At 45.3% G+C, this 57,671-nt stretch carries 42 protein-coding genes and 1 tRNA gene (2 of these 43 only partly in view); 27 read left to right on the forward strand and 16 right to left on the reverse strand.

Going from position 1 to position 57,671, the window contains the following annotated elements; translation table 11 throughout:
* The 7 genes from V144x_RS05255 to V144x_RS05285 all read right to left on the reverse strand — a co-directional run.
* Positions 1-97, reverse strand: the start of a protein-coding gene (locus tag V144x_RS05255) for a hypothetical protein (RefSeq protein WP_144982424.1). The gene continues 344 nt to the left of window position 1, outside the view; the window shows 97 of its 441 coding nt (coding positions 1-97); its start codon is at positions 95-97; its stop codon lies beyond the left edge, outside the window.
* 98 nt (positions 98-195) lie between these two features.
* A complete protein-coding gene (locus tag V144x_RS05260) occupies positions 196-384 on the reverse strand; it encodes a hypothetical protein (RefSeq protein WP_144982426.1) in 189 nt (62 codons plus the stop codon).
* Between the two features lie 589 nt (positions 385-973).
* Entirely contained in the window at positions 974-2,491 is a 1,518-nt protein-coding gene (locus V144x_RS05265; RefSeq protein WP_144982429.1) for a hypothetical protein, read from the reverse strand.
* Positions 2,492-3,347: 856 nt separating this feature from the next.
* Positions 3,348-3,965: a hypothetical protein gene (locus tag V144x_RS05270; RefSeq protein WP_144982432.1), complete on the reverse strand. Its 618-nt coding sequence runs from the start codon at positions 3,963-3,965 to the stop codon at positions 3,348-3,350.
* A 139-nt stretch (positions 3,966-4,104) separates the two neighbouring features.
* Positions 4,105-5,022, reverse strand: a complete 918-nt coding sequence (locus tag V144x_RS05275) for a hypothetical protein (RefSeq protein ID WP_144982435.1) — start codon at positions 5,020-5,022, stop codon at positions 4,105-4,107.
* Between the two features lie 100 nt (positions 5,023-5,122).
* Positions 5,123-5,347 carry a hypothetical protein gene (locus tag V144x_RS05280; RefSeq protein WP_144982438.1) on the reverse strand — a complete coding sequence of 75 codons (225 nt, stop codon included), beginning with the start codon at positions 5,345-5,347 and terminating at the stop codon, positions 5,123-5,125.
* 78 nt (positions 5,348-5,425) lie between these two features.
* Positions 5,426-7,981 (reverse strand): tetratricopeptide repeat protein, encoded by a 2,556-nt coding sequence (locus tag V144x_RS05285; RefSeq protein WP_197998769.1) that lies wholly within the window; start codon positions 7,979-7,981, stop codon positions 5,426-5,428.
* A 532-nt stretch (positions 7,982-8,513) separates the two neighbouring features.
* On the opposite strand from V144x_RS05285, the gene V144x_RS05290 reads away from it, so the two are divergent.
* Positions 8,514-11,102 (forward strand): DUF1592 domain-containing protein, encoded by a 2,589-nt coding sequence (locus V144x_RS05290; RefSeq protein WP_144982444.1) that lies wholly within the window; start codon positions 8,514-8,516, stop codon positions 11,100-11,102.
* Positions 11,103-11,140: 38 nt separating this feature from the next.
* The gene (locus tag V144x_RS05295) at positions 11,141-12,484 is read left to right on the forward strand and encodes a DUF1552 domain-containing protein (RefSeq protein WP_144982447.1); all 1,344 of its coding nucleotides are present in this window, start codon (positions 11,141-11,143) and stop codon (positions 12,482-12,484) included.
* 72 nt (positions 12,485-12,556) lie between these two features.
* On the opposite strand, the gene rfbA is transcribed toward V144x_RS05295, so the two are convergent.
* Positions 12,557-13,438: a glucose-1-phosphate thymidylyltransferase RfbA gene (gene rfbA, locus V144x_RS05300; RefSeq protein WP_144982450.1), complete on the reverse strand. Its 882-nt coding sequence runs from the start codon at positions 13,436-13,438 to the stop codon at positions 12,557-12,559.
* A gap of 292 nt (positions 13,439-13,730) precedes the next feature.
* Between rfbA and V144x_RS05305 the strand changes: the two genes are divergently transcribed.
* Together V144x_RS05305 and V144x_RS05310 are read left to right on the forward strand one after the other, a co-directional pair.
* Positions 13,731-14,687 (forward strand): mannonate dehydratase, encoded by a 957-nt coding sequence (locus tag V144x_RS05305; RefSeq protein ID WP_144982453.1) that lies wholly within the window; start codon positions 13,731-13,733, stop codon positions 14,685-14,687.
* Positions 14,688-15,186: 499 nt separating this feature from the next.
* Positions 15,187-15,546 (forward strand): virulence factor, encoded by a 360-nt coding sequence (locus V144x_RS05310; protein ID WP_144982456.1) that lies wholly within the window; start codon positions 15,187-15,189, stop codon positions 15,544-15,546.
* A gap of 93 nt (positions 15,547-15,639) precedes the next feature.
* On the opposite strand, the gene V144x_RS05315 is transcribed toward V144x_RS05310, so the two are convergent.
* Positions 15,640-16,947, reverse strand: coding sequence for a Gfo/Idh/MocA family protein (locus V144x_RS05315; RefSeq protein WP_144982459.1), 1,308 nt, complete (start codon positions 16,945-16,947; stop codon positions 15,640-15,642).
* A 427-nt stretch (positions 16,948-17,374) separates the two neighbouring features.
* Here V144x_RS05315 and V144x_RS05320 point away from each other — a divergent pair, with 427 nt between their 5' ends.
* The 9 genes from V144x_RS05320 (at position 17,375) to V144x_RS05360 (ending at position 32,068) form a co-directional block, all read left to right on the forward strand.
* Positions 17,375-20,758, forward strand: coding sequence for a PSD1 and planctomycete cytochrome C domain-containing protein (locus V144x_RS05320; protein WP_144982462.1), 3,384 nt, complete (start codon positions 17,375-17,377; stop codon positions 20,756-20,758).
* Between the two features lie 5 nt (positions 20,759-20,763).
* Positions 20,764-22,215 carry a DUF1501 domain-containing protein gene (locus tag V144x_RS05325; protein ID WP_144982464.1) on the forward strand — a complete coding sequence of 484 codons (1,452 nt, stop codon included), beginning with the start codon at positions 20,764-20,766 and terminating at the stop codon, positions 22,213-22,215.
* 241 nt (positions 22,216-22,456) lie between these two features.
* Complete coding sequence (locus tag V144x_RS05330; protein ID WP_144982466.1) at positions 22,457-23,245, forward strand: class I SAM-dependent methyltransferase; 789 nt, start codon at positions 22,457-22,459, stop codon at positions 23,243-23,245.
* A gap of 86 nt (positions 23,246-23,331) precedes the next feature.
* Positions 23,332-25,005 carry a hypothetical protein gene (locus V144x_RS05335; RefSeq protein ID WP_144982469.1) on the forward strand — a complete coding sequence of 558 codons (1,674 nt, stop codon included), beginning with the start codon at positions 23,332-23,334 and terminating at the stop codon, positions 25,003-25,005.
* Positions 25,006-25,139: 134 nt separating this feature from the next.
* Positions 25,140-26,015, forward strand: coding sequence for a glycosyltransferase family 2 protein (locus V144x_RS05340; protein WP_144982472.1), 876 nt, complete (start codon positions 25,140-25,142; stop codon positions 26,013-26,015).
* A gap of 59 nt (positions 26,016-26,074) precedes the next feature.
* Positions 26,075-26,848, forward strand: coding sequence for a class I SAM-dependent methyltransferase (locus V144x_RS05345; protein ID WP_144982475.1), 774 nt, complete (start codon positions 26,075-26,077; stop codon positions 26,846-26,848).
* Positions 26,849-26,872: 24 nt separating this feature from the next.
* Positions 26,873-27,280, forward strand: a complete 408-nt coding sequence (locus V144x_RS28980; protein ID WP_144982478.1) for a GtrA family protein — start codon at positions 26,873-26,875, stop codon at positions 27,278-27,280.
* A gap of 28 nt (positions 27,281-27,308) precedes the next feature.
* Complete coding sequence (locus tag V144x_RS05355) at positions 27,309-30,446, forward strand: outer membrane protein assembly factor BamB family protein (protein WP_144982481.1); 3,138 nt, start codon at positions 27,309-27,311, stop codon at positions 30,444-30,446.
* 68 nt (positions 30,447-30,514) lie between these two features.
* Positions 30,515-32,068 carry a sulfatase family protein gene (locus tag V144x_RS05360; RefSeq protein WP_144982484.1) on the forward strand — a complete coding sequence of 518 codons (1,554 nt, stop codon included), beginning with the start codon at positions 30,515-30,517 and terminating at the stop codon, positions 32,066-32,068.
* Positions 32,069-32,147: 79 nt separating this feature from the next.
* Here V144x_RS05360 and V144x_RS05365 read toward each other — a convergent pair.
* Positions 32,148-32,236 (reverse strand) — tRNA-Ser (locus tag V144x_RS05365).
* Between the two features lie 318 nt (positions 32,237-32,554).
* Complete coding sequence (gene rfbD / locus V144x_RS05370) at positions 32,555-33,409, reverse strand: dTDP-4-dehydrorhamnose reductase (protein WP_144982487.1); 855 nt, start codon at positions 33,407-33,409, stop codon at positions 32,555-32,557.
* A gap of 657 nt (positions 33,410-34,066) precedes the next feature.
* On the opposite strand from rfbD, the gene V144x_RS05375 reads away from it, so the two are divergent.
* The gene (locus tag V144x_RS05375; protein WP_144982490.1) at positions 34,067-35,080 is read left to right on the forward strand and encodes a DUF1559 domain-containing protein; all 1,014 of its coding nucleotides are present in this window, start codon (positions 34,067-34,069) and stop codon (positions 35,078-35,080) included.
* A 180-nt stretch (positions 35,081-35,260) separates the two neighbouring features.
* Positions 35,261-35,761 (forward strand): carboxypeptidase-like regulatory domain-containing protein, encoded by a 501-nt coding sequence (locus V144x_RS05380; RefSeq protein ID WP_144982493.1) that lies wholly within the window; start codon positions 35,261-35,263, stop codon positions 35,759-35,761.
* 43 nt (positions 35,762-35,804) lie between these two features.
* Here V144x_RS05380 and V144x_RS05385 read toward each other — a convergent pair whose 3' ends face one another.
* On the reverse strand, positions 35,805-36,296 hold the full coding sequence (locus V144x_RS05385) for a GNAT family N-acetyltransferase (protein WP_144982496.1): 492 nt from the start codon (positions 36,294-36,296) through the stop codon (positions 35,805-35,807).
* 162 nt (positions 36,297-36,458) lie between these two features.
* On the opposite strand from V144x_RS05385, the gene V144x_RS05390 reads away from it, so the two are divergent.
* The 4 genes from V144x_RS05390 (at position 36,459) to V144x_RS05405 (ending at position 40,841) form a co-directional block, all read left to right on the forward strand.
* Entirely contained in the window at positions 36,459-37,028 is a 570-nt protein-coding gene (locus tag V144x_RS05390; protein ID WP_197998770.1) for a Uma2 family endonuclease, read from the forward strand.
* Between the two features lie 112 nt (positions 37,029-37,140).
* Positions 37,141-38,541, forward strand: a complete 1,401-nt coding sequence (gene sthA / locus V144x_RS05395) for a Si-specific NAD(P)(+) transhydrogenase (RefSeq protein ID WP_144982503.1) — start codon at positions 37,141-37,143, stop codon at positions 38,539-38,541.
* 97 nt (positions 38,542-38,638) lie between these two features.
* On the forward strand, positions 38,639-39,274 hold the full coding sequence (locus tag V144x_RS05400) for a hypothetical protein (RefSeq protein WP_144982506.1): 636 nt from the start codon (positions 38,639-38,641) through the stop codon (positions 39,272-39,274).
* A gap of 112 nt (positions 39,275-39,386) precedes the next feature.
* Positions 39,387-40,841 carry a sulfatase gene (locus V144x_RS05405; protein WP_144982509.1) on the forward strand — a complete coding sequence of 485 codons (1,455 nt, stop codon included), beginning with the start codon at positions 39,387-39,389 and terminating at the stop codon, positions 40,839-40,841.
* Between the two features lie 30 nt (positions 40,842-40,871).
* Here V144x_RS05405 and V144x_RS05410 read toward each other — a convergent pair whose 3' ends face one another.
* Positions 40,872-42,857, reverse strand: coding sequence for a redoxin domain-containing protein (locus V144x_RS05410; RefSeq protein ID WP_232102719.1), 1,986 nt, complete (start codon positions 42,855-42,857; stop codon positions 40,872-40,874).
* A gap of 158 nt (positions 42,858-43,015) precedes the next feature.
* Here V144x_RS05410 and acpS point away from each other — a divergent pair, with 158 nt between their 5' ends.
* Positions 43,016-43,426: a holo-ACP synthase gene (gene acpS, locus V144x_RS05415; protein ID WP_232102720.1), complete on the forward strand. Its 411-nt coding sequence runs from the start codon at positions 43,016-43,018 to the stop codon at positions 43,424-43,426.
* Positions 43,427-43,442: 16 nt separating this feature from the next.
* On the opposite strand, the gene V144x_RS05420 is transcribed toward acpS, so the two are convergent.
* Complete coding sequence (locus tag V144x_RS05420; RefSeq protein ID WP_144982512.1) at positions 43,443-44,033, reverse strand: LOG family protein; 591 nt, start codon at positions 44,031-44,033, stop codon at positions 43,443-43,445.
* Complete coding sequence (gene ftsH, locus V144x_RS05425) at positions 44,030-46,099, reverse strand: ATP-dependent zinc metalloprotease FtsH (protein ID WP_232102721.1); 2,070 nt, start codon at positions 46,097-46,099, stop codon at positions 44,030-44,032. The genes V144x_RS05420 and ftsH overlap by 4 nt, the downstream gene beginning before the upstream one ends.
* A gap of 399 nt (positions 46,100-46,498) precedes the next feature.
* Between ftsH and V144x_RS05430 the strand changes: the two genes are divergently transcribed.
* The 3 genes from V144x_RS05430 (at position 46,499) to V144x_RS05440 (ending at position 50,280) form a co-directional block, all read left to right on the forward strand.
* The gene (locus V144x_RS05430) at positions 46,499-47,644 is read left to right on the forward strand and encodes a 1-deoxy-D-xylulose-5-phosphate reductoisomerase (RefSeq protein ID WP_232102722.1); all 1,146 of its coding nucleotides are present in this window, start codon (positions 46,499-46,501) and stop codon (positions 47,642-47,644) included.
* Positions 47,635-49,662: an RIP metalloprotease RseP gene (gene rseP / locus V144x_RS05435; protein WP_144982518.1), complete on the forward strand. Its 2,028-nt coding sequence runs from the start codon at positions 47,635-47,637 to the stop codon at positions 49,660-49,662. The genes V144x_RS05430 and rseP overlap by 10 nt, the downstream gene beginning before the upstream one ends.
* Before the next feature lie 177 nt (positions 49,663-49,839).
* On the forward strand, positions 49,840-50,280 hold the full coding sequence (locus tag V144x_RS05440; protein WP_144982521.1) for a hypothetical protein: 441 nt from the start codon (positions 49,840-49,842) through the stop codon (positions 50,278-50,280).
* Positions 50,281-50,295: 15 nt separating this feature from the next.
* Here V144x_RS05440 and V144x_RS05445 read toward each other — a convergent pair whose 3' ends face one another.
* Positions 50,296-51,825: a hypothetical protein gene (locus V144x_RS05445; RefSeq protein WP_144982524.1), complete on the reverse strand. Its 1,530-nt coding sequence runs from the start codon at positions 51,823-51,825 to the stop codon at positions 50,296-50,298.
* Positions 51,826-52,382: 557 nt separating this feature from the next.
* Between V144x_RS05445 and V144x_RS05450 the strand changes: the two genes are divergently transcribed.
* From V144x_RS05450 to V144x_RS05465, 4 genes are all read left to right on the forward strand, one after another.
* Complete coding sequence (locus tag V144x_RS05450) at positions 52,383-53,645, forward strand: prepilin peptidase (RefSeq protein ID WP_197998771.1); 1,263 nt, start codon at positions 52,383-52,385, stop codon at positions 53,643-53,645.
* On the forward strand, positions 53,620-54,864 hold the full coding sequence (locus V144x_RS05455) for a class I SAM-dependent methyltransferase (protein ID WP_144982527.1): 1,245 nt from the start codon (positions 53,620-53,622) through the stop codon (positions 54,862-54,864). The genes V144x_RS05450 and V144x_RS05455 overlap by 26 nt, the downstream gene beginning before the upstream one ends.
* Positions 54,865-55,728 (forward strand): hypothetical protein, encoded by an 864-nt coding sequence (locus tag V144x_RS05460; protein WP_144982530.1) that lies wholly within the window; start codon positions 54,865-54,867, stop codon positions 55,726-55,728.
* A 267-nt stretch (positions 55,729-55,995) separates the two neighbouring features.
* Positions 55,996-57,671 carry the 5' portion of a PSD1 and planctomycete cytochrome C domain-containing protein gene (locus tag V144x_RS05465; protein WP_197998772.1) on the forward strand. It continues 1,393 nt past the right edge of the window, so the window shows 1,676 of its 3,069 coding nt (coding positions 1-1,676); the start codon lies at positions 55,996-55,998; its stop codon lies beyond the right edge, outside the window.

Consider the following 57,671-nt stretch of genomic DNA (forward strand, 5'->3'; position numbering starts at 1 on the left):
TTTTGTAATGGATTTCACATGCATTAATAAGTATGTAAAAGCCAATCATGAAATTTACAAAAAGAAACACAGCTCCTAGGGTCCATAAGTTAATCACGACACCACTCCACTAAACTGTATTCGAAGATTGTCAATCATATCTGCTCACCCCAAAACACAGGCTCCAAGTGATAGACTTGCTAGTTTGCTTGTGAGTTAGAAGATGTTTACCGCGTACCAAGTACCACAAATGATAAAGAGGATCAATCCACCATAAATCAAGTAATTTAACCAGAGTGGCTTTACTGCTTGAAGCATTTCATCAGCTAAACCTGCAAAAATAGTCGCGCCAATATATAGCAAGACAGCAACAGTACCCAATGCGATATATTGCCAAGTTGTCACGTCACCACTCCACCAATCTTCGTCTTAACCATTTATTCGTCCTCTGGCTTTAACCAAGGTGTGCACAATTTATACTTTTTGGGTAGCATTCTTCGAATGAGCCACACATACAATACACCAAATAATGAGACCGAAACACTTGGTACAATAAAACTAACAAGACCGCCGATGGTTCTTCCTACAGACCAACCAAACCAATCAACCCAAAATGGGTATTCAAGGATTTTTGTTAAGCCTAAATTATCTGAAAGACCAGGAACTGAAGGACTAAGGAAAGTAATTAGCAATGACATGTTTAACAGAACAATTGCAACACCGGCTCCAAGTGATAGCCCATCATAACTTGATAATAATGTGACGCAGGCTCTAATAGCAAATCAATGTATAGATTCTCGTTCTGATCACGTACGACAACGCCACGTATCCCTTCTGGCACCTGATACCAAACAACGCGCTCTATTGCGAATGTTGCGAGCGCTTCAGCCGGTTCTGCAGTGGGGGCTTTGGTGGTGGATAGAATCTTGTGGACTGGTGAATCTGACTAAATGTTCTAACAATTCGCTCAGCGAAAATCGATTTCCATTTGGAGCTAGTCGGTAAACACTTCGATGCCAAGTTGTTTTGCATCTCGTTTGGCTTGGCGACGATCAATCTTATACTTTCGGGGAGCATTAATTTCTAGCTCAGTGCGATTAACGGAGAATTGGCAGTTTATTGCCTGTTGATGGACCCATTTCAATGCACGCTCGATACCCTCCGGATAACCTCGGAACGTTTTTTCGACCTCATCGCCACCACGAAACTTTCCCCAAGCCGCGGTGATACCCGCGGCGAGCGTTTCCTTCTTGCCGCTTCGACTGGTGAACTCCTGCGGAGGATGAATACAGATAGCACCAAGGAACAAAGCTCCCTTTCGGTCAAATAGAAATGCAAGCGTCCACGAATCGGCCATTTCCAGCTGATTGACAAAACCACCCAACAACTTCTTATCAATTTGAAACTTCTTGGTAACAGCAGAACTCTTGTTCGCTTTTTTGCTAGACGACTTCGCGTCAACGGGTTCCATGTCAGTCAGTTCAAGCACTGCGGCAGCTTGGAGGCCAGGTTTCAGTTCTAATGGATTCTTTCGTGATTCTTTAATGATTTCAACGAAGACATGGTCGCCAGCCACCCTCGTATGAGCAAGATTATCCACTTTTCGTTTCAGTCGATCAATGCCAGGCCAAGTCTTTGGGTCAAATCCTTTTTCTGGTGCAATGATCACGTGCAAACTCTGCCGGGTCTTGCCTTCACCAATTGTCAAAACCGTAACTCGGCCTTCTTCGAAACCAAAACGTTTTCGATCCTTTGGTTTCATCATGATTTGCAGCATGCCAATTGAATCGACGTAGTTGATGGTCGTCTCGCAATGCCCTTGTTTCACCTTGAAACTTGGCTTCTGATCAGGAGGATCTGGCACGCCATGGATTCTCCGCTTCAGCTTTGCTAAATCCTGTTCAGGCGGATGAATGGGAACCGTCGTCGCCGTCGGCCGAAACGGGTGCTGCAACAACTCTGACTTCGTCATATAGATGGCCAGATCGGGAATCTCCATTTTCTCGCCACCGGGAAACGCAGAATCAAAAACACGTGTGAACACCGAAAGTTTGTAAAACCCTGGCAAAAATCTGAGGCACTCTGTCTCGCCAAGCTCACCGCGCGCAAAAATCGTTTCGTCGTACGCGACACAAAGCTTTCCACTTGGCAGCGACACAACAGCTTCGATGGGGTCATACCAAAAGCCGTCCTTTGGAGGCTTCTTTCGCAAAGATCGACAGGTGACAAAATCGACGCCCGGTACTCCGTCCGAGTCAACAATTTCGGGTTCGTGATCAATACCCACTAACCAACCTTTTGATGCAAGCGTCGTCAACTGCTTTTTGCTTGTATGTTGATTTGGATCTCTAAGAAACTTTTCGATATGCTCACCGTGAGGTTGAAGCATCTCAAAATAGGATTCATCAAAAAGCCAAGTTTTGATTCCTGGCTCCATCGAGCGGATACTCTTCGCTTTCGGGTCGACTGCCGCAATCCGGATCTTCTGTTGTTTGGGGGTTAGGTTTTTCATTATTGGTCTCGCCTAGAATTCATATGTGAGGAAAGCCATCTATGATCACATAAAGCAATGGTGAGATGCCGACCGCAAACCAAAAAAGACCTAACATAAAATATATAACACGCGCAAAACCTCGCCCATAGAGAATTATAAAAATTGATGTTGCTGGGCTCTTCATAATGAAATCCCATTTCAGGCAAGCACACAGCATGAGGTGTATTCCAATACAACAAAATATAAGTGTAAATTGCATTTATCGTCTTCACTACTGTGATTTAAATTTGTGCTTCGATTGCCATTGATTCATGATACCAACCAATAAAAAAGTATACGTCCCAGTTGGGTTCAATGGTGCTCGTAGGCGAGATACTAGGAACCATAAATGTCATTACTATAGCGCATCACATTTTAGTATATCGTGACTCAATCTAACATACTCGGTCCAGATGGTCTTGGAGACGCTACAGTAAACCTGGACACAGGCTAGTATAATTGTGCAAGGATTATTAATAAGTAGTTAGTCAAAGAGAAGCCGATGTTATTGTTGAGTCTTCAATTAATGATTGTGATTCATACGTTGAACAAGATTCATCGATAGAAATAATCTCAATAGAAAAAGCTTTCATTATAAATACAGCGTATCCATGCCTGACTTCACTCGAAAACTGAAAATCTTTAGTTGCGTGCTCTTGCCTGGGGTCTGATACTGGAAAGCGGTTTCCGGTTTGGTTAGAGGGGCGGATGCGTCTATGGTTTCGATGGGGGAAGCAGCGATGAGTTCGGCGTTCTCGCATAAATGAGTGGTCGCCACACCCATTCAGAATATGCGGACTTCAAAACGATGCCTGACCCCTTTTTGTTCGGCTTGTTATTTCTTACTGACGTTCGAATCCTCTTCAATAATACCTGAAAACTGGAGTTGAATTGCTTTTTTCGTGATCGCGATATTCTTTTTGACGAGTGCATCCCGCTCTTGTGACACATTCTCAATCTCGATTCCTTCCAAAGGGCGAACTGTATAGTCTTTCTTTGTCTCATCCTTGTACTGTTTCATTACTCTCAAAGCTTTGTGTAATGCTTTTCTCTGCGCTTCTGCTTGTTGGATTTCACTCTCTATCGCATCTCCAAATACTGCCCTCATACGTGCAAGCTGTAGATTATACGAATTCACAAACTCTTCTTCATAAGAATGATAATCAGCTGGTCTTGCGTGTTCGGCTACTACATTAACATGTTTTGTGTATGCATCGCTCTTAACGATAAAGTCGTCGAGAATACCAACACGTTGTTCGAACATCTTGCCTTTGATTTGATTACCAAGTTCGAGCTCTAACTGTTTTATAGAATCTTGCAACTCATGTGGTTTAAAAATATAGAGGGTAGCCAGTGCGATGAAACTCCAGAAAACCACAGAGCGAAGAGACTCCCATTTAAACTTGTGATTGAAAACGCGAATATCTTCATCGGCTCTTTCTTTCTCCGACATGTTTCTTACTCCTGGTGATTGAAGCAAAGTGATAAGCTTAAACTGGTATTTAACGTATCAAGATTCGATTTTTCCAGGTCTGGCCTTTTCTCCATGTCATACTTGACCCCTTATTCTTTACAAGAGACATGAAAGAGGATTATTTCACGACTGGAAACTGCTTCATCAGATGAGAGGCTGCTTTTTTTGTTTCTTTCCAATCGCCCGTTTCGTTGGGGACTGCTTTTACTATTACTGTGAAGTCAAGCTTCTCGCCCTTTTTGAAAGACTGTCCGCTGTTATGGCGGAGATAGTATTTGTGATAACGATCAAGGTCCCAAATGTGGCTGGCACTACGGTTACCTGCGATGACTTTGGGAGTATAACATAAAAGACCGAGTTGATTTTCCGGATCGAATTGAGCAACCCAACTTGTGTTTTTGCTGACTGCCATTTTCTTTGAATGTGACAACTCCCCTGCTTCGAATGATCCATCCGGGAGTTGAGCAATCCAGTTTGTTGTCGAGGGAGGGAAGCAGTGCATAAAATAGTAAAGTAAATCTGTCTTACAATTTTCCAGGGCTTCCATCTCCGTCTGTTCTTCAACAAAGTCATTTGTAAGAATCACTTTGGCACGGACTTTAAATTTCCAGATGGTCGATTCTTTGATGAATTGAATCCGTTTACCAGTAATGGTCTCTCCCGTTTTTGTGATGGGAACATCCTGGCCATCCACAATCAGTTTTAAGCGATGGACGACTTCTCGTCCCCCTTCTTTGTGTCCTGTACCCCACCACTGCCCCTCCTGGGGTTTCAATACGGTTCCGTAATGACCGTTATTCAGACTAAATAGATGACCGCGATAGAACATCTTCTCAATGGTCCAACCGCTGGCAGCATCTATGGGAACCGTGTAGTTCTTTGTTTCGAGAGTCAGAAAACCGCTCTCTGGCACACCAGCATCGTACAGACGCTGTGCAGTCTTTTTTTTGTTTGTGACTTCAGGATTGGCAGCGAGTCCTGCGTTTGCAGAAAAAAACACAACAGCAAGCCAACTGGCAAGAATAAGTTTGGTCATCGTCTGGAAATGGTTTCTGTTATGAATGGAGATGTTGGATATTAAAAGTGACAGAATTTTAAAATCATAGGAATTTGATGGCTTAAAACGACCAGTGAATTTACTCGTCGGGATTGCCTTGTTGAATTCCAATATAGTGATATTTTCCCTCTTTGTGTTTATACATATCCCAGCCTCTCAAACCCATTGTGTCTCGGATCATTTTTTCTCCTGGCTTGAAAATATGCTCAGCCAGACCAATGACAGGAACATAGACTTGCTGCCCGACAAATGTTTTAATGTTCCCATCCAATGGACCGCCGATACACTCAATTTGTTCTTCCATCGGCTCACTTTTTTAACAAATACTTAAAGGATGAGAAAGTATCAATAACTGCTACATCATAGTTTACACAGAAAACCCTTAGAAACGAGGAGCTTTTTGGAGCGTTTTAATTTTGGTAAGTGCATCCTTGATCTCTTGGTCTTCTGGCATTGTTTTTTGGAGCGTGAGATAGTTTGCTTCTGCTTCAGGGACCTGGTTGTAGAAGAGCTGGTACTTTGCCAGTAACTTTAATACCTCCAAATTATCGGGAGCCAATTCATGTGCTTGAGTCAACAGTTTCAGTGCCTTTCCGGGCACACCCTCTGCTTGATAAATAGAAACTAATTGAAAGAGGGAATCAAGTTGTCTCTGGTCTAGCAGTTGGCCTTTTTCAAACAGAGAGGCAATCATTTTTTCGAGTTTGACCATATCGAGTAATCTGTTTACCTCTTGATTCTCTGCGGATTGGATTCGATTTAGCTCTTCCAGTGCCTGTGCCGTACGCCCATTGATTAAATGAAGTCGAGCCATTAAGAGATGCGCTTTTTCAATTTCTGCTTTGCTTGCTTTATCTGAATCTAAAACTTTTTGTGTATATTCATGTGTCTTATCGAAGTGTGCCAGCTTCCAATACTCTTCTGCAATTCGCAGATTGTTCTTGGGAGTTTCTGATGGTGCTAATTCACCAGAACCATTTTTGTCAGCCAGCCGTTTTTCTGAGAGCATCATTCCACGCCGGATAGATTGACTAATTAATTTTTGTCCTGGCATACGTGTCGCTTTGGTAAACTCTTGTAGAGCTTGTTTAAATTGGCGTTTACCGACATAAGCCCATCCCAGAAAATTGACGATTCGGACATCACTAACTTCGGGCAGTTCCTTAACAAATGAAATGGCTGCGTCATATTTTTCCGCCTGCAGTAACTGTTGAAGATAGTTTACCTGTGACGAAAGTCGATTGGGAAATTTGTCGAACGCTTTCCTGGCAATGTCCATTGGTTCGTCTTTCTGCCAGTATTGATGACGGATTGTTCCTTCATAATTCGGTTGTATTTCAATGATTACGACTCCTTTTTTTTCGTAAACCGGAGTCAGGCGGTAGACAAGATCATGATCCAGTAAGTGCCATGGGAACGCGCCTACTGTTGTTTTATCAAAGCTCACCAGATATTGCGGTGCGAATGTTTGAATTGCTGTACGCAACTCGTTTGGTCTTTTTTGTTCAAAGTGAATCTGTTTCTGGAATCGATGGCCGGTCGTGGCAACATCGTTTCGGCGTGTGAGAACTCGTACATTCGCAGCAGTATTATTTTTGATCCAATTACCCGCAGTTACAAAATCGCTGTAGTGATTTGAAGGGAATTCGGTTTGATAAAATTCATCACCTTGGAAAATGAGCTTCTGATTTGCGTAAATCATACTGTAGTCTGTTTTAGCCTGTGAGACGAATAGTCCGATCCCGAGTAGCACCACGAGACCCATCATGACCTTTTTTGCTGTTTCGTTTTGTTTAGAAAGACGATTAACAATACACACAAATCCTACGGGGAGAAAAGCCAGAAAGACTGGTAACAGCGGGAAGATATAGCGCGCTTGCATCCAAGGCCATATAGAGAGAATACCGAATGTAATGCACACATAGAGAAAACTGACCGCACCTCCTCGATTCCAGCATTTCAGCATACCATAAATGGCGATCGAAATAATGAAGATGCTGCAAAGATAATAGATGAATTGAGGCCCTGGTAAAACATGATTGCCATCTAACACAAATCGTTCATAACTGGGGATCACTCCTGGCATATTGGGAAACAATTTTTGACACAAGCTTTCAAAGTGAATGAGTGATCGATTCAGCATGGAGAGAAACGTACCGAGAACACCCATCGATTTCATTTCTCCCATTGTTGCCGCAGAATAAACATCAGATTTGAAAGAGTTGTTTCGCAGCATCCATAAGCCAGTTGCTGCGAATGAACAGACTACACTTATCAGATAAGGCCAACGTTTCCGCTTCACAATGGCCCACATCCCCAGGGCCAGAACTAAGGCAACACCAATTGTACGAATCAATGGGAGGAACATTAATAAGCAGGTTAAGAGAACAAGCTTTCGTTTGTTGACCTGTTCTTCATCATGAGAAATGAGATACAGAATGGCGATGGTAAAAGCCATAAAAGGGATTTCACTCATGATGAGTGTGGAAAAGAGTAAAATATAAGGGTTAGTCGCTAGAAGTAGAATGATAAACAAGGCTGGCCAGTGGAGAGATTGCTTTGGTTTGGGAGACGCTTCGCCTGCAAAATTCTGCAGTTGACACATAAATAGATAAAGCAAAGTCAGCATGATAATGGAGGTGAAAATGACTGTCACCTTAGCAAGGATTGCATTGTAAGGGGCAATCAAAGCAGCCGGGATGAGTAGGAGGGACATTCCCGGAGGCCGCACTGTGAAATAAGGCTCTCCAGGAAAATCGAATTGGCGATACTCGAAGCTGGTACTAAGCCCTCGTGCCATTAAGATATAGTCACCACTATCTGGAGAGACAAGATAAATATGATTTAATCGTGCACCAGTAAGAATGGCGAAACAAATCAAAATTGCAATCAGCAAGGTCCGTGCATGATGATTGTTTGATTGCAAAGCTTCGTTCATGATCATTCCAGATTCAATGACTGTGGTTTTGGTTCGTTGCTTAAACGAGTCTAAAATCAGCGATTTTGATGTAGATTCTCAAGAATGGATCATAAAAGAGAACTATAGTCGCTCGCGAAGCTTTTTCCTTAGATTCTTGCCAATGATCCGATTCTTGAATCAGAGATATACGGTTTTGCAGGTTATAAAGAAGTTATGCTTCGCAAAATGAACATATTGACGCAGTGTCAATTGAATTTGCCCCACGATAACCTCGGGAACAAATGGGCTTTGGATTCATCTGAGTGGAATGAAAATAGTGCTCCCATCAAACGTCGATTGTCTATCTGGTATTTAGTATTTGGTCGGCTGTCAATGTGAGGGTTGCTTTGCCTGTTCTTATTAACGATTGTTGATAATATCAAAATTAATGTTATCAACGTGTCGCAAAAGACAATAAAATGACGAGTTCTTGATAACAACTCTGTTTTTCTATGCATTTGCAACAAATTGGTCAGATTTTTTTGTTTGTTTTTCATCCTGGAATCCATTTATGAAGTGGCTTTCTAAGCAATTGGTTTATGTTGGCAGCACTTTGTTTCTGAGTGTGTGTTTAGCCGATGTCGCCCAGGGACAATCAGTTAAGAATTGGCGTCCGGATTCTGTTGGTTATCAAAAAACTGTGGCCCCTTTTTTAAAGCGGTATTGTCTGAGGTGCCATCGAAAAGGAATCGAGGACAATGAATTTCGTGTGGATTCCAGTCTCGAAAACAATTTTTTAAAACCTGTTGCAAAAGGGAAATGGGGAGAGATCGTGAACGTTCTCAACGGGCACGAAATGCCGCCTGATGGAGAACGAAAGCCGACGACAACAGAAGTTGCAAAAGTGGTTGACTGGATCACCAGTCAAATGGTCAAAGCCGAGTTGGCCAATCGCGATTCGGCGATTGTGCTGCGTCGTCTGAATCGAGCCGAATATCGAAATACGATTCGCGATTTGATCGGGCTGGATTTTGATACCTCCGGTTTCCCACAGGATCCGCCAGCGGGAGGCTTTGACAATAACGGGGGGGCCTTGACGCTTTCTCCGCTGCATCTGGAACTTTATCTGGATGCCGCGCGTAAGATTTTGGATAAAGCACTGGTTGAAACAAACGCACCACCGACTTTGAAATGGCGTATTCAACCCGATTCAGGAGATTCCGATCGAAATCGAGTTGTCTACGATGGGCAACGAATGATTGTGAATGGGGGGAAAAACAAAGTTGAAAATGGTTTTAAAGTGATCCATCACGCTAATTGGGATAAAAAACTGAATGCGCGGGACTTTCGTATGCCTCATGCGGGTAACTATATCATACGAATTCGCGCAGCGGGCAAAGTGCCGGCAAGAGCAGCCGTCGTCGCATCTGCCAAGCTGGCACTTCAGCACAGAATGGATCGGCAGAACCGTAAGAATCCTCGAGGAGCAAAATGGACGAAACAACAGTTTGAACGAGATCTCAAACATTTTCAAACCGATTCGATGTATGACTACGGGTTTCCTCGTTTGAAGTTCACCCAACATCTGGGAGGACAACCCAAAGTCCTGGCAGAACTCGACATTGATGCTCCGCTCTCTAAGCCTCAAATTTATGAGTTCCAGGGATTTTTCTCGACACAAAAAGCGGGAATCACCGTTGAATATGCTTATGATATTCCCCGTGTTCTGGAAAATTTCTGGATGCAGACGGGAGACCAGTTTGCGCGTCCCGAACTCTATGTGGACTGGATCGAACTGGAAGGACCCTACTATGAGTCCTGGCCTCCCCCCAGTCATAAACTGATTATGGGTAGTATTAAAGCGAACCCACATAACGAGCGTCAGGCTGCCACGGAAATTATTTCCCGAATGATGAGTCGCGCCTATCGTCGTCCCGTTACACAAGAGGAGATTGACAGCAAGCTAAAGCTGTTTCGTCAGGTGCGTAAGGATGCCTCTTCTTTTATAGAAGCCATCAAAACTCCTTTGACAGCGATTCTGGTTTCACCTCATTTTCTTTATCTTACCGAAGCCCCTCGCATAACAACGATTCGTTCCAGTAGTCAATCAACCTCGCGAAAATTGGATGACTATGAACTCGCTTCACGACTGTCATACTTTATCTGGTCCAGTATGCCCGATGAAGAACTCATGGAAGCCGCGAAAAATAGAAAATTAAGCCAGTTATCGGAACTCATGAAACAAGTTGACCGCATGTTGGTCGATCCCAAAGCCGGCGCCTTAACGAAAAATTTTGCCGGCCAATGGCTCGGGTTACGTGAAGTGGGTGCCAACCCACCCGCGGCCGATTTATATCCCCGATATGATCGACATCTGGAAATTTCAATGATCAAAGAATCTGAAGCGTTCTTTGCAGAAATTTTGCAGAATGACTTAAATGTGATGAATCTGGTGAAATCTGATTTCGTGGTCATTAACGAACGTTTGGCTCGCTTTTATGGAATTTCGGCAGTGAAAGGCGACCATTTCAGAAAAGTGGATGTTCCCGCTGGTGTACATCGTGGTGGGATTGTGACCCAGGCTTCTGTTCTCACAATCACATCCAATGGGACCCGGACTTCACCCGTAAAACGAGGGACATGGGTGATGAAAAATCTGCTGGGTATCGACCCCGGATTGCCCGTCGCCAATGTTGGTGACATTGCACCAAAGGTTCCCGGTATCGATAAAGCGACGGTCCGAAAGCGATTAGAAATTCATCGGGAATTACCTCAGTGTGCACGTTGTCATAATAAAATCGATCCCCTTGGGTTTGCACTGGAAAACTTTAATGCTGCTGGAGAATGGCGCGTACAGGAAGGATTTGGCTATAAAGGCCGTATTGGTCCCAACGATCCGAAAATCGATGCTTCTGCCAGCATGCCAGACGGAACGCGGTTCACCGGTGCGGATGGTCTGCGTAATTCCATGATGAAACAGGAAACGCTGTTTCTGAAATGCCTCAGCGGTAAAATGCTCACTTATGCATTAGGGCGGGAATTGGGCATCGCCGATAATCCGACCATTGACCTGGCCGTCACAGAAATGAAGAAAAACAATTATACATTGAGATCACTGATTAAATTTGTTGTGCTCTCAGAGCCGTTTCAATCAAAATAAAATAACAACACAGTTGATCAAACCATAGAGGTGCTGTGATGACTTCCTTTCCGAAACAACCACTCTCTCGCAGACACATGCTCAAAGGGCTTGGTGTCTGTCTCAGTTTGCCTATGCTGGAGGCAATGATTCCTTCTGCTTTGGCCCGACCTTCGACATTTAAAGCCTGGAATCGCTCGGTCGGTCAGCATCCCCGCATGATTTGCTGTTATGTTCCTAATGGCATGAATATTTTAGAGTGGGTTCCCCAAACCACAGGAAAGTCATATCAACTGTCAAAGACACTTGCGGCGCTCAAAGCACATCAACAGGATTTTACAGTTGTTTCCGGAATCGGACATCCTGCTTCCAAAGGAGGTCACTCGGGGGCTGATACCTGGTTAACGGGCGCAGATTTATCGGCAGTTCCGGGAAGCGACTATGCAAATACGATTTCTGCCGATCAGATTGTCGCCGAATATCATGGCAAAAAGACACGGTTCCCTTCTCTGCAAATCTCTGATTCTTCGGGTACAGGAGGTGCGGGGCATAGCCATACTCTCTCATTTGACCGCAGTGGTACTCCCATTCCTGCTGAAAGTTCCCCACAACGACTGTTTGAGCGGTTGTTTGTACCTGAAACGAAAGCAGGAAAACAAGCGACATTAAAACGCTATGCAGAAAGAAAGTCGATTCTTGACAGTGTGCTGCAGGATGCAACGACTCTGAATAAAAAACTGGGAAAGAAAGATCAACAAAAATTAGATGAATACCTAAACTCCGTCAGAGAAACCGAGCAACGTGTAACACGTCTGGAATCATGGATTGACGTTCCCAAACCAAAAGTAGATCCTATAGGGTTACAACTGGCAAGCCAACCACACAACGCGCATGATCGACCGATGTGGATCGATGTGATGCTGGAAATTTCTTATCTGGCGTTTGCGACCGACGCCACGCGTGTCATCACGTTTGAATGGTCACGAGAAGCGGGAGGCTTTGGTGGAGGAGGTGAAAATCATCACGAACTTTCGCATCATGGGGGCGATGCCGGTATGTTGAAAAAATTAGCAGTCATAGATCGTTTTCACCTCTCCAGGCTTGCACGATTTATGGATATGCTTAAATCGACCACAGAGGAGAGTGGCAACATGCTCGACCACACGATTGTGTTATATGGTTCGGGTATGAACTCAGGAAAGGGAGGAGAACATTCTCCCAAAAACCTGCCGACGCTGATTGCAGGCGGACACAAACTAGGTTTGAAACAGGGGCAACACCTCGCATTTGATGTTGAGAAGCATCCACCACTCAGTAACTTATTATTGTCAATCATTCAGGCGATGGGAGTGGAAGCTCCCGGGTTTCAGGATTCATCTTCGACATTAACGGGCCTTGTTTAACTGCGCTTTATTAAAATCTACTGAAGTGATGGTCGAGGCATAGGTCGCGTTCAGCTCTAGTAAGTGTGGCTCTTAAAGTGAAAGACCATCTATGATCTTAAAGAGATACTGGCCGTAATTTGTATTACGCATTAGCTCAGCCTGTTTTGCCAGTTGCCCTTTCGAGATCCAGCCTTGTTGAAATGAGATCTCTTCCAGACAGGCAATCTTAAGTCCCTGTCGTTTTTCTACCGTTTGAAAAAAGTGACTTGCTTCTTGAAGGCTCTCATGGGTTCCCGTATCAAACCAGGCATGCCCTCGTCCGAGAAGCTCCACGTTCAAATCTCCGCGTTCTAAATAGACATTATTGACTGTAGTGATTTCAAGCTCACCACGAGCAGAAGGTTTGACTTCTTTCGCAATTTCAATCACATCATTGTCGTAAAAGTAAAGACCTGTGACCGCGTAAGTCGATTTGGGTTTTGCTGGCTTCTCTTCAATGGAAATCGCGTGTTTTTCATCATCAAACTCAACCACACCAAAACGTTCAGGATCATTGACTTGATAACCAAAAACAGTGGCTCCGGATTCTTGATTGTAAGCCGTTTGTAAGCTTTCCGTTAATCCATGGCCATAGAAAATATTATCACCCAGGATCAAACAAACCGGATCATTACCGATGAATTCTTCACCAATCAAGAACGCTTGAGCCAGGCCATCGGGAGAAGGTTGAACCGCATACTCAAATTTGATTCCCCATTGATCTCCGCTTTCCAGCAGGTCTTGAAACAGGGGAAGATCATGAGGGGTCGAAATGATCAAAATTTCTTTGATTCCGGCGAGCATCAACGATGATAGCGGATAATAAATCATTGGTTTATCATAAATCGGCAGTAGTTGTTTCGAAACAACTTTTGTGACCGGATGCAGGCGTGAACCCGAACCACCTGCTAAAATAATACCTTTTCTCGACATTATGTTTTCCTGAAGTTTTGTAACCGTTACGAGAATGATGATAATGGGGAAGTTGGTGATTCGTATGACATTAATAGAACCGTCTCGAAAGAACTCTAGCAGCAAAAAAAGACTGCATTTTGAAATTATAATGGATCGTGACTGCTTTTTATGAAATTACTAGAGAAAATCAAAGTGAGTCTGATATTTTCTCGTCTTCTTGATGCCACGTTCGTATCATCAAGGGGAAAATGATCAGTGTTAGGCTCGAAAGTAGAATACATTACCAAATCTCATTTGAACTGGAAAGAATATGCAACTGACTTCTGTTGTCACTCCGTTCACAGATGAAAACCTGCAATTACTCTCTCAGATTGGAGTGACTCACGTCACGATTCGATATCCGGGAGAGGACCAAGATCGGCTGGAATCCATCAAAAAACAGGCACAAATATTTGGTTTGGAGATAGCAGCGATCGAAGGAAATCTTCCAATCGAAAACATTAAGCTGGGAAATCAGCATTTCGATGCAGAGATTCTTGAAATGAAACAATTGCTACAGAATATGAACAGGGTCGGCATCCCGTTCCTCTGTTATAACTTCATGGCAGGAACCGATTGGGTACGTACGAAACTGGATGAACGCGAACGGGGTGGTGCTTTAGTGACTCGATTTGATGTCGATCAGGCAGAACAGGCCGTATCCCTTTCTGAAACCACTCTGCAGCAAGATTCCACGACGATTTCAAGTGAGCAACTTTGGGTAAATCTGGAACGGTTCCTTAATGAATTGGTTCCCGTAGCAGAAAAGTGTGATGTGACGTTGGCGATGCACCCCGATGATCCACCTCTCGATACCTTTATGGGAAAAGCACGAATCATGAACTCTGTGGAGAGTTTTGAAAAGCTGGTCAAACTTGTGCCTAGTCCAGCGAATGCGATCTGTTTTTGCCAGGGAACCTTTGCTGAAATGGGTGTTGATATCCCGGCAACGATTCATCAATTGGGACAGCATATTAAATATGTACACTTCCGTGATATCAAAGGCACGCGCGAACATTTTGTAGAAACGTTTCACGATAATGGGGCAACCGATATGTACGCTGCAATCAAAGCGTATCGGAAAATTGGTTTTAAAGGGCCTATTCGCCCAGACCATGTTCCTCAGCTTGTGGGAGAAGTAGCAGGAGAGCCTGGTTATACCATGTTGGGTCGGTTACATGCTTTTGGATTTATGCAGGGGCTCATGCAAGCCGCCAGTCATGAATGAGATGTCAAACGATCCGAAGAGAATGAGCAAAAGAGAGGTTCCAACCCCTCTAGGACATCTTGAACTGAGCATTCATGATGACTTGTTGATTTGTTTCTGGATCAAATCAATTTTAGTCAGAGTGGAGCCAACATAATGGACTTGATTCAAAGGACCCTGGCATTTTGGCTTCAGACTACTATAGCTCATCAAACTCAATCATTGCGGCTTCAAAGCGATGATATCAGGTCCAAACAGTCCTGCAGACGCTACAATAAACCTGGAGACAGGCTAAAAAACTTGAACTAGCTGGTAGAAGTAGGGCATATTCCTTGTATAATCGTTATTATCGGTACAACTTACCCAAGTGAATATTGTAACTGGTGACTCGCAGGGAAGTCGAAATCAGCGCCGCGCTGATCATTGAGCAGGATGTGTTACTTGAGGTTGAGTTGGACTGAAGAGGGTCTTTGACTCTCTTTTACCCAAATCGATTTCCCTCTCTTAAGGAGTCTGTTTCATGCGTATCCGAATAATGTTAGCCGGGGTAGCCGTTGTCGCTAGCCTGCTCCTGATGACCAATGTTTCCGAAGCAGGAGGCCGCGTAGTCTACCGTGCTCCATTTCCTTATGTGGGGCCTGCACCAGTTTATGCCGTGCCTGCTCCCGTAACCACAACGATGTATTACGCACCAGCCTATGTGCCTGCCCCTGTAGTGACTCCGGTTTACTATCAGCCAGCACCTGTCGTTGTGCAGCCAGTCACAACCTACTATGCTCCAGTGACACCCTATTATTATTCTCCTCGCAGGGTCGTTTATAAAACACGGGGACCAGGACTGTTTTCCCCCTATTATCGATCTGTCGTCAGATATCGGTAATGAATCCGAAACAGAAACAGCCTGCTGAATCTAACAGACAGAGTTCAGCAGGCTGTTTTTATTTGTCGAGAAGCAACTTTCTCTAATGTTCTTTTAGAGAGTCCAGCCTTTACGGTATTCGCGTTTGACGTACTGAGCCGCTTCAGGAACGTTGGTCACTTTGAGGTTTTTTGCGTCCCATTCGAGTTTCTTTTGTCCTACTCGATAAGAGACATTGCCCAGGAGCACTGTTTCGGTGAGAGGACCGGCGTATCCAAAGTTACTGCCTGTCGGTGTTCCATTTCTGATCGCGTCCAGCCATTCAATGTGGTGGCTTTTGGGTCGCGTCAGGAACGGTTTAACAGGATTCGCATCTTTGCCGGCTTCCATAAACAATTTATTTGTACCGTAATCAGCCAGTAAGCGACCATCGTCACCTTCAAACAAAACGGCACTCCCTTTTTCATAAACTTCTGCCCCTTTGGGCTTCCAGCCACCGTGGTACCAGGTCATATGCACGGGCGGCAGGTCCTCGCGCGCTCCGAATTCGTAATCAACACGCATCTGACTGGGGCAATCATTCTCGCCAGCATGTCCCTTCTGACCGACGGCAACCACTGTTTTGGGATATTTCAGTTTCAATGCCCAGAAGGGAAGGTCCATATAATGACAACCAAAGTCACCTAACTGGCCATTTCCAAAATCCCACCAGTAACGCCAATTGAAATGGAAGTGAGAAGGATCATACGGACGGAAAGGAGCGGGGCCGATCCATTGATCATAGTTGACGTGCGCGGGAGGATGATTTTCCTTTGCCCTCTTGCCTTCAATACGAACTCCACCGCCCAACCAGACATGCACCCGTCGAACAGGGCCGATCACACCAGACTGCACTGTTTCAACTACCGTACGGTAGTTATCTGTGGCATGAATCTGATTCCCCATCTGAGTCGCAACACCAGCTTTGGCAGCCAGGTCGGTCAGCACACGTGCTTCATACACAGAGTGCGTTAGTGGTTTTTCACAATAGACGGGCAAGCCTTTTCGCAGAGCCGCTGCGACAGCCGGAGCGTGCATATGATCGGGCGTGCTCACCAACACGGCATCCAGATCGTTTCGATCGAAGACTTTCCGATAGTCATCATAGGTATCTGCATGAGGAAACTCTTGAGCCGCTTTTTCGAGACGTTTTGAATCAATGTCGCATAAGGCCACAAAATTTTCTGATTTTGTCCCTTTAATATTGGAATACGCGCGGGCAGCGACTCCAATGGTTGCCAGATTCAATTTTTCATTAGGTCCTTTCTTTTTCGTTTCATTTTCAGCAGCAGCAAACGGCAAAGAGGTCGTTAATGCGGGCACAGCGGTTCCTGCGATCAACGCTTTTTTGAGAAACTCACGACGGTCGACAGAATTTGACATCAAAATTCTCCTTAGGGGTATTTCAGGATGCTCTAGGAATCATTCATTAAAAACTTGGTTAGCATGCAGTGCTGAATGGAATTGAGTTTCCATCATTTTGGTTGCACAACTAAGGTGGGGGAATTCATCTCAAATATATAAACTTTTCTTAATATATCGCATCCCCAAACGCAAATCGAGCCATTTGTAGGAAAACAATGGTGTTGTTCAGAGATTGTTATTTGCTCGAAAAACCAGCCATCAATGGCGATTTGTCGGTCAAAGGGAGCGATGAAAATCACATTTCTTGTTGAATTATCAGGTTCTTTCAAATACGATAATGATCCATAAACAAACTTCAATGTGATTGTAAACGGAGTCAATTCTGAAACTCTCATCAGCAACTCTGTTTCATTTCCTGCCCCGATGATGTACCGGAGAAGACCCCATGTTTCCGGCCTGCCGTTTGAATCTGTGGATTGCAGTCTGTGTCTGCTCTCTCATTCAGAATGTATTCCCGGTTAGCGATCTTTTGGCTGAGAAACCACGGCCCGGCTTAGAACTCTTTGAAAATAAAATTCGCCCGGTTCTCATTGAACATTGTTACGAATGCCATTCCGCGGCGACAACCGAGTTCAAAGGTGGTTTGCGAGTCGACAGTCGTGATGCGATTCGGTCAGGTGGAGAATCAGGGGCAGCCGTAGTTCCTCACAAAGTCAGTGAGAGTCTCTTGCTCGATGCGTTGAAGCACGAATCATTTGAAATGCCCCCGGGTAAGAAACTGCCTGATGATGTGATTGCGGATTTTGTGAAGTGGGTCGAACTGGGAGCTCCCGACTCTCGCGATAAGCCTCCCACTCTCGAAGAGGCGGCTTCCCTCTCTTGGAAAGCCATTTTTGAGAAACGCCGCAAATGGTGGAGCCTGCAACCATTGAAGAATGTGAAGCCACCGCTTCCCGAAAAAAATCAATGGTCTCATCGGCCCATTGATCGGTTCCTTTTCACAGGAATGCAAAAAGCCGGTCTCCAACCGGCGCCTGGGGCAAAGCCGCGTACCTTAGCCCGTCGACTGGCCTTTGTGCTCACGGGATTACCTCCCGATCCGGAACAGGTACGAAAATATGTGGCAGACGCAGCACGTGATTCTGAAGCCGCCTATGAAAAGCTGATTGAAAAACTACTGGCTTCACCTCACTTTGGGGAACGGTTTGCGCGGCACTGGATGGACGTGGTTCGTTACACCGACACCTATGGCTACGAATGGGATAATCCGGCCAAAGGCTCGTGGGAGTATCGCGATTATCTGATTCGCGCATTTAACCAGGATATCGGTTACGACCAACTGGTCCGTGAACAGATCGCCGGGGACTTGCTAAAACAGCCTCGTATTGATGAGGACAGCGGTTTTCATGAAAGCATGATCGGTCCTATGTTCTATCATATGGGAGAGCATCGTCACGGCGACAGTCTGAATTTTAATGGTATTCATCAGGAGATGATTAACAATAAGGTCGATGCCTTCTCCAAAGCATTCCTGGCCAATACGGTCGCTTGTGCCCGCTGTCACGACCACAAACTGGATGCGATCTCGCAGCGAGATTATTACGCATTGGCTGCGGTTTTCATGACACCCCGCTGGACAGCCCGGGTTATCGATGCGCCCGGAAAGAACAAGGCAAAAATTGCGAAACTCAAGCAATTGCGCAGTGAAATTCATCGCGCATTAAAACAGCGTTGGCAGGAACAGGCGGCTCATTTTACAGATGAACTTTCGAAAGCAATGAGTGAAAAAGAAAGCAAGAGGCGGTCTTCGGACTGGCGTGCCGCGTTAGGACTGACGTCAGTCGATGGGAAAAAAACACCAAAACTCAAACTGGGAGACATCGCATATCCTGCGCAACGGTTGCTTTCATTATCGAAACAATCAGAACTGGCAACGACCTGGCAGCAGCTTTTGACAGAATGGAAAACAGCCAGTGAAACACATCAGCGTCAGAATCAGAAACGGTTTCAAGTTCTGAGCAGTTTTGAAAAACCTCAACTTCCCCCTGGTTGGCAGAGCGAAGGAGCTGGGATGCATCATGGTTATGTCGCCAATGGAACTCCCTTGATTTCGCTGGAGGGGAAAAACGTGATCCAGCATTTATTGCCCCGTGGGTATCATACGCATGCGATTTCTTCCAAATTACCAGGTGCCATCAGGCCACCGTCAGAACGTGACATTCCGGGAAAAATTGTCAGTCTGGAACTGGCGGGTGGAGAATGGAGCGGTTTTATAAGAGTTCCTGATAATGCCTTTCAAACTGAGAATGTTATTTTTCTGAATCGGACGCAACCGCGGTGGCAGACGTTTGCAGACCGACCTCTCGCCAACGGAGTGCAACGCCTTACTTTTGAAATCGCGACCAGTGATCTGAACCCCAATTTCCCGCCACGGACAGGTAAAGCGCGGGCAGGAAGTAAGGTCCTTCCCCCGGCAGATCCTGGGTTTCAGAAACGCAGCTGGTTCAGTGTAACAAAGATTATCTCGCACGAAGCATTGGGAACGCCCGCTGATGAGCTAAAACGCTTTGAGTCTCTGTATCAAATGTCGACTCCTCAAAACAGTGACGAGGTTTGCCAGCATATCGGCATCTGGTTCTCAGCGGCAGTCCAGCGCTGGTCGGAAGATAGAGCCAGTCTGGAAGATGTAAAGCTGGTCAATTGGTTAAGGGAGAAACAGTTACTCGAAAACAGGATCGATAAAAATGCTCATCTGGCGAAGTTGGTTTCCGAGTACCGTCGTGTAGAGCAGCAATTACCATTTGCACATACCGCTAACAGTATGGACGAGCGAGGCTTATCGCCAGTGAATTATCCTTTGAATATCAGAGGCAGTGTCGACGAACCGGGGCCGATGGTCTCACGGGATTTTCTGGAAGTCTTCGCGGGTCAACACAATGTCAAACAAAGTCCGGGCAGTGGTCGAAGGGAGCTTGCCGAATTTCTTATCAGTCCTCAGCATCCTTTGACGGCGCGTGTCTACGTCAACCGGGTCTGGCAGTGGATCTTTGGGAACGGGCTGGTTAGAACGCCAAATGATTTTGGTCATTTGGGGGCGCAGCCAACGCATCCCGAATTACTGGACTACCTGGCACGAGAGTTTATTGCCGACGGCTGGTCAACAAAACGCTTAATCCGTCGAATGATTCTGAGTCGTGCCTTTCGGCAATCAGGACAGGTCACCGAGGCCGCGAAGCGTCTTGATGCCGACAATCGATTGTGGCATCACTACCCTACTCGACGTCTTGAAGCTGAAGCCATCCGGGACACGCTCTTGATGGTTTCGGGGCAACTTGATCGTCGACTCTATGGCCCACCCATTGATCCGCCGCGCTCCAAAGCTGATCCTGCCAAACGTTTATTCAATGGGCCCCTTGATGGAAATGGACGGCGTTCGATTTATTTACGTATGTCGATTATGGACCCGCCTAAGTTCCTGGTTGGTTTTAATCTTCCCGATTTAAAACTTCCTACAGGAAAAAGGGATGTTACGAATGTCCCGAATCAGGCCTTGATCTTAATGAATGATCCCTTTGTGAAGGCACAATCTCAGGAATGGGCTGCAAAACTACTGAAACAACAGCAGAAATCGGTGGCACCACGCATCAAGCAAATGTTCTTAGAGGCCTATGGGCGAGAACCAGATCAGAGTGAACTCAATCGCTGGACAGGTTTAGTGCAGGAATTAGGGGGAACTATGGATCCTCGCAGCTTGCTGGCGAACCAGAGTTTATGGAATCACGTAGCGCATGCGCTCTTTAATACAAAAGAATTTATTTATTACCGGTAGATGAAATGAAATTCCAATCTCACAATTCTGCTTTTTGTCCGGGGTGTTTTCCTGTTTCGAATCGACGCACTTTTCTCAGGAATACTTCTGCCGGTTTTGGTTGGCTGGCATTAGCTGGTTTACTGGGAGAGCAGTTAGAGGCCAATCCAACGGTAAAGGAAATCAAACCTCATCACGCTCCCAAAGTAAAAAATATTATCTTTTGTTTTATGGACGGTGGTCCAAGTCACGTGGATACGTTTGACCTCAAGCCAGCGCTCAAAGCGCACGAAGGGAAACCCATTGGCAAGGGCGCGGTTTCCAAACGCTCGCAATCCAGCGCCGGTCGTGTCTGGCTGGGTAGTCCCTGGAACTTCCGTCAACGCGGCGAAAGTGGCCTCTGGGTGAGTGATCTTTTCCCGAAGCTGGCATCCGTGGCCGATGAATTGTGTGTTGTGCACTCAATGGTGGGCGAGCTACCTTTACATGGTCAGCAAAATCTCTTACTGCATACAGGACGCATCATCGGGCAGGCACCTAGTATGGGGGCCTGGGTCTCCTACGGTCTGGGAACCGAAAATAAAAATCTCCCGGCGTATGTAGTATTGAATAATGACTGGGTTCCCAACGGCGGTCTGGAAAACTTTGGAAGTTCATTCTTGCCGGCCACTCATCAGGCTACGATGGTGCGTGCGAAGGGCGTTCCAGTGGACAACATTAAGCCCAGCGACTCGCTATCAATGCAACGGCGTAAACTGGCATTGTTAGCAAAGCAGGATGCCCAATTTGCGCAACAGGCATCGTCGCCCTCTCCCATTGAAAGTGCGATTGCGAATTATGAAACAGCCTTTCGCATGCAGACACTCGTGCCGGAAGTCTCAGATATCAGCAATGAACCTCAGCATATTCAGCGAGCCTATGGTGTTGATTCCAAAGACGAACATCAACATTACTATGCCACGCAAGCTCTGCGTGCACGGCGGTTGGTTGAAGCGGGAGTACGATTTGTCGAGATCACCTGTCCCAGCTTCGACAGTAATAATTCTCCCTGGGATCAGCACGGTTTACTAAAACAGAACCATGAAAAAAATGCCCGCATCACTGAGCAATCGGTGGCGGCCTTGATCAGTGATTTAAAATTACGCGGACTGCTCGACGAAACACTGGTGGTCTGGGCGGGAGAAATGGGTCGTACGCCACATACTCCCAAAGTCACGCCGACCTGCGGTCGTGATCATCATGTGAACGGCTACAGTATCTTCATGGCAGGTGGCGGCTTTAAAGGAGGCATGACCTTTGGCAAAACCGATGAGTTTGGTAATGCCGTTGTTGAACATCCACTAACAATCCATGATATTCACGCGACCATTCTTCACCAACTGGGCATCAATCACGAAGACCTCACTTTCCGTCACGGCGGCAGAGACCACCGTCTCACTGATGTGCACGGTCATATCATCAAAGAGATCTTAAACTGAGTTTTCCGGAGTGCTAGCTTAACAATTCAAAATGAAATCGCCGAAAATGATCTCTCTACGATCGGGCTATCACCGGATATCCTGATCGATTATCATGCTCCCAAATTCATGATTGTTTTAACATACTCTTTGGTGCAGTTCGGTTAATGGTGAAAACATAACAGAGAGGCTATCCCAGTACTTCCCTGGTATTACTCTTTGACTGCATCATAATGATCGTCAATGAACCGAGAGCACTGACATGGACGAACACGGACCGGTTGCCACAGACCATGCAGTTCGCGACCGTGAATTATTTGATCGAATTGCTGCGAAATACTATCGTAAGGATTTAGCGCCCGCAGCACGACTTGCACGGAAGCATCGGCTTTTCCAGACATTGCAGGCAGCACTTGCGTCCTCCGATGCAACAGTGTTAGAAGTCGGATGTGGTGCTGGCTTTGCGGCAAAGTATCTGAAGGGACGCTTTGGTAGTTTTTGTGGAGTAGACTATTCTGAAAACTTGATTCATTATGCGCGCGTGCACAATTCAGGACCACAGGTCGAATTTGTTGCGGCGAACATCAAAGACTTTCAACCACAGCGATCGTTTGATGTGATTTTTGCCATTGGGCTGTTACATCACCTCGATGATCTTGATTCGATGCTCGAAAACGTCGTTCATTTACTTAAGCCGGGAGGCTGGTTCGTAGCCAATGAGCCGCATCCTGGCAATCCACTGATTTCCGTCGCAAGGCGGATTCGTAAGAAAATCGACACTCAGTATTCGGCGGAACAGAAGGAATTGACGGCGACATCATTGCGGAGTGCCTGTGAACGTGTGGGGCTGCAATCAGTGCAGATTGTACCTCAAGGTTTATTTTCAACTCCTTTTGCTGAAGTTCCTTTAAAACCCCAATGGCTCTTTGTTCCTTTTTCTACGCTTGCCTGCCTCACAGACAAAATGATGGAACGACTGCCTGCTACTGTACTTCAGAAGTTGACTTGGAATCTGATCGTCGCCGGCCAACGAAAAGAGGGCGAAGGTTAATATGACTTTAGAGGACAGACGCTGAATGTTAATTTTTGTAAGATCACGTTGTTTCAGAATCGAGTCGTTTTAGATTTAGCTCTTATATGCATATTCAACTCTCCCTGATCGTCTTAGGTTGTTCCATTGCGATTGCGATTTTCTGTCCGCAATTGAGTCTCGGTTTTGTGCGCTTTTTTCAATCTCTCTTACGCAAATTATCGCATAGTGTGGCGGGAGGAGTTTTCTTTTTTGTCTTATTGACTTTGGTTTTCGAAATCGCATTTGGACTTTGTGTCTTATTTCCTTATCCAGTCGTCCATGATGAATTTGCTTATCTACTCTCGGCTGATACATTTGCTTCAGGCAGGTTGACCAATCCGACACATCCGATGTGGGAACACTTTGAAAGTTTTCACATCCTTCAGCAGCCTTCCTATCAGTCCAAGTATCCTCCAGGCCAAGGAATGGTCCTTGCGATAGGGCAATTCTTGTTTGGCTATCCTATTGTGGGAGCCTGGCTGGCAATGGCGGCGGCTTCCGGAGCAATCTTTTGGATGCTTTGTGGTTGGGTACCCAGAAGATGGGCCGTATATGGTGGATTTCTAGTTTCATTCAACTCAACTTTTTTGATTGAATGGGGACAAACATTTTGGGGAGGCCAAGTTGCGCTACTTGGTGGTGCGCTCTTGTTCGGCGCATACCCACGCATAAAGAACAGGTTACAAACTTCAACATCAATCGTATTGGCGATCGGATTAGTAATTTTGGCGAATAGTCGACCTTATGAAGGGTTTTTAGCGGCATTACCCATTGCCGTTGTGCTCCTTTGCTGGTTGTTTGGCCAGGAAAAACCGAGTTGGTCTATCCTTGTTTCCAGAATGATTCTTCCCGTAGTACTTGTACTAATTCCTGCTTTTCTCTGGATGGGGTATTTTAATTATCGTGTTACCGGCGATGCTCTGACACTTCCTTACAAAGTATGGTTGGACCAATACTATCCGACGTCAATGAGCGGGCTTTTATTGTCTGAAAACATAGATTCTGACAAGAAACCACCGCGAATGATTTCCGTTCATGTTACTGAGAGTGACCAGCAGCATTCAAAGATTGAACTTCAGTTTAAACCTGCTCAACAGAAATGGACGGATAAACTTCTGAAGATGAGCTTGGCGTACGCAGGTTCCAGCGCGGTTCTACTAGTTTGTTGTTGTGGAGTTTGTGCGCTCTTTCGAAATAGTAAAAATTTGTTTTTGTTGATGGTATCTATTTTAGTGATCACTTCAGTTGTGATTCAGGGTACGCAGGGGCATCCGCATTATGTGGCTCCCATAGGCTCATTACTCATTTTATTACAAATTCAATGCTTAAGGTACGTCTATCAATGGAGGAGGAACTGGCGTCCTGTTGGCAGGTTGTTAGTAGCCACCATTCTTATATTCGTAGGCTTTAAAACTCTTTTGATCGTTTTCAATTATCGGCAACATCCATTGTTCACAGTTCATCGGTGGGCAGGCGACAGACAGCGCATTTTGAACAGACTTTCTAGTACGGAAGGAGATCATCTTGTGCTCGTTCAATACGATCAAGACCATAACATCCATAAGGAATGGGTCTATAATCGGGCCGACATTGACAATTCGAAGGTCATCTGGGCGCGTATGTTAGAACCTGTAAAAAATCAAAAATTGATCGACTTTTTTAAAGACCGATCTGTTTGGATTATTGAAGCAGACAAGCCGGAGAGCAAACTAATACCATATGGAAGGAAACAAGAGTAACCTTTAATCAAAAAGTAGCTTATACTTAGTTCTTATAATAAAAACATGGCTTTTGATCTATTGAATTATATTGTGGAATCTACCAGCCGAAGATGGTTTCTCTCGTTTAAAATATAGAAATATCCAGACAAAAAATGTCCGATCAACCATTCACTGTAATCGTCCCCTGCTATAACGAAGTGAAAGCACTTCCCGAGGCAATTGTTGACCTTCAAAAAATATTATCTGACATCGGACCACATGAATTAATTATCGTTGATGATGGTTCGACAGACGGAACAAGCGAAGCATTGGAATCACTTGAGAAATCCATTTCTGATTTGAAAGTTCTAAAACATGAGAAAAATCAGGGTTATGGTGCTTCTCTAAAGATGGGAGTCCGTCATGCGAGTCATGAATATATTGTGATCACGGACGCTGATGGAACTTATCCCAATGAACGGATCGGTGACTTGTTAGCCAACATGAAAGATTTTGACATGGTGGTTGGCTCTAGAACTGCTGCTGATGTCGAATATTCAACGCTGAGAAAAATTCCCAAATTTTTCTTGAGGCGCTATGCGTCGTGGATTGCTGGTCAAAACATTCCTGATTTAAATTCTGGTCTTCGCGTTTTCAAGCGCAGTTTGGCCAAAAAATATTTAAGCGTCTTACCTGATGGTTTTAGTTTTACGACAACGATTACGATGGCTCATCTCACGAATAATTACACGATTCATTATGAACCAATTGGATATTCCCAAAGAATCGGTAAATCAAAAATTCAACCAATTCGAGATACACTTCGGTTTTTGCAGTTAATCATTCGTCTGGGGGTCTATTTTGCTCCTCTTAAGATCTTTGGTCCGTTTGCAGCGATTCAAATTGTCGCCTTTATGATTTCGATTGCATACGACATTTTTATTTACAAAGACATTACGGACAAGTCCATCATTTTGCTGATGTTTGGAATGAACACCATTTTTTTCGCCCTGCTGGCGGATATGATCGATAAGCGAAGTCAGAGTTAGCTCTATGTCATAAGTATGGGACGCATGAATGAATAAACAATACAGAAAATTGGGCTAAAATGCCGACCGACGCGAATACGAATAGTGAAAACCAGAAAATCGAGAAACTGCCACTTGAGGCAGAACATCTTGAAGCACTTTCACGTATGCAATCACTGGCACCTTACTATCAATGGTCTATCGAACTTGTTGCTCCCTGGCTGGGAAAGCGAGTCTTAGATGCCGGTTGTGGAATTGGCAACGCAACGGAACTGTTAAGCTCATATGCAGAATACGTGCTGGCTGTCGATTTGAGTTCCAAAAATATGATGGTGCTGCAACATCGTTTTGCGGAATCTGAAAATGTTGAATGTGCACAGCTTGATCTTGATGAGGATCTGAAGGAAATCGCGGATAAGAAAATCGATACGATTGTGTGTTTTGATGTCTTGGAACACGTTGAAGACGATCAAGCTCTCTTAAGTCAGTTTTTTAAAATGATACAGCCGGGCGGATATTTATTGATCAAAGTTCCTGCCGGGCGCTGGCTTTTTGGAAGTATCGATGTTGCGTCAGGCCATTATCGTCGGTATGTCAAATCAGAGTTAAAACAAAAAGCAACTCAAGCGGGATGGCAGGTTGAAAGAATTCATTACATGAATATATTTGGCGTCGTGCCTTATTTTATCAAATGCCGCATCCTGAAAAAACAAGCTAGTTTTTCAGGTACCATGTCACCTCGACAATTGACTAGAATTAAGCGTATGCTTCCTGCTCTTAAAAAATTGGACGGATTGATAGGACCTCCCTTAGGTCAATCGTTAATATTGGTTGCACGCAAACCTCTCACATAACTTCTCTCTGATCTCTGTTTTTTAATGAACGACCCTGCACAATTAAGAAATCGGCTTCATACCAAACGTGTCCGGTATGCTATTCTTGTTCTTGTGAGTCTGATCACCAATATTTGTGTGGCGTTTGGGTTGTATCAGATCGGTCTTTCAGAATCGATTGCTTTTGCAGTTGCCTTATCGGTGGCCTTCATCCTTAATTTTTCAGGATGCCGTTGGTACGTTTTTTTATCTACCCAAGTGCCTTTAGGAATTCAATTTATTCAATATGCAATCACTAATGGCTCGTTTCGATTTCTTGAATATGTTAGTTTACTATTTCTGAGTACTCTGGGATTTGGTACCTACCATACAAGAGTCCTGCTTGTGCTTGCCACATCGTTTGTGATGAAATTCTTCGTCTATCGCAGGTTTGTTTTTCACAATCGCAAATGACCAGTCTTTCATTTCTGTACTGGCATTGATGAGGGTTGGATTAGCTTTGCATTCACTACATCGTCCCGATAAGATCGAGGTTTATCAACGAACAGTCACAAACGGCCTCTTTCACCCTGCCTTGTTATTGGAACTTCTCATGTTGCGAATCTCTTCTCAGATTATGTCCGTTGTTGTTTGTTTTACTTTATTGATTTCCAGTTATCCACACAGTGTTACTGCTGCGGAAACAAATATCGCTGCACAGGTTGGTACTCAAGGTGGTCTCGTTCTGCAAATTGGCTCAAAAGATGTTTCCGACGTCAGTGCGTTGGCAAAAACGGGACGTTATCTGGTACGTATTCTGGAAAAAGATACGAAAACGATTGAGGCGACACGCAAGGCGCTACACGATCAAGGGCTTTACGGGATGGTTTCTATCGATCAACTCAATCCCAACGGAAAACTTCCTTTTGCCGAAAACGTGGTTAATTTGATTCTGATCGAACAGACAACAGAGAACATCAAACCCGCCGAGTTCGCCAGGGTATTAACTCCTCAAGGTAAAATGTTAGTTGCAGAGTCGGTTCCTAAAGATTTTCTTAAACAGACCGGTTTAGACCATCTTCGCAAAATCAAATTGGGAAAGACATGGATGGTGGGGCAAAAACCATTTCCGGCTGATATGGATATCTGGTCGCATCCACGCCATGCCTCTGATGGGAATGCCGTTTCAAAAGATACTCAGGTTGGTCCACCACGGCGTGTGCGCTGGGTTGTGGGGGCACAGGCAGAAGTGCGTGGTATGGTGACAGCCGGTGGTAAGAACTATTATGCGGGTGTGCTGACACGTGACAGTTTCAATGGCCTGCGGTTGTGGGATCGCGATTTGCTTAAGCCCTCCGAAGAGGGAAAACTTGTGATGAAAAACTTATCACGGTCTGTGCCGAACCCTGTTGCCAGTGATGACTATCTATTTGCTGTCAGTAATAAAAAGCTGCTTTCTCTAGACTCCGACACAGGAGAAACCGTACACGAATTTGCAACCATGACAGAAGCCCGTCATCTGCTCTATAATGCGGGAATTCTGGTAGCCGTTTGTGATTCCTCTGTGGAAGCGTTCGATGCTGAGACCGCAAAAAAGTTATGGGAGTACCAATCGTCGGCACCGCGTTATGCCGTTATGGGAAAAAACGTGGTCGCTTTTCTACAGGGAAATGTCAAACGTGGTGAGAAAGTGACAGCCGTAGTCATTGATAATGATTCTGGAAAAGTCCGCTGGCAGAATTCCAGTTATCCCTGGCTGTCTCAGGTGACTCGCGCCGTTTATCATGGTGGCAAAATTGCTTATGAAGTCTCTACATTCAACGATAATGGTCCCGATAACGCCATTCACATTCTCTCCGCCGTTGATGGCAAGTCGATCCTGGACCATGTTTACCTGCCTGGTATGAATCATCGTCGGCAGGCACGAGCCATGTTTATTAACGAGAAACTCTGGGTACTACATGGCGGAAAAGATAAAGACAAAAAGCGATTACCAATTCAAGTTTCTTCCATCGATGTACTTTCCGGCAAAACCCTGAGCACGCATGACGCAGGCCTGGCACACTGTTTTCCACCTGTGGCAACGACAAATTATCTCTTCTCGGGTGAACTTGACCTGACTGACTTGCGTACCGGTGAAGTCGATGCCAACCGTATTACGAAAGCGAATTGTAGCGCAGACAGCGGCTGGATTCCTGCAAACGGGCTGATCTATCTCACTCCCAAACATTGCACCTGCTGGCCGATGCTACGTGGATATACCGCTCTCGCTCCCGAGCGCAAGGCAGGCGATATTGGCAAGCTGGACGTCAAAAAAATGGAATTTAAGCTCCAAAGTGGAGAGGATCCACCCACTTTTGTATCAAAGAAAAATGATGACTGGCCCGCTTATCGCAATGACCATTGGCGTTCCGCCAGCACCGCCGCAGCCGGGCCCACGGAATTGAAGACGCTCTGGACGACCGATCTTGGTAAAGCCACTGATTTGACTGGTCCGATTGTTGACGATTGGAACGAGAATCCGTTTATCAAAGGCCCCATTTCCAGTCCTGTGATTGCAGAAGGATTGGCGTATGTAGCCCATTCCGACACGCATACTGTGATCGCCATGGACGCTAATACGGGTGAAGTTCGCTGGCGGTTTACAGCAAATGGTCGGGTGGATACGGCACCCACCATTTATAATGGACTCTGCCTGTTTGGTTCTAAGAGTGGTTGGGTCTTCTGTTTGAATGCGAAAACGGGAAAACTTGTCTGGAAAATGCAGGCTGCTCCCGTTGATGAGCAAATCGTTGCCTACGGTCAACTGGAATCACCATGGCCTGTTGCCGGTTCGGTTCTCATTGTGAATGACACTGCTTACTTTGCAGCGGGCAGACAATCATTGGCCGATGGCGGAATTTTAATATTCGCCGTTGATCCGGCTTTTGGATATCTTCGCTGGGTAGAACGATTGAATACCGTTCCGCAAAAAGGTTTTTACAGAAACTCAGGGCTAGAGTTTGATAATTATGACCTGTTGAATCGTGAGGGTGATGGTGTGGCAATGTCACGCTGGGTTTTCGACAGCAAATCCGGAAAAATGTCGATCGAACCCTGGAGCGCGTTCTCTAAACTGAAAAATGGTGACAAAGCGGCGATGGTTCCCCGGGGTTCCTGGTCCTATCCTCCACGTCATCAAAGACGAATTAAATCATATACTGCCAAGCGTTCGCTCGTCAGTTTTCGCGAAAATGTTCTGATCGGTTCACTTCAGGGACGAAATACCATTTATCGCCGGGACTTTGATCTCGAAGGAGGAGAGAAATTCGATGAGAAGTGGATTACCGGTTGGGCCGCGGGTGCAGCATCGAGAAAGGGCGCAATGCCCTGGCGAAGTACTCGCTTGGCGGAGAAGGCAAAGTGGAAAACGAATGTATTCGATCCCGAGCAAAAACAGACGATTGACGCCCTTGTCTATGCAGGTGACAAAATTTATCTCGCAGGTTCACAAGGCGATCTGCAAATACGCTCTGTCGTTGATGGCAAGTTGATCAAATCAGCAAAACTTCCCCCTGTGATGTGGGATGGAATCGCGATTGCCAACCAGAAATTGTATTACGCCACACAGGATGGCCGTTTGATTTGTATCGGTTTATAATTTTTTTAGATTCGTTTCTAACATTACATTTTCATAATTCGAATTCAAAAATGATCACTGGAGGCAGTATGCGACGCGTTTTTCTGGCATATTTTATTACGTTATTCATCACTTTGATGATTTCATTTCCGACTTCTGCTGCGGATTTGAAGCTGGAAAAGATCGAGGGAGCGAAGCCGCTGAATGTTGTTTTCATTCTATCCGATGACCATCGCTACGACGTGATGAGTTTTCTAGGGCATCCGTGGGCGGAAACGCTGGCTATGGATGCAATGGCTAAAGATGGTGTTTATTTCAAAAATGCAATGGTTACGACATCGCTTTGTTCGCCTAGCCGTGCGTCAATTTTAACCGGTCAGTATATGCACAATCATGGTGTTGTCGATAACAATGTACTGACTAAACCCGGAACGATTTTCTTCCCGCAATACCTTCAGGAGGCAGGTTACCAGACCGCTTACTTTGGTAAGTGGCATATGGGTGGACATTCCGATGCACCGCGACCTGGCTTTGATAAATGGGTCTCGTTTCGTGGACAAGGTCATTACTATCCACCAAAACATCTAAAGAAATGGTCATTGAATATCGATGGAAAATCAGTCCCACAAAAAGGCTATATCACTGACGAACTGACCGACTATGCGATCAATTGGCTAAACAAAAGTGTTAAACAGAGCGATAAACCATTCTTCATGTATTTGTCGCATAAAGGCGTCCATGGAATGTTTCATCCCGCAGAGCGGCACGCCGGTCGCTACAAAGATAAACCATTGCCCGTACCAAAGACGATGGCGAACACTCCGGAGAACTATAAGAACAAACCTCTTTGGCTCAAGAATCAGCGCAATAGCTGGCATGGAGTTGATTTTGCCTATCATCAGGATACTGACATCGCGGAACATTATCGACTTTATTGCGAAGCACTACTGAGTGTTGATGATTCCATTGCCCGAGTACGAAAGTGGCTCGAAGAAAATGACCTCGCAGATAATACGCTGGTCCTGTACATGGGCGATAATGGATTTCAATGGGGAGAGCATGGTCTGATCGACAAACGAACGGCCTACAATGCCTCTGTCCGTGTACCGCTGTTAGGGGTCTGTCCGAAACTCTGGAAACCCGGCACGACAATCGAACAGGTTGTTGCCAATATCGACATCGGTCCCACAGTTCTCGAAGCCGCCGGAAGGAAAACAGCGTCCCAGATGGATGGTCAAAGCTTTCTACAACTTGCCGCCGGTAGTATGCAACCTTCCAAGTGGCGGAAGAACATCTTGTACGAATACTATTGGGAATACAATTTTCCGCACACGCCGACGACGTTTTCGCTACGTACAGACAGGTATAAGTTCATTCAATATCATGGCATCTGGGATATCGACGAACTTTACGATATGAAAAATGATCCGCATGAAAAACACAATTTGATTTTTGAAAAAGAGCATCAGCAACTCATCAAGAAGATGCGAGCAGACCTGCATCAGATTCTGATCAAAGCCGATGCCAACCGAGTTCCGTTCAGCCACAAACGCAGGATGGGAGCGAACCTGCGGCTCAAAAGCGGTTCAAAACCAGCTATCTTCCCACCTCAACTTTTGCGAGAAAAGAACGCGAAAGAATAATGATGGATACATGTTGACCATAAAAAAGCCCGTCGAACCTGAAGTTGACTTTTCAGGCTACGACGAGCTTTATGGAATACGGAGAGAACGGGATTCGAACCCGTGGAACCGTTTACACGGCTCACCGGTTTAGCAAACCGGCGCATTCGGCCTCTCTGCCATCTCTCCAAGTCTTAAGTGATCCACAGATTGAGTGGGTCATCAAGAACTCTTTATGCTGATTTTAGTAGGGAATGTCAACGTTTGAAGCTCTGATTATGCACAGACTTCGGTAAATTGGTTCCTTACCGGAAAGGGAGTGTATCAAACCAAAATCTCAGCTGCAATGGTTTCCTCATTTTGAATTCTGAATGTCTGAGACTAAACAGGTGAAACATTGAGATCACTGAAAAATTCGGGTGACTTTGTCTACTGTCTAATCACGTTTGGATAATAGATTTATTGTTATAAGTTGTTTTAAGAAAAATGCTTATGGCGAGATGAATTTTATGATTCCAAATAGGTTTTCAAAGCCTCTTTCCATTGAGGAAGTGAAAAACCACTGACCTCTTTGAACTCAGAACAATCCAGCACACTAAATCGGGGACGTTTGGCTGGCGTCTGATATTGTTCCGTTGTGATGGGGGTCGTTTTCACAGCCATTCCAGCGAAATCGAAGATGGTTTGCGCGAATTCGAACCAGGTGGTTTGACCCTCGTTAGTGACATGGTATAAGCCAAAGCGATCAGTCTGAATTAGATCTTTGATTGCCTTTGATAAATCTTGCGTGGACGTGGGGGTACAGTACTGGTCGTTAACGATAGTGAGTTCATCTCGTTCCTGACCCAGGCGTAACATGGTTTCGACGAAATTGCCATTTCCAGATCTACCTGCTGTTCCGTAGAGCCCGCACGTACGGATCACAAAATGTTGAGAGCAAATTGCACGTACAAAATATTCACCCGCTAATTTACTTTGTCCATAGACGCTTATGGGACCGGGCAGATCCGTTTCACGATATGCTGACTTGCGTGTTGAATCGAGCCCAAAGACATAATCAGTGCTGATATGCACTAACCGGATCTTGTGTTTCTGACAATACAATGCCAGATTACGTGGACCCAGTGCATTTGTGGCAAATGCCACTTCCGGAGTTGATTCTGCCTGATCGACTTTATTATAGGCGGCCGTATTGATTATCAGTTCCGGCTGACTCTCTGTAAGGGCGGATTCCACACTGTCAGCATCTTCGATTGTTAACTGTTGATGTGTCAGACCTGTGAGTTGATGTCTATCTGAGCTCAGAGTTGACATCAGATCGCATCCCAGTTGTCCTTGAGAGCCGATGACAGTGATGCGCATTTGCTATGAACCCGAATGAAAGTAATAAATTGAACCAAGATCTTGTTCTGCTCTCGCACAAAGGTAATCGCTGAAAGTGATCAGGGGGACGTTGTCTCTTACAGAATTGGTTTTAGCGGTTGGTCTTTTCAGAATCAACAGCGAATCCAATTGGTTTTGGGGGCGGGATATACGCATTCAATCTATGTCTCTTCTCATTCAGAGTTTTAAACAATTTATCTGTGACACTTACCTGTGATTCAAGTAATAGATACCGAGTGTTTTAAGGGTAAATGTGTACCTTTAGTAGGTATGATCAAAAAACAAACCCTCTTATTTCATCAGTGTTTGCGCGTACTTGTCTATATAAAAATATGTTTTTGAACACAGCAATTTATGAAGCGAACTGAGACATTTCTAGTCGAATCATGGGCTGAAATATTTTGATAATATTAACATAATAATCATTTTGTTTTTGACACGTTAATGTTCAGTAAATATCATAAGTTTGTTAATTAAATTAATATCTAACCTTAATTAATTGAGCGTTCGAATATGCCCCCGTGGTATTTCATACGGCTTTCTAAGCTTTAGATTCTCGTGGTGATGTATTACTTCCGGCTGATGGGTTGGAATTTTTAAATTCTGTTTCATAACTTTCTACCACAGGAGAAGACCATGAAAAGTAACCGTCGTGGATTTACGCTCATTGAACTGTTAGTGGTGATTGCAATCATCGCAATTCTGATCGCTTTACTGCTTCCGGCTGTTCAGCAGGCGCGTGAAGCAGCCAGACGCAGCACTTGTAAAAATAATTTGAAGCAAATGGGATTAGCCTTACATAATTACCATGATACACATCGTGTTTTTCCAGCTTCCGTTTATAACAAAGGAGTTTGTGGCACCGCCTATACTGCGCCTGGACATGGTAACTGTCTGGTGATGAATACAAACGGTTTGCTGATGCTACTTCCCTTTATTGATCAAACTGCCCTCTACAACCAATACAACTTTAACTCTGCGATGGGAGAAGCAGTTGCTTCAACACCAGGCTACTCGGCACAAACGGGGCCTTCGGGTAGTTGTTCACAAACTGTCTTAGGTAACCCGGCCACTAATGGAAACGGCGCACTTCATCAAACAAAAATCGACGTTTTGCATTGTCCTTCGCAACCTAAGACCGAGGAGCTTACAGCAGACACTCCGACGTACAGAGCTGCCAGTGGCGTAGTCGGTCGAAAGACCAACTACGATTTCATTGTGTATGCGAACTACAGACATGCAAATTGCAATGATTGGCGAACTTCAGCTTTGACTGCGTTCACGAATCGTAGAATGTTTGGTGACAACAGCTATTGTTCTCTTGCTGATATCATCGATGGGTCGAGTAATACCCTGGCGATGGGTGAAACAAAATACGATGTTTACAATGGAAGTGCTGCACCTTGGGGTTACAGGGGGTGGTTACAGGCTGGTATTGATCCCCATTTCGGAATTAACAACCATATTTATTCTGGAGTCGATAGATCACCAAAACTCGCCAGTTGGAGTTACGCGGGAAGCTACCACGAAGGGGGAGCACATTTTCTGCTGGGAGATGGCGCTGTTCGTTTCCTGAGTGAGAATCTGGACCGGACGCTGGTCCTAAATCTAGCCCGCATTTCGGATGGGCAGGTTGTAGGCGAGTTTTAAACCTAAGTCCTTCAGGAAGTGCGAATAGAAGGCAACAACACTGAGTGCTTTACTTTCCGCCGGATCAATTTCAGATTGATCCGGCGAAGGTTAGCTTTGTGATTTTAACATTTCATGAAATTCCGAATCACCGTTTCACCTCTACTTATTCAAGTGCACCATCAAAAAGAGATTTATCAAATGTATATTAATCAACTTATCTGGATCGTAATTTTGAGTTTCATTACTTTCACCGGTTGTAGCGGTGGACAGGATATCGCAAAGTTCAAGGAAGGTCTTGTCCCAGTAAAGGGGATCATCAACATTGATGATCAACCGGTGGAAGGGACTCAAATTACTTTCACACCCGAAGAGGCTGGGGCTGCGCGGTTTGCGATTGGGGTTACCGACGAGACAGGAAAGTATCAAATGATGTCACCACCAGGAGGCCCCAATATAAAGCCTGAAGATTTTCCAGGTGTCAAACCAGGTAAATATCGTGTTACATTCAGTCGCTTTTTACTGGAAGATGGTTCGGTATGGGATTCTCGGAATTCGGAAGAGGGGCCCATGAATGTTGGTGCCAAAGAAACGATTCCTGTGAAGTTCACTAATGCAAATACAACATCATTTACGGCGGATATCAGCCCGACTGGGAATGAAGCTTTAGATTTCAGAGTAAAATCAATGGCGAAACGTTAAGTATATCGCAGAATCTCAATCAGCGAGTTCAATTGGTAAAAGACTAATTTTCATCGGTGGAAGATGTTGAAAGCGGGGCCACGAAGTGAACCTGCTTGACGATTTCTTTGAAACCAAGTGATGTATAAAGGTGGTTGCCAATTGCGTTTTGTTCCAGTGTTTCGATTTTCGCAAGCGAAAGATTTAACTTGCGAAAATGATCGAGCGCGAATTCAAGCAGCTTGCGTCCCATGCCCTGCCCGCGGCATTCGGGGACAAAGGCCATATTAGGAATATAGCCAATGCTCTCTTCGGGGTCATGCCACGTCGAGATATATCCGACGATTTTCCCTTCCAATTCTGCAACAAAGATGCCTTCCGGCTCGCGGCAGGCGTCTGCTTCCACATGCCGTGCTTTTCGCCATTTCCAGTCATGGTCGTTAATGATTCCAAATTCATTTTCAATACCATGATCTATGGAAACACCTTGAAACGCTTCCACGGTGATTTCTTTCAATACCGCGAGATCATCTGGATGGTAGGGGCGAATTTTCATGGCAGTAAATCAATTGTGATTGCTGGAGGGAAACATCGGATGAGACTGACGAGCGAACCGGCTGTATGCTATGATGTTTGCATGGAAAAATAAAGTAGTGTTAACAAAACCTGCTTTAGAGCGGTTTTGAATTAATATAAGTGTATGTTGATGGGAGGGTGGATGGCTGAATCACCAATTTACACCGCCGAACAATTTTTAGAAGCCCGGCTCGAATTACCTGATGCAGGTCGCTGGACCGAGCTCGACCAGGGAAAAATTGTAACGCTGGACCCTCCCGATATTGAACATGGGACTATTGTTCTTAATTTGTCGAAAGTGCTCTCTCTCTATTTGCATCAAGTCGATCAAGGGTACGCTTGTTTTGAGTTAGGACTGCTGGTCAATCGCGGACCCGATACGGTGCGTTTTCCACCGGCTGCTATTTTTAACAGTGGGAATCGATTTGAAGAGACTGACAAAGCCATTTCAGAGCGAAAACCCACGGCGATTGTGGAAATTGCATCAACTAATCAGCGGCGTCAGTTAATGAGTGACCATGTCAATGACTATGTTCAATGGGGTGTTGACCTGATTTGGGTGATCGATCCCCCCAAGCAGGAAGTTCTCGAATATGTGGCTGGAAGTGAGAGCCAGGTGATTGATATTAATGGAAAAATGACTGGAGGCACAGTATTGCCTGGATTTGCTATGAAGGTACAGGACTTGTTTGCAGAACCAGTATGGTGGTAATTTATTGTTTTCGTAATTTTTAATCGTAATTTTAAATTCATCACATGGTTGCTGAGAAATGGTTGCTCGTTTCAGTTGTGTTTGATGAAAAGAAATCAAGGAAACTTCAGGGATGTCTGATTTACATTTTAATGTCGCAGTGATCGGAACAGGCCCCGGCGGCGAAGGGGCGGCGATGCAAGCCATCAAACAGAACAAATCTGTGATCGCCATTGAGAAATTTTATGAAATTGGTGGGAATTGCACACATACCGCAACGATTCCCAGTAAGGCACTCCGGTATGCCATTCTGCGGATGTCGGAAGTCAATAACTACATGCGTCAGATGAGTCGTCCCGGCATGACGATTGACTTAGAGTTTCCGGAACTTCGAAAGTCTGCAGCCTCGGTGATTCAAAAGCAGGTTGCCATGCGACGTACGTTTTATGAGCGGAATGGTGTGGAACTGGTTGAAGGGGCTGCCCGGTTTGTAGACCCACATCGCATTCGCATCGATACACCCAATGGTCTGACTGAAGAGATCACGTTTGATTATGCTGTCATCGCCACTGGTTCTCGACCTTATCGGCCCGATGATATTGATTTCAGTCATCCTCGTGTCTTTTGTAGCGATACGATTCTCAATCTCGATTTCACACCACGCTCCATCACAGTCTACGGAGCCGGGGTGATTGGTTGTGAGTATGCTTCAATGCTGCGAACGATGGGTATGAAAGTCAATTTGGTTAATACTCGCGATTCCCTCCTGGATTTTTTAGATGATGAAATCAGTGATGCGCTAAGTTATCACATGCGCGAAAGCGGCGTCTTACTGCGACATCGTGAATATTATGAATCGATTGCAGGAACCAACGATGGTGTGATTACGGCACTTCAATCGGGTAAGAAACTGAAGACGGATATTTTGCTGTTTGCCGCAGGTCGGACTGGAAACTCGGAAGATCTGGGATTAGACACGTTAGACATCGAACCAAACTCCCGTGGACAGATTGAAGTGAATGATGATTTTCAAACGAATTTGCCACACATCTATGCTGTAGGAGATATCATCGGTTATCCCTCACTTGCCAGTGCCGCGTATGTGCAGGGACGCTACGCTGCCAGCCATCTGGATAATGGTGAATGCGAACGCGCTCTCATTCGCGATATTCCGACAGGTATTTATACCAGCCCCGAAATCAGTTCACTGGGAAAGACCGAGCGAGAATTGACAGAGTCAAAAATTCCTTACGAAGTAGGACATTCCATGTTCAAGCATCTGGCACGAGCTCAGATTGTGAACTGTCCGACAGGAATGTTGAAGCTATTATTTCATCGCGATACGCTGGAGATTCTGGGAATTCATTGTTTTGGACCGAATGCTTCCGAAATTATTCACATCGGTCAGGCGATTATGTCGCAACCGGGTGAAGCGAATACACTGTTATATTTCATCAATACGACATTTAATTATCCCACAATGGCAGAAGCATATCGCGTGGCTGCATTGAATGGTTATAATCGATTGTTCTAATAAAATTTTATTAGATCGGTGAAAATGCACATGTTTGAGCTGCCGTGATCCCGTATTTGGATCGAGGCTAGTAAAAGGCTTTAGGAGAGGGATTGGAATGCATTTCCGAGAAATCTTTCGTAAGCGTCTTTTCTGGGCCTTTGCATTATTCTTTCTGCTGTTTGCAGGGCTTATGTTTCTGATCACCCGGGTACAAAAAGCCCAACAAGCCGCATACGATTCAATGGTGATGGGGCAACTAAGCTATCTTTCTATCTCAGCCATGAATTACAAAGATCTAAAAGGAAGTTCAGTTTTTAACGATGCCCAGAAGCAGGGAGTGAGCTGGCGAGTTTTGCTTGCTGAAGCATTGGGTAAAGAACTATTGGATGGGGTTCAGGGGAGTGGTAATGATCGTACTACTCCTAATTTTCTTCGAGACCGTGAGAAACCCGGATTGTTGCGATTGTTGACTGGAAGTTCTTCTTCTGTTCGCCTCACAAGTTTTCGGGCTGTGAAATTGAATGCGGAAAGTAATCAAGGAGACCACGATGAGTCGACATGGATGTTTGCTTATTTACCGATGAAACAAGATCATTGGCTCTCAACTACAGTAATCCCTCAAGCGCAACTCGAAGAATTAATCATGCTTGATAACGGGCAGACTATTTTATGTAAGATACCTGAAGAACGTATGTCAATGCGAGGGGCTCAGTTTTTAAATCGTGTTCAAGCAGATGCATCAATCAAGTAAGTCAAAAATCATACTGTTTGCATTTAATTTCTTTTGAAGAACCTCTCAAACGACATATAATCGACAATTTCTGAAGATGTGCACTTAATTAAAAACTCAGGAGAGCTAATTAATGAGCCGTTCGATCATTGGTATATTGTTTTTTCTATTCGTGGCAATCGGTTTGGATACAGATGATTGCCAAGCAGAAACAGAACGGCTGAATGTTCTGTTCATCGCCGTCGATGATTTGAATGACTGGATTAGTTGTCTGGGAGGTCACCCCGATTGCAAAACTCCCAATATTGATCGTCTGGCTGCCCGAGGGACCTTGTTTACGAATGCGCATTGTGCCGCACCTGCGTGCAATCCTTCACGGGTTGCTCTCATGACGGGAATTCGTCCCTCTAATTCGGGTGTCTATTTGAACTCGCAACCCTGGCGACCAGTCATGCAGAAAGCAGTGACTCTGCCCCAGCATTTTCGTAAACATGGTTATCATGCCATTGGATCAGGGAAAATATTTCATGGTCGATATACCGATCCAGACTCGTGGGATGACTATTTAAAACAGACCGGTGATCCCAAACCAACGGCAGCCGTTTTGAACGATCCGCATAGTCGTGCGGGGTCAATCATCTGGGGGGTGCTCGATGTCAAAGATCAGGAAATGAGCGATTTCAAAATGGCTAATTACGCCATCGACTATCTTGGCAAAAAACATGAGAAACCATTCTTTCTGGCGTGTGGCATCTATCGGCCGCATATGCCCTGGCAGGTACCTCGCAAATATTACGATATGTATCCTCTAGATCAAATTCAACTTCCCAAGGTGCTGGAAAACGATCTGAAAGATATCCCTGATGCGGGTGTGCGAATGGCTAAACCGGGTGGTGATCATGCCAGGATTTTGAAAACTGAAAACTGGCGTCATGCTGTGCAGGCATATTTAGCGAGTATGGCCTTTGCTGATGTGCAGGTGGGGCGTGTTCTGGATGCATTGGATGCCAGCCCTCATGCGAAAAATACGATTGTGATTCTATGGGGAGATCATGGCTGGCATTTAGGGGAAAAGCATCATTGGCGTAAGTTTTCACTCTGGGAAGAAGCCACCCGTGCGCCCTTGATGATGTTCGTACCGGGAGTCACTAAGGCAGGATCGCGTTGCGGACAGGCCATTGATTTCATGAACATTTATCCGACACTTTGTGAATTATGTTCGCTTCCTGTAGGAGAACATCTGGATGGCATCAGTTTGGTGCCTTTATTGAAAGATCCTGCCAAGACGTGGGATCGTCCGGCGTTAACGACACATGGACGACTTAATCACTCCGTGCGTAGTAATCGATATCGTTTGATCCGCTACAAAGATGGAAGTGAAGAACTCTATGACCACAGCAAAGATCCGATGGAATGGAAGAATCTCGCTGACGACCCCGCATATGCAGAAGTCAAACAACAGCTTGCCCAAGGATTCCCCCGCAAAAACGCAGCCGATGCACCACACGATCAATCTCGCAGAGGTAAACAGAAGAAGAACCAGAAAAGGAAAGTGAAAAATAAAAAGAACAAATCTAAAAACCAGTAATGCTGAGTACATTGAAATCGAGGACAGTGACTATTCTTTTTTCTTGGCTTGTGACTTTTCAATCATCGTGGCGAGTTCATCGACTGTCACGATGGCGTCTTTGTCTTGATCTGCTTTAAAGAAGAGAGGAAGTTCGCGCAGTGGAACTTCAGACTGTTCCAATTTGCCATTGGAATTTTTATCGCGGCGGCGAACAAGTTTAAAGGCGACGGACTTGAATTCACTTTCGACTGTTGCATTTTCGATAGGAATCGCCACGTTGAAATACCCGATCATCATTTCGTTCCAGGTTTGATCGCCCCAGGAAACTGCTTCATTCGGGTTCGGATTCGAGAGATTACTGTCTGAATTGTTAAAGTGTGCTACACAGTGGATGTAATCACCAACTTCAAGTGGAATTGGTTTCTCAATTTTATAAGCTGTTTGCCAGTTGAAGTCGAAGGCAGGAATGTCAATCAATACTTCGCCGGGCTGATCAGGAGTTTTTCGGAGCTCATAACGAAACGACTTTCCCCGCAGGTGCATGTGCGGCATAAAACCCAGGAGCAGCGCATTACGATCATTGGCAGGAGAGGTTCCTTCAATTTTAAAATGATCATCATTGGCGGGAATCGAAAATTTGCGACGCACAAATTGTTCATTAATCACTTGTGCCGTCACGACTTGATGTGTGACCTTGGATTTGTCAGTAAAGACCAGACCAACTTTACTGCGATCTAATTGTTCGGTACCAATGGGTGTGTAATGCATCTGAAAAACCAGTTTGGATCCCGCGGGTACTTTTTTAGCCATACCTTTGGGTAGCATGACTTCTCGGGAACCGGGAACATAGCCAACGAGGAACTGGTCACCTTCGCCAAAGACACGTACGCGTTTACCTTTTGGGGCGCGGGCGAATACGAGAATATGGTGTACGACAGCGCGATTGCCGGGCAACGCTTCTGCACCTGACAACCATTTATCTTCCGTAAACCCAGGATCAACGGTGAAGTATTTATATTTCACACCCCGCTTACCTGCCTGTGCAGGAACGGTAAACGGCTTATCATTCATATAAAATACAGCATCTGGTTTTTTAGGAAGCTTCCAGCCCGTGACAAATGTCTGTGGTGCAGGTAAGTTTTTCGGATTCCCTTCGGGAGAACCATGTTCGACCCATTGATAGATGAGTTCTTTTTCTGCTTTACTCAAACTGCGATCATTCGCGAATGTGCCATGTTTCGGACTTGCATGCCAGGGAGGCATTCTCTGATCACGAACGACCTCTGCAATGGTTTCCGACCAGCCAGCGACTTCCTGATAATCAGTGAGCTCAAAAGGGGCAATTTCACCTGCGCGATGGCACTCCACGCAATGTTTCTGAAAGATACGGGCAATTTGATTCGAATAAGTGACTTTGCTGTTGGCATCCGGTTCTCGAACGCGCCCAATAAAACAGCCAACAGGTTCCGTTGATGCCACACTGACGGGTTTCCCTGCGAGTAACTCAGTCAGCGCCTGCTTCAGATCTTCGCGTTTCGGTTCATCTCTGATGTAACCAACACCATACTGGTCATCAACTCGACCGTGATATCGGATTTTGCGGTCTTGGTCGAGGACAAATATTTCGGGTGTCCGTTTTGCACCGATTTGATCCGCGACACGGTTACCAGCGTCTTTCAGTACAGAGTATGTAATTTTATGTTTCCGCGCATAGGCGGCAATTTCCGTGAGCGAATCCTGCTGGTTGGACATGATGGCGATGAACGTGACGCCTTGTTTAGAATAAGCAGCGGAGAGTTTTTGTAACCGACCACCGTAAAGTTTCGCTAGTGGGCATTCTGTTCCCATAAAGGCGATCACGACGAGTTTCTGGTCTTTCGTGTCACTCAGTTGAACGGTTTTACCTCGAAAATCCTTGAGACTAAAGTTCTCTACTTTTTTCCCGAGAAGAGAATCAGTTGATTCGGCCAATACGGTTCCTGTGAACAGAATGGCTGACATGAAACCCAGAATTAGATAACAGAAGCGTTGCATTCGACCTTGAACTCCTCTTTCAACTCATATTTAATGACATTCTCTCATTTTATGTCGAAACGGTTTCTCCACACTAGAGGAAAGTACCCTAGTAGTAGTACCTATGTTTCAAGTTTCATATAAAATTTAAAAAGAACTACACATGGGCGAAAGCTTATGTGTTCAGAGGTAAGTGTGCACCAGTGATCGTGGGATTGGGGACAGATATTATTGAGATTTCACGTATCGGTCAAATGATTGAGCGTCATGGCGATACATTTCTCAATCGGGTGTTCACTGAGGTCGAAAACGAATACTGTGGCTCCAAGAAAAATAAAGAGCAACATTATGCGGGACGCTGGGCTGCGAAAGAAGCTGTGATGAAGACGCTGGGAACCGGCTTCATTAAGGGGATTGGCTGGAAAGAAATCGAAGTCATTAATCTGAAAAGTGGCAAACCAACGATCGTCATTTCAGGGGGCGTAGAACGTCAAGCCGAGGAAATGGGGGTCGATGAAATTCTAATTACGATCTCACATAGTCGTGAATTTGCGACCGCTACCGCCATCGCTCTGGGCAAGATGAATTAAATCTCACCTGTTGAGATTAGATTTGTTCGGGGTCGAGGAATTTTTCAATCACGGGAAGTTGATGTCGTTCCAGATGATCGATCAACGTTTCGGCAGTTTCATTGGCAATGATCAATTCCCGGTATTTGGGTTTTATAAATTCCGTTTCGATACAATGTTCGACCATAGTTAATAAAGGGTCATAGAAGCCAGCAATATTGAGTATGCCCATCGGTTTAGAATAAATTCCCAATTGCACCCAGGAAACCACTTCGAACAGTTCTTCCAATGTACCAAAGCCACCAGGCATGGCAATGAAGGCGTCTGAGCACTCTGACATCTTCGCTTTGCGGGTGTGCATGTCTTCGACAACCAACATTTCTTCCACGCCTGGATGAAGTAGTTCTTTAGTTGCCAGTTGTCGGGGAATCACGCCAATCACCTTGCCACCGGATTCCAGAACGGCATCGGCAATCACGCCCATTAAACCAATACTCCCCCCTCCGTAGACCAGCGTGATGTTTCGCTGTGCCATGCTGCGACCCAGTTCGATCGCTGCCTGCTGATACAGCTGGTCATTCCCCGATTTTGAACCACAAAAGACACAGATGCTTTTCAGCGTGCTCATGCTCCGGTTCCATCGGCTGACTGGTCATTCTCGGCCTGAGGTTCTTCGTTCTCCTGATCATCGCCCGTTTTTCCCTCAGGCGCGTTTTCCACAAAGGTACCTGGTTTAATCTGAGGTCCACGTTGGTGTTCTTGCAGAATTGACTGAAGCTGCTCCATATCCATCACTTCACATTCCAGTAACTCTCTGGTGAGATGTTCTAATAACTCACGGCGTTCGTCCAGAATTTCATAAGCGGTTTTGGAGCATTGATCTATAATGCGTCTGATTTCCAGGTCGATCTCACGTAAAGTATTTTCACTGTGTACGCTTTCCGCTGATGACTGTGAATCTCCGAGGAACGGGGATCGACGGGTTTCGCTATAATGCACGCGGCCCAATTTGGGGCTCATTCCAAACTCCGTCACCATACGACGGGCCATATCTGTGGCGCGTTGTAAATCGTTCTGGGCTCCTGTGGAGGTTTCTTCATAAATAATTTCTTCCGCGGCAATACCACCCAAAAGCACGCAAATACGGCTTTCCAGTTCACTTTGCGTGACAAGCTGCTTCTCCTCTTCAGGGCGCTGTAATGTATAACCCAGTGCACCCAAACCACGGGGGACAATGGAAATTTTGTGAACCGGATCAACGTTTGGTAACGAACAGGCAACCAGAGCATGTCCACATTCGTGATAGGCAACACGGTTTTTCTCATCTTCGTGAATCAATCTGGTTGATTTCTCCAGACCGGCCACGACTCGTTCGACTCCTTCTTCACATTCGAGCATCGAGACGGCGTCTTTGTTGTTTCGGGCAGCCAGCAACGCTGCTTCGTTGATGAGATTAGCGAGGTCTGCGCCCACGAAGCCAGGTGTGATTTTGGCAATGTGTTGCAGGTTAACCGTTTCATCCATTTTCACTTTGACACTGTGAACTTTAAGAATGGCTTCGCGACCTCGCACATCGGGCCGATCGACGAGTACATGTCGATCAAATCGACCCGGACGCATTAAGGCGGGATCTAATGTTTCCGGACGGTTGGTGGCGCCCATGACGATAACACTCTGATCGGAACCAAACCCGTCCATTTCAACTAATAGCGCATTGAGTGTTTGTTCTCGTTCATCATGGCCTCCCGGCATTCCACTGCCACGTGTTTTGCCGAGCGCGTCTAACTCGTCAATGAAAATAATGGCCGGTGATTTCTGAGCGGCTTGCTGGAACATGTCTCGCACGCGGGCAGCGCCCACACCCACAAACATTTCCACAAAGTCAGAACCTGACAAGCCAAAAAAGGGAACACCCGCTTCGCCGGCAACCGCTTTGGCAAGCATGGTCTTACCAGTACCGGGGGGCCCGACTAATAAAACTCCTTTGGGAATCCGCCCACCGAGTGCCTGATACTTGGCAGGTGTTTTTAAAAACTCTACGACTTCACGCAGTTCTTCGACAGCTTCCTCGATGCCAGCGACATCATTAAAGGTGACTTCGATGTCTTCCTGTGCATACATGCGGCCACGGCTGCGGCCGAAGGACATCGGAGAACCAGCGCCACCCATACGTCGAAACAGATAGATCACAAAAATTAAAAGTACGATGGGAAAGAATAAAACCGCGATCAGCGATTCCCATTCTGATGGACGGCTTTCAGAATCGACAATGATATTCTTGGCTTCGAGTTTCGATTGCAGTTGGGCACGGACTTCGGAAGGAATCCCCCAGACAGGAATGTAAAACTTCTTTGTGGTTTCCGGTAATGAACCTTTATCAGGAGACTCTGGTTTAGGCTGATCCTGAAATACGATATAGTCACTGCCGAATTTCAATTCATGAACGTTGGTCTTGTTATATTTGCCATCGTCAAGCCCTTTGACGAAGTCTCCAAATTTGATTTTATCTCCTTTCGTGTTATTCGAAACCACCGAAAGGGTAATCACCAGAATCAATCCACCTACAACCAGATACCAGAGCACATTATTTTTGGCCCCTTTGGGTTCAGGTCGGCGACCATCACCTTTAGGAGGCTGGTCAGATGAGGAAGGACGTTCTTTTCTGTTCTGATTGTCGGAATCCATGTTTGGCATAGAAAAAATTCTTTTCTGAGTAGTGCGTTCGTCTAGTGATTTATCTTAAATACGCACGTAACAAAAAGTTAGGTAACGAAATCCCTGGAAAGAAATCGTATCTGAAGCAGCACGATTCTTCACATGGAATGCATCTTAGCTTTATAGTTAATGTATGTCGTTTCGCCAGAGGGGTCAATCACACGTTTTTACGAGAAATCCAGGTTCAGCTCAAATCACTATCTGAAAAGGGCCTCTTGAGTGAGGAATGCCCCTTGTCATGTTTAATTATTACGCCTAAAATGCGGATTCGTTGGTGGTTAGGCAAAATATCGAACCGAAGAATGTCTTTTTTCCGCTCTCTAATAAAATCGATGAAACAGTCAATTTAACCGACTGAAGATGAGAAAACAGGGTCGAATGAAGCGAATAGCCGTTCTTGGGTCTACCGGTTCGATTGGTACGAATACTCTCGATGTCATTGCCTCCCATACACAGGAAATGCAATTGACGGCGATTACTGCCCATAGCAGTTGGGAGCAGTTAGCTAAGCAGTCCCAACAATTTCACCCACGGTGGACTGTAATCAGCGATTCCGAGTTGAGTTCGGTTGTGACGCGAGATTCTTTTTCTAATGCAACCGAAGTTCTATTCGGTGCTGATGAGATCGAACGAGTCTCATCTTCAGATGACGTGGATATTGTGATCTGTGGAATTGTGGGAGCGGCTGGTTTAAGAGGAGCCTGGGCAGCAGTCGAGGCGGGTAAAACCGTAGGTATTGCGAATAAAGAGACATTAGTGGTTGCAGGACCATTGATTATGGAGCTTGCGAGACAAAATCAGGCGACGTTAATACCAGTAGATAGTGAACATAATGCAATTTTCCAGGCGTTGCAGGCAGGAAATCCTAAAGATGTGAAACGAGTGGTTTTGACAGCCAGTGGGGGCCCTTTTCGAGGGGCGACTCCAGCGGAGCTAAAAGAAGTCACGCCTGAAAAAGCGCTCGCGCATCCTACCTGGAATATGGGGCCGAAAATCAGTGTCGATTCTGCGACTATGATGAACAAAGCTTTGGAGATTATTGAGGCAAAATGGCTATTTAATCTGTCAGCAGACCAGATTTCAGTTGTTGTTCACCCTCAATCGGTTGTGCATTCGATGGTGGAATTTGTGGATGGTTCGGTGATCGCTCAGCTCTCGCCACCTGATATGAGGCTTCCCATTCAGTACGCACTTACGTATCCTGATAGGAGAGAAGGCTTAAATATTCCGATGGACTGGAGTCAGTCTTTTGAACTAACCTTTGAACCACCCGACATGGAAGCGTTTCCTGCATTGCAACTCGGATACGAAGTTGCTGAAAAGGGGGGAACCTGTGGTGCGGTATTAAATGCGGCTAATGAAGCGGCGGTTGAACGTTTTTTGGCGGGTGAGTTGCGTTTTTGCAACATTGCGATCTCTTGCCAAAAAGTTTTAGAGTCCCATCAATTCGATCCCAATCCAACTCTGGAAGAACTGTTTCTGCTGGATGAGTGGGCTCGCAAGGAGATAAAAAAGTGGAAGTAGAGCTAAGCAGCCTGTTGTTAGGAACATTTACAAGCAAAATTATCAACATCGCCATGGTTGCTTTGGGGCTGGGTCTGGTGATTTTCTTTCACGAGTTAGGGCACTTCGCCGTTGCCAAGTGGTGCAATGTAAAAGTCGAGCGGTTCAGTATTGGCTTTGGACCGATTATTTACAGCTTCAAATATGGCGAGACCGAGTATGCGCTGTCCATTATTCCTTTTGGTGGGTATGTCAAAATGCTGGGTCAGGACGATGTTGATCCGAGCCAGTTAACAAGTGAAGAAATTGCCCTCGATCCTCGTTCGTATTCCGCCAAGCCTGTTTATCAAAGGATGGGGATCATTTCGGCGGGTGTCATCATGAATATTGTAACTGGGATGTTGTTCTTTGCATTCGCCTTTAGGATGGGGGTGGAATCAATGCCAAGCGTTATCGGCGCTGCCATTCCTGGAATGCCTGCCTGGGAATCGGGGATTCAGCCAGGAGATGTCATCGAAGAAATTGATGGTAAAAAAACGAGTTCTTACATGGATATCATCCGTAGTAGTGCGTTTAGCGATGGAGATATCACAATGGCGGGCACGCACCTGGATGGTCAAAAGTTTGATATCAAAATTACTCCGGATCAAACGGGAACACGGCCACAAATTGGTACGATTCCTTCTAATAGTCTGCGTATTCCTGTCTTTCAGGACCCGGCACAAAATGTGGCCAGTAAAGGGACCGCAGCTGCGAAAGCAGAACCGGGTTTCTTAGGAGGTGATACCTTCAAAACCATTGATGGCAAAGCGATTAAAAACTATGCCGAAATTCAAAGGACTTTTGCAGCAAAGAGCAATCAGACATTAAAAATTGGTGTCAATCGGAAAGGAACGCCGCCCACAGAGATTGTTGAAATTTCGGTTGGAAATAATCCTTTTCGTACATTAGGACTCCAGATGGATATTGGACCGATTGAATCGATCCAACAGGGGTCACCTGCGGAACGGGCTGGCTTGAAAGTGGGGGACAAGATCACACACATTGATAATCAAGATGTCGGACAAGCTTTGAACCCATTGAAGTTGCCCAATTATTTTTCAGGCAAAGTAGGTGAAACCATTCCGATCGTTGTGAAGCGGCAAGAAGCCGGGAGTGATCCTACCGAAGTGAACTTGAATGTTGTTCCCATCGATAATCCTGCCTGGCTCGAACATCCTTATAAAACGGATACACCATTAGCCGTTGGATCGATTGGAATTGCATTTCATGTGATTCCAACGGTTTTGAAAGTAGAAGAAGGTAGCCCCGCTGCTAAAGCAGGAATCAAGGTGAATGAGCGGATCAAAAAGATCAAAATCATGCTACCTGGCAAAGACACAGCCGCTGATTGGAATAATATTCCGGAAGTGACTTATGAATTCGATGATAAAGACAAAAAAATGAACTGGGCCAGTGCGTTCTGGGAGATGCAGGTGCGTCCGGGCTGGCCTGTGGAATTGACTGTCAGTAATAAACGTCAACTACGTGAAGTCAAAATGACGCCCTGGGTCAATCCCAATCAAGAAAAGGGAGAACAATGGTCATTGCCTGTTCGAGGAATCAGGTTAGAGTTATTGCGGGAAACACAAAAGGCCGACAGCATGGGACAGGCGCTGGGAATGGGAGTCAGATACACTTCGAATTCAGCCAAAGATATTTATCTGACCTTAAAAAGTTTGTTTACCGGGCGCGTTTCACCTCTGGAATTGAGTGGGCCTGTCACGATTGCGACTGTTGCCTATGAAGTTGCCCATCAGGGGTACTCTGAATTGCTATTATTCCTCGGTTTTCTGAGTGTCAATCTTGCGGTTTTGAACTTTTTGCCGATTCCTGTCCTGGATGGCGGACACATGGTGTTCCTGTGCTGGGAAGGGATTACTCGCAAGCGTCCCAATGAAAAAGTACTGGCCGCAGCCACTTATGTCGGAATGATTTTTGTGTTAGGTCTGATGCTGTTTGTACTTTATCTAGACATTTTCCTGCGAGCTTTATCTTGATTTTTTCCATCTCGCAGATTTCGTTTTGCCCTCGCCGATGATTTTGTTATTCTAGTATTATGATTTTACCTGTTGGATGATGTGCTTGCATTCAAGTTTGTTTGGTGCAACACAACATTTTGGAAATCGTTTTTTCCATTTAGACTGTAACAGGGTAGTACAGCGGAGAACTCATTCATGGCAGCAGGACGATCCCCTCATGATTCGGGAGATCAGGCTTCAGCCTGGTTAGCGACGGTGTTTACACTCGTCGGGGGATTGTTAGCGTGCGCTTTTGTGGTTGTTACCAGTGGTGAGCCACCTGGAAAACCAATGATGATCGCCTTAGGTGTGATCACTGTGCTCTTACTAACGCTATGGCTGCTTCGTGAGAAACCACCTGAGACTCAGCAGCAATCGCTTCGATTATGGTACTGGTGGAAAAAACAAGACTCAGACCAGGTTGAGTATCAACCCCGACCAAGAAAACGTTCCAGCTTCGTTGATTATGGGAAGCAAAAACCACCCACTCTGGATTCGATTCGCGAGACAATCGATGAACAACGAACCTGGGTTCCTTCGGTCAGGAATCTTAAACAGACATCCGAAGAGTCTAACAAAAAAGACTCCTCAGAATAACCTATCATCAGTCTGTTATCGAAATCGAGAGAACGAACGACGACGTGCTTGTCGGGACCGATATTGATTTGAGTTGTTCTGGTACTGCTGGTATCGTGACTGATTATTATATTGAGCCGCTTTCTGTTGTTGCTGATTCAAAAACTGTTGTGAGTAACCAGGAATCGGAGTCGAAGGTTCCGGCTTTTCAAAGTTTCTTTGTTTGGCTAACAGGTCAAGTTCTTGGGCGTATTGAGGCCGGCTACGTTCACGATAAATGACGAGTGAGTCAATCGCGTGATACATTCCACCCGGTTCCAGTGGCTGCTTCTTGTGATCGATCAGATCTCTGGCTATGCGGGTTACAGCATTTCTGACCCATTGTTCATTCAATCTGCTTTTTGGTAACCCTTCCATAATGAATTCCAGAGTATGACCTGTTGTTGAGACTCTCTTATTGACATCGTTTGAGTATTCAGGTCCGGCAAAGTAATTCGCAGAGAAGGATCCATCCCGGTTTTGCATTGATCGGGCGTATTCAATGTATTGACGAACTCGCATATTTGCTTCGAGCCAGGTACCTCTCAAATGTTTTTGATCCTTCACATAATTATTCACTGCACTGGCTAATGCAAATAAACCATGTGTGCCTCCGCAAGCAGACTTGGTAGGCTCTGATTGCATTTGCACACGAACGAGAGTTTCCATACTCCATTGTTCGCCTCTGTCGCTGACCCACTCGGTATCCCAAGGCAGATAGCGAGAAAAGGCCCACAGAGTCCAGGTAATTTCTTCGTCTGTATTGACTTCTGCTTTGGCGTTGCGAATCATGTCTGCAATCGTAATGGTTTTTTCACCAGCTTTAAATTTGTGATCCATAGGAATACCCGCCATTCCGTAGAAGGCGAGGAACTGATTCGGGTGTCCTTCAAATGCATAAGGTTCAGTGAAAGGGTGACCTTTGCCACCTTTGGGAGTGGTAATAAACCAGGGACGACCACGAAAATTGGGTCCGGTGGAAATCCAGTCAATTGCTCTGACTTGTTTCTTGTTTTGATAGAGCGTGTATTCCCAGCGAAGTGCTAGAATTCCATGTGCGATTTGCCACGGAGTATGTACATTGGTTGAAAGCATGCGGCGATGAGAAACTTCAATTGCCTCATCAACGAGTCGATCAAGCGGATCGAGAATTTCAGGTACTTTTGGTGCCTGGGGTTTTTTCATGGGAGTCGTTGGATTTTTGGTGATTCCCGGAAATGGTTTTGGTTCCGGTGCTCCCTTCATTTTTGTTTTTTGATCGGGTGTGATGTTTTTTGAATCTTCGGCAATCAAATTTGGTTTACGGGCCTCTATGCCCAGATTTGGTTTGCGAGCGACCAGTGGCGCTTCCGCTTGCAGTTGTGTTTTTTTCTTTTGAAGAATACGAACAGGTTGACTACTTAAGTTTGGTTGAAGTAATTTCGGTCCCGGGTCTGCATGAACCTCACAAGCAGCTTGGATAGCGGTTGTGAATACAATGAGTGTTGAACATCTAATCCAAAGATGGTGGGTCAGCCTTGAATTCATTCCAGTATTCTTTCCAAATCAAGATGTATGCTGATTAGTTCAGGAAACGATTTTGAGGCTTAGTGTTTCCTTGTATAACGATCGAAATTTCTATCTGTCCGTAGGGAGAAAGAAGCTTCCAAACGCGAAACGAGGGCATAATCTCCATCTGCATCGCTTTGATATTGGGACCGTATAGATAGTCTCAATAATCACTTCTTTTTAGACTCTTTCGAATACGAGGAGATGGAGTTTTGAGAGAATTGATTCGTATCCGAAGAAGTTTGAGGGATTCTCATATTTGAGATATATAGATTATCGGTAGATGTAATTAGATCAGTTAACCGGGGTTTTTGAGAAAGCAGGATCTCGACGAATTTTTGGAATTCACAGATACTAATTACGTAAAATGGTGCATGTATTTTTGATTCGAATATAATTATGATGCTGTGAATTGATATGATTATTATTTTGCGCCCGCTTTTTCGGATTTATTGTACTAAGGGAATTGTGCAAAATGATCAGATCTGTACTCTTTGAATAAAGTTGATAGAGTAAATTAAAATTGAAAACATTTGATGCTGGAAAAGCCTCCTCAGTGTCGATGGGACATTCCGAACAGTACAGCTCACAAAAAACAGTATCGTAAAACAAGTAGTACGATAGATCGACCTTTTACAATGCACTTGATGTTAGAATATTCCGCAAATATCAACTGGTGGGTTTTGGAGGTTTTTACTGCGGTCTGGTGCTTCGTAATGGGATCGGTCATTGGAAGTTTTTTAAACGTTGTGATTTATCGGATGCCGTTGGGGCTGAGTATTTCCAAACCAAAGTCTCGTTGTCCGATATGTGAAACACCGATTTCTACTCGAGATAATCTTCCTATTCTGGGCTGGCTGTTACTCAAGGGAAGGTGCCGAAATTGTCAGGCATCAATTTCGATTCGCTATCCGATTGTGGAAGTCCTGGTTGGCGTTTTTTTTCTGCTACTTTATTGGTCGTTAGTACATTCGGGAGGTCGCTTTTTGCCTTATCGATTTCCCAACCGTGAGTGGGGCGCATATCAAATCATCATGGGACGGACCTGGGATCTGATCGCTCTTTATGTTTACTACAGTTATTTGTTTATCGTTGTACTCGCTTCTGCTTATATTCAGTTTGATCGCCAGACCATTCCGCGTCGAATGTTGCTGTGGTGTTTCTTATTTGGCATATTGATTGGCGCGTTCATTCCAGAGCTGCATCCGGTTCCTGCTGTGATCTCAGTGCAACCTGATTCCGTTTCTGTAGTTCTTAATGAGGCAGTTCTCACAAAGACAACATATCACGGTTCTTTGCACTGGGGCGTTGAAAAGCAGACGCTCATCACTCTAGGATGTGGGCTTGTATATGGGATGATTGTCGGCTTTTTGTTTACTTGGCCTTTTTTGTTGCAAAGAGAGAAATCAAAGCGCGTTTTTCAACCGAAGACGTTTTTTCTATTAATCTTGATCGGGCTCTACCTGGGTTGGCAGCAGGTGATAACGGTTGGCTTTCTGGCAGCTTTCTGTTTAGCCTGTTCTGAGTTATTCAGCAGGAAACAGAGTTCGGAATACTACAGGTTGCCTGCCTCCACTTTTCTTGCGGTTGCATTAGCATTGCAAATGTTATTGGGGAAATATCTCACGACTCTTTCTCATGACATGGAATATTTAACTTACCTCATTTTTATGGGAGCACAGATTACTGCGATTCCAATTTTCGCTGGTTTTGCGCAACACATTTATCACAACCGAGAATTCCAAGAGACTTCACAGGAATTAATTCCAATCGATGAAACTTCGACCATCACATCTTGAGTCAACATTACCGACTGAGGTGATTCAAGCACTTAAAGACGGTGCCTGCATTCAGTTGATTTTGAGTAAACCAGTCGACAAGAATTCGTCTGCCTGGAAAAAGGTATCAGTTCGTCCTGTCACCGTTAAAGAGAAGCCTCATTTTCAAGTCGCTCTTTCCAGAGGGCAGCAGGAAGTACACGAGAATCTGCTTCTCGCTGAGATGATCCAGCGAGTAAAAGAACTGTGGTCAAATCAGTTTCGGGAAGGTTATCTCTATACGCAAGCAGCTGACTATCATTTTCAAAAATCTACCAAGGGAACAGTCCGTCTGAAAAAGCAGGCGCCCACGAAAGCCGACCGCATACAAGTTGCGTCCCATGATCGGACCAAGCATTATTTGATTCCCGAGGGAACTCCCTGTGGTTTTCTGGAAGCGATTGGTGTGATGACACCCGCAGGAAAAGTGAAATCTGCTCAATACCGTAAGTTTCGACAAATCAACCGCTATCTCGAATTCATTAATGATATTGTTCCAGCTCTTCCGACAAGAGGTAAATTGAATGTTCTGGATTTTGGTTGTGGTAAAAGTTATCTCACATTTGCAACTCACTATCTATTGAGGGAAGTCTTGCAACGTGAAGTCAACATTCTCGGCTTGGACCTGAAGCAATCTGTTGTTGAAGATTGTCAGAATATCGCCGATCAACTGCACTGCCAGGGACTTTCGTTCCAAACGGGTGATATTTCCCAGTTTGACGCTGGTGCCAGCAAATGCGACCTTTCCATTTCGCTTCATGCATGTGACACAGCCACCGATGCCGCTCTTGCGAATGCGATTAAGGCAGAGGCATCGGTGATTTTAGCGGTTCCCTGTTGCCAGCATGAAATCTTCCAACAAATAGCCAACACACAAATCGATTCATTACTGCAACATGGAATTCTGAAGGAAAAAACAGCCGCACTTGTGACAGATGCTTTACGGGCACAGGTGTTAGAAATTTGCGGATATCGAACTCAGGTGATAGAATTCATCGATACCGAACATACACCTAAAAATATTCTGATCAAAGCAGTCAAACGACATGCGGTATTGAGTCAGGATGATTTATTGAAAGCCGTGGAGCAGTATCAGGCATTAAAGAGTCAATTTGGCATTCAATCATTTTGTCTCGAACAAACTTTGGGAAAGCCGTTTCAGGAATTGTGTACAATGTCAAGGAAAGACGGGACCGATTGAATGATCTCAGAGGAATCTGAAAACCATACCCGAAGAGCGGGACGAATCAAACCGGGAGTCTTACTGGTTGCTTTTATAATAACAGTTTCAGCATTCTTCATTTATAAGATTCAAAATCGTTCACAACGCACCTCGCAGACCGCACAATTCAGGCGTGAACAATTGGATGAGTTGCGACAGTCGTATCGACCATCGGCTCAAGTTCATAATGTGGAATGGGCTAAAGAGATTCCGACTACTATATTGGATCCAGTATCGCCTCAACCTGATGCGGAACTCGTACTCACACAAACAGTGAATCGACGGCCACTTTTGCCTGATGTAAAAACCGTCGAAGAAGGCGAGCTCAAATCCACGAGTTGGCAAAATCCGTTTTATAATCTGTTCTGGAAAAATAAGGGTTGGCAGTTCAATGAAGACGGAATGCGTTCCACTGCCAATCAATTTTCTGCTGCAACGTTTTTGCGTCCGTATAAAAGAATTAGTGTCAGTTTTCGCGTGGAAGTAGAAAACAAATTCCCCGCTTTCACTTTACAGCTGCTGACGAGAGATCCGACAGATCCCGACAAAGTTCTCGTAACCAGCGCGATTCATTTTCAGGCTGATGCTGTGGAAGCTTCTGCGGTCGTAAAAGATGCATTTCAAAAACTCAAATCCGCAAAGTTGATTTTGGACAAGTCAAAGCCAGAATCAGTGGATATCCGACTTGTTGGCACCGGCAATCGATTCGTGGTGAGTGTCGGGAAGCAGCGCGTCTTAACCTGCGCGCAACCAGCCCAACAGTCCGGAAAAGAATGCTTTTTGAGTTTTCTTGCTAACTCTGATCAGGTCCAGATTTCCGCCTTACGCATTGAAGGCGAATAACGCGAAGCTCACAAAAAAGAGCGGTTCGCATTTCTGGTGTAATTGGTCTGTTTTCTGCTGCGTTTTCAACAAAAACTTGCAAACTGACCCACCTGTTGGTAACTTAATAATTAAGATACTTTTAAAAATCAGGACCTTCCGAGCTTCTTCAGCATACCTGCTTTCCAGTATCGTGATCGATAGGTAAAACGCTATAGATTGATGATCGCACCAACTCGGCTGACTTTTGATTCAGGTTTACCAATGCGGAATAGTTTAAGACACCTCATGACCGTTGTATTTGCCATGCTGGCGATTGTGCAGACTGGTATCGCCGCTGAAAAAGAGAAGGACATCAATTTTGAAAAACAGATTCGTCCTTTGCTGAAACAGCATTGTTACGATTGTCATTCACAGGGGGGCGAAGAATCCGGCCTGCGCCTGGACTATGGGGCCAATATTCTCAAGGGAGGAGATCGTGGACCAGCGGTGATTCCCGGAAAGAGTATAGAAAGCCCTCTCTTTTTGAGCCTTTCGGGTCAGGGAAACATTCCGCAAATGCCGCATGACTTGCCAGCCTTGAAGCAAGCGGAAATAGCGCTGATTCAAAAATGGATCGATCAGGGAGCGAAAATTCCAGAAGCAGAGCAGACTTTAAAAGTCACTCAGAAAACTTCAGATCATTGGGCATTTCATCCAATCAAGCAACCGAAGATGCCAGTCGTCAAGCAACAAAAGTGGGTCAGAAACCCGATTGATCGATTTATTCTAAGCCACCTTGAACAGAAACAATTAAAACCTTCTCAAGAAGCGGAACGCAGCACGTTAATTCGTCGTTTGAGTCTGGACCTGACAGGTCTGCCTCCCTCTCTTAAAGAAGTGCAAACATTCCTGGCTGATAAACGGCCAGATGCTTACGAGCGACTCGTGGATCGGCTTCTGGCTTCTCCTCATTATGGGGAACGTTGGGCTCGGCATTGGTTGGATGTTGCGCGATACGCCGATTCGAACGGTTTTACGATCGATGGTCCGCGTTCCATTTGGAAGTACCGCGATTGGGTCATCAAGGCCGTCAATGAGAATATGCCCTTCGATCAATTCGTAACGGAGCAACTAGCCGGCGATTTATTACCAAACCCCACTACCGATCAGTTAATCGCCACTGGTTTTCACCGAAATACATTGATTAATCAGGAAGGGGGGACCAATCCCGAACAGTTTCGTGTGGAAGCGGTCGTGGATCGTGTGAATACGACGGGAGCGGCATTCCTCGGTTTAACGGTAGGGTGCGCACAATGTCATAAACATAAATATGATCCGATTACACAGCGAGACTTCTACCAACTCTATGCGATCTTCAACAGTACCGCAGACATCAACAGTGCCTCACCAACGTTGCCACTGCCCACAGCAAAACAAAAAGTGAAGCAGCAGGATCTTAAAAAAGAAGTTGCTAATTTTACGAAACAGTTGGCAGGGCGTAAAAAATCATTGAAATTGGAGTTCCAGCAATGGAAGCAGGAAATCCAGCAAAGTTTGCAATCTAATAATCAACATTGGTCGAATCTCAAAACACTCACTGCAACATCGCAGAACGGAGCAACAATTACCGTTCTGAAAGATCGTTCGCTATTGGTGGGAGGAAAGATCCCTAATAATGATACTTATGTTATCGAAACAACTACCATTCCGTCCGGCACCACAGGCTTGAGACTGGAAGTCCTCACACATGATAGCCTTCCCAAAATGGGACCTGGCTGGGCTGCAAATGGGAATTTTGTATTAGATGAAGTAACAGTCGATGTCACTCGCCAGACAAAGTCTGGTTGGTCAAAGTTTGAATCCGTTGGTTTGTCTCACGCATCCGCGGATCACTCTCAGGAGAAATTTCCTGCCAGTTATCTGGTTGACGGCGATCTCAAAACGGGCTGGGCCATTAACGTCAAAAAAGGCAATATGAATGT

Source organism: Gimesia aquarii (assembly GCF_007748195.1).
GTDB classification, from domain to species: domain Bacteria; phylum Planctomycetota; class Planctomycetia; order Planctomycetales; family Planctomycetaceae; genus Gimesia; species Gimesia aquarii.

Excerpts from the sequence above, each read along its gene's own strand:
- V144x_RS05410 (WP_232102719.1), bottom strand. The coding sequence starts at position 42,857 with ATGCAACGCTTCTGTTATCTAATTCTGGGTTTCATGTCAGCCATTCTG.
- V144x_RS05390 (WP_197998770.1), top strand. The coding sequence starts at position 36,459 with ATGGCTGAATCACCAATTTACACCGCCGAACAATTTTTAGAAGCCCGG.
- V144x_RS05315 (WP_144982459.1), bottom strand. The coding sequence starts at position 16,947 with ATGTCAAATTCTGTCGACCGTCGTGAGTTTCTCAAAAAAGCGTTGATC.
- V144x_RS05420 (WP_144982512.1), bottom strand. The coding sequence starts at position 44,033 with ATGAGCACGCTGAAAAGCATCTGTGTCTTTTGTGGTTCAAAATCGGGG.
- V144x_RS05405 (WP_144982509.1), top strand. The coding sequence starts at position 39,387 with ATGAGCCGTTCGATCATTGGTATATTGTTTTTTCTATTCGTGGCAATC.
- V144x_RS28980 (WP_144982478.1), top strand. The coding sequence starts at position 26,873 with ATGAACGACCCTGCACAATTAAGAAATCGGCTTCATACCAAACGTGTC.
- V144x_RS05430 (WP_232102722.1), top strand. The coding sequence starts at position 46,499 with ATGAAGCGAATAGCCGTTCTTGGGTCTACCGGTTCGATTGGTACGAAT.
- V144x_RS05290 (WP_144982444.1), top strand. The coding sequence starts at position 8,514 with ATGAAGTGGCTTTCTAAGCAATTGGTTTATGTTGGCAGCACTTTGTTT.
- V144x_RS05325 (WP_144982464.1), top strand. The coding sequence starts at position 20,764 with ATGAAATTCCAATCTCACAATTCTGCTTTTTGTCCGGGGTGTTTTCCT.
- V144x_RS05330 (WP_144982466.1), top strand. The coding sequence starts at position 22,457 with ATGGACGAACACGGACCGGTTGCCACAGACCATGCAGTTCGCGACCGT.
- V144x_RS05455 (WP_144982527.1), top strand. The coding sequence starts at position 53,620 with ATGAAACTTCGACCATCACATCTTGAGTCAACATTACCGACTGAGGTG.
- V144x_RS05295 (WP_144982447.1), top strand. The coding sequence starts at position 11,141 with ATGACTTCCTTTCCGAAACAACCACTCTCTCGCAGACACATGCTCAAA.
- V144x_RS05270 (WP_144982432.1), bottom strand. The coding sequence starts at position 3,965 with ATGTCGGAGAAAGAAAGAGCCGATGAAGATATTCGCGTTTTCAATCAC.
- V144x_RS05280 (WP_144982438.1), bottom strand. The coding sequence starts at position 5,347 with ATGGAAGAACAAATTGAGTGTATCGGCGGTCCATTGGATGGGAACATT.
- ftsH (WP_232102721.1), bottom strand. The coding sequence starts at position 46,099 with ATGCCAAACATGGATTCCGACAATCAGAACAGAAAAGAACGTCCTTCC.
- V144x_RS05450 (WP_197998771.1), top strand. The coding sequence starts at position 52,383 with ATGCTGGAAAAGCCTCCTCAGTGTCGATGGGACATTCCGAACAGTACA.
- V144x_RS05380 (WP_144982493.1), top strand. The coding sequence starts at position 35,261 with ATGTATATTAATCAACTTATCTGGATCGTAATTTTGAGTTTCATTACT.
- V144x_RS05335 (WP_144982469.1), top strand. The coding sequence starts at position 23,332 with ATGCATATTCAACTCTCCCTGATCGTCTTAGGTTGTTCCATTGCGATT.
- V144x_RS05320 (WP_144982462.1), top strand. The coding sequence starts at position 17,375 with ATGTTTCCGGCCTGCCGTTTGAATCTGTGGATTGCAGTCTGTGTCTGC.
- V144x_RS05340 (WP_144982472.1), top strand. The coding sequence starts at position 25,140 with ATGTCCGATCAACCATTCACTGTAATCGTCCCCTGCTATAACGAAGTG.
- rfbA (WP_144982450.1), bottom strand. The coding sequence starts at position 13,438 with ATGTCGAGAAAAGGTATTATTTTAGCAGGTGGTTCGGGTTCACGCCTG.
- V144x_RS05355 (WP_144982481.1), top strand. The coding sequence starts at position 27,309 with ATGAGGGTTGGATTAGCTTTGCATTCACTACATCGTCCCGATAAGATC.
- V144x_RS05360 (WP_144982484.1), top strand. The coding sequence starts at position 30,515 with ATGCGACGCGTTTTTCTGGCATATTTTATTACGTTATTCATCACTTTG.
- V144x_RS05285 (WP_197998769.1), bottom strand. The coding sequence starts at position 7,981 with ATGAACGAAGCTTTGCAATCAAACAATCATCATGCACGGACCTTGCTG.
- V144x_RS05400 (WP_144982506.1), top strand. The coding sequence starts at position 38,639 with ATGCATTTCCGAGAAATCTTTCGTAAGCGTCTTTTCTGGGCCTTTGCA.
- V144x_RS05275 (WP_144982435.1), bottom strand. The coding sequence starts at position 5,022 with ATGACCAAACTTATTCTTGCCAGTTGGCTTGCTGTTGTGTTTTTTTCT.
- rfbD (WP_144982487.1), bottom strand. The coding sequence starts at position 33,409 with ATGCGCATCACTGTCATCGGCTCTCAAGGACAACTGGGATGCGATCTG.
- V144x_RS05375 (WP_144982490.1), top strand. The coding sequence starts at position 34,067 with ATGAAAAGTAACCGTCGTGGATTTACGCTCATTGAACTGTTAGTGGTG.
- V144x_RS05385 (WP_144982496.1), bottom strand. The coding sequence starts at position 36,296 with ATGAAAATTCGCCCCTACCATCCAGATGATCTCGCGGTATTGAAAGAA.
- V144x_RS05310 (WP_144982456.1), top strand. The coding sequence starts at position 15,187 with ATGCGTATCCGAATAATGTTAGCCGGGGTAGCCGTTGTCGCTAGCCTG.
- sthA (WP_144982503.1), top strand. The coding sequence starts at position 37,141 with ATGTCTGATTTACATTTTAATGTCGCAGTGATCGGAACAGGCCCCGGC.
- V144x_RS05440 (WP_144982521.1), top strand. The coding sequence starts at position 49,840 with ATGGCAGCAGGACGATCCCCTCATGATTCGGGAGATCAGGCTTCAGCC.
- V144x_RS05345 (WP_144982475.1), top strand. The coding sequence starts at position 26,075 with ATGCCGACCGACGCGAATACGAATAGTGAAAACCAGAAAATCGAGAAA.
- V144x_RS05460 (WP_144982530.1), top strand. The coding sequence starts at position 54,865 with ATGATCTCAGAGGAATCTGAAAACCATACCCGAAGAGCGGGACGAATC.
- V144x_RS05265 (WP_144982429.1), bottom strand. The coding sequence starts at position 2,491 with ATGAAAAACCTAACCCCCAAACAACAGAAGATCCGGATTGCGGCAGTC.
- V144x_RS05305 (WP_144982453.1), top strand. The coding sequence starts at position 13,731 with ATGCAACTGACTTCTGTTGTCACTCCGTTCACAGATGAAAACCTGCAA.
- V144x_RS05445 (WP_144982524.1), bottom strand. The coding sequence starts at position 51,825 with ATGAATTCAAGGCTGACCCACCATCTTTGGATTAGATGTTCAACACTC.